This is a genomic window from Pseudorhodoplanes sp. (assembly GCF_035565795.1).
In the GTDB taxonomy this organism is placed as follows: Bacteria; Pseudomonadota; Alphaproteobacteria; order Rhizobiales; family Xanthobacteraceae; genus Pseudorhodoplanes.
The window spans coordinates 1-48,711 of record NZ_DATMRV010000131.1; the positions used below are offsets into that span (position 1 = coordinate 1).

General features: G+C 63.3%; 43 protein-coding genes. 23 read left to right on the top strand and 20 right to left on the bottom strand.

Going from position 1 to position 48,711, the window contains the following annotated elements:
- Positions 1 to 96 precede the first annotated feature (96 nt).
- The 3 genes from VNZ93_RS12445 to VNZ93_RS12455 all read left to right on the top strand — a co-directional run bounded on the left by VNZ93_RS12445 (position 97) and on the right by VNZ93_RS12455 (position 2,602).
- Positions 97 to 810, top strand: a complete 714-nt coding sequence (locus VNZ93_RS12445) for a hypothetical protein (RefSeq protein WP_325705126.1) — start codon at positions 97 to 99, stop codon at positions 808 to 810.
- 111 nt (positions 811 to 921) lie between these two features.
- On the top strand, positions 922 to 1,680 hold the full coding sequence (locus tag VNZ93_RS12450; RefSeq protein WP_325705128.1) for a FadR/GntR family transcriptional regulator: 759 nt from the start codon (positions 922 to 924) through the stop codon (positions 1,678 to 1,680).
- 40 nt (positions 1,681 to 1,720) lie between these two features.
- Complete coding sequence (locus tag VNZ93_RS12455; RefSeq protein WP_325705131.1) at positions 1,721 to 2,602, top strand: ABC transporter substrate-binding protein; 882 nt, start codon at positions 1,721 to 1,723, stop codon at positions 2,600 to 2,602.
- A 38-nt stretch (positions 2,603 to 2,640) separates the two neighbouring features.
- Here the strand turns inward: VNZ93_RS12455 and VNZ93_RS12460 are convergent, their stop codons facing one another.
- The 7 genes from VNZ93_RS12460 to VNZ93_RS12490 form a co-directional block, all read right to left on the bottom strand.
- The gene (locus tag VNZ93_RS12460; RefSeq protein WP_325705134.1) at positions 2,641 to 3,351 is read right to left on the bottom strand and encodes an ABC transporter ATP-binding protein; all 711 of its coding nucleotides are present in this window, start codon (positions 3,349 to 3,351) and stop codon (positions 2,641 to 2,643) included.
- Positions 3,344 to 4,099: an ABC transporter ATP-binding protein gene (locus VNZ93_RS12465; RefSeq protein WP_325705137.1), complete on the bottom strand. Its 756-nt coding sequence runs from the start codon at positions 4,097 to 4,099 to the stop codon at positions 3,344 to 3,346. The genes VNZ93_RS12460 and VNZ93_RS12465 overlap by 8 nt, the downstream gene beginning before the upstream one ends.
- Positions 4,096 to 5,088, bottom strand: coding sequence for a branched-chain amino acid ABC transporter permease (locus tag VNZ93_RS12470; protein WP_325705140.1), 993 nt, complete (start codon positions 5,086 to 5,088; stop codon positions 4,096 to 4,098). The genes VNZ93_RS12465 and VNZ93_RS12470 overlap by 4 nt, the downstream gene beginning before the upstream one ends.
- A gap of 5 nt (positions 5,089 to 5,093) precedes the next feature.
- Positions 5,094 to 5,954 carry a branched-chain amino acid ABC transporter permease gene (locus VNZ93_RS12475; RefSeq protein WP_325705143.1) on the bottom strand — a complete coding sequence of 287 codons (861 nt, stop codon included), beginning with the start codon at positions 5,952 to 5,954 and terminating at the stop codon, positions 5,094 to 5,096.
- A gap of 175 nt (positions 5,955 to 6,129) precedes the next feature.
- Positions 6,130 to 7,320 carry an ABC transporter substrate-binding protein gene (locus VNZ93_RS12480; protein WP_325705146.1) on the bottom strand — a complete coding sequence of 397 codons (1,191 nt, stop codon included), beginning with the start codon at positions 7,318 to 7,320 and terminating at the stop codon, positions 6,130 to 6,132.
- Positions 7,321 to 7,509: 189 nt separating this feature from the next.
- Positions 7,510 to 7,803, bottom strand: coding sequence for a hypothetical protein (locus VNZ93_RS12485; RefSeq protein WP_325705149.1), 294 nt, complete (start codon positions 7,801 to 7,803; stop codon positions 7,510 to 7,512).
- A gap of 11 nt (positions 7,804 to 7,814) precedes the next feature.
- The gene (locus tag VNZ93_RS12490) at positions 7,815 to 8,876 is read right to left on the bottom strand and encodes an LLM class flavin-dependent oxidoreductase (RefSeq protein WP_325705152.1); all 1,062 of its coding nucleotides are present in this window, start codon (positions 8,874 to 8,876) and stop codon (positions 7,815 to 7,817) included.
- Between the two features lie 161 nt (positions 8,877 to 9,037).
- Between VNZ93_RS12490 and VNZ93_RS12495 the strand changes: the two genes are divergently transcribed.
- The 3 genes from VNZ93_RS12495 (at position 9,038) to xdhB (ending at position 13,358) form a co-directional block, all read left to right on the top strand.
- The gene (locus VNZ93_RS12495) at positions 9,038 to 9,520 is read left to right on the top strand and encodes a MarR family winged helix-turn-helix transcriptional regulator (RefSeq protein WP_325705155.1); all 483 of its coding nucleotides are present in this window, start codon (positions 9,038 to 9,040) and stop codon (positions 9,518 to 9,520) included.
- Between the two features lie 89 nt (positions 9,521 to 9,609).
- A complete protein-coding gene (xdhA, locus tag VNZ93_RS12500; RefSeq protein ID WP_325705158.1) occupies positions 9,610 to 11,037 on the top strand; it encodes a xanthine dehydrogenase small subunit in 1,428 nt (475 codons plus the stop codon).
- Positions 11,034 to 13,358, top strand: a complete 2,325-nt coding sequence (gene xdhB, locus VNZ93_RS12505) for a xanthine dehydrogenase molybdopterin binding subunit (RefSeq protein WP_325705161.1) — start codon at positions 11,034 to 11,036, stop codon at positions 13,356 to 13,358. Before xdhA ends, xdhB begins: the two co-directional genes overlap by 4 nt.
- Positions 13,359 to 13,406: 48 nt before the next feature.
- On the opposite strand, the gene VNZ93_RS12510 is transcribed toward xdhB, so the two are convergent.
- Positions 13,407 to 15,461 carry a hypothetical protein gene (locus tag VNZ93_RS12510; RefSeq protein WP_325705164.1) on the bottom strand — a complete coding sequence of 685 codons (2,055 nt, stop codon included), beginning with the start codon at positions 15,459 to 15,461 and terminating at the stop codon, positions 13,407 to 13,409.
- Positions 15,462 to 15,774: 313 nt separating this feature from the next.
- Between VNZ93_RS12510 and VNZ93_RS12515 the strand changes: the two genes are divergently transcribed.
- From VNZ93_RS12515 to VNZ93_RS12525, 3 genes are all read left to right on the top strand, one after another.
- The gene (locus VNZ93_RS12515; RefSeq protein ID WP_325705167.1) at positions 15,775 to 16,425 is read left to right on the top strand and encodes a TetR/AcrR family transcriptional regulator; all 651 of its coding nucleotides are present in this window, start codon (positions 15,775 to 15,777) and stop codon (positions 16,423 to 16,425) included.
- Positions 16,422 to 17,513: an efflux RND transporter periplasmic adaptor subunit gene (locus tag VNZ93_RS12520; protein ID WP_325705170.1), complete on the top strand. Its 1,092-nt coding sequence runs from the start codon at positions 16,422 to 16,424 to the stop codon at positions 17,511 to 17,513. Before VNZ93_RS12515 ends, VNZ93_RS12520 begins: the two co-directional genes overlap by 4 nt.
- A 75-nt stretch (positions 17,514 to 17,588) precedes the next feature.
- Positions 17,589 to 20,714, top strand: a complete 3,126-nt coding sequence (locus VNZ93_RS12525; protein WP_325705172.1) for an efflux RND transporter permease subunit — start codon at positions 17,589 to 17,591, stop codon at positions 20,712 to 20,714.
- 33 nt (positions 20,715 to 20,747) lie between these two features.
- Here the strand turns inward: VNZ93_RS12525 and VNZ93_RS12530 are convergent, their stop codons facing one another.
- Positions 20,748 to 21,590 (bottom strand): shikimate dehydrogenase, encoded by an 843-nt coding sequence (locus tag VNZ93_RS12530; RefSeq protein WP_325705175.1) that lies wholly within the window; start codon positions 21,588 to 21,590, stop codon positions 20,748 to 20,750.
- A gap of 66 nt (positions 21,591 to 21,656) precedes the next feature.
- On the opposite strand from VNZ93_RS12530, the gene VNZ93_RS12535 reads away from it, so the two are divergent.
- From VNZ93_RS12535 to VNZ93_RS12575, 9 genes are all read left to right on the top strand, one after another.
- Positions 21,657 to 22,586: a TRAP transporter substrate-binding protein gene (locus VNZ93_RS12535; protein ID WP_325705178.1), complete on the top strand. Its 930-nt coding sequence runs from the start codon at positions 21,657 to 21,659 to the stop codon at positions 22,584 to 22,586.
- Positions 22,587 to 22,701: 115 nt separating this feature from the next.
- Positions 22,702 to 23,589, top strand: a complete 888-nt coding sequence (locus VNZ93_RS12540) for an IclR family transcriptional regulator (protein ID WP_325705181.1) — start codon at positions 22,702 to 22,704, stop codon at positions 23,587 to 23,589.
- Between the two features lie 32 nt (positions 23,590 to 23,621).
- Entirely contained in the window at positions 23,622 to 24,788 is a 1,167-nt protein-coding gene (locus VNZ93_RS12545) for a zinc-dependent alcohol dehydrogenase (protein ID WP_325705184.1), read from the top strand.
- Positions 24,789 to 24,973: 185 nt separating this feature from the next.
- Positions 24,974 to 25,894 carry an FAD binding domain-containing protein gene (locus VNZ93_RS12550; protein WP_325705187.1) on the top strand — a complete coding sequence of 307 codons (921 nt, stop codon included), beginning with the start codon at positions 24,974 to 24,976 and terminating at the stop codon, positions 25,892 to 25,894.
- 1 nt (position 25,895) lies between these two features.
- On the top strand, positions 25,896 to 27,764 hold the full coding sequence (locus tag VNZ93_RS12555) for a molybdopterin-dependent oxidoreductase (protein ID WP_325705246.1): 1,869 nt from the start codon (positions 25,896 to 25,898) through the stop codon (positions 27,762 to 27,764).
- Entirely contained in the window at positions 27,764 to 28,789 is a 1,026-nt protein-coding gene (locus VNZ93_RS12560; protein ID WP_325705189.1) for a xanthine dehydrogenase family protein molybdopterin-binding subunit, read from the top strand. Before VNZ93_RS12555 ends, VNZ93_RS12560 begins: the two co-directional genes overlap by 1 nt.
- The gene (locus VNZ93_RS12565) at positions 28,789 to 29,634 is read left to right on the top strand and encodes an MBL fold metallo-hydrolase (RefSeq protein WP_325705192.1); all 846 of its coding nucleotides are present in this window, start codon (positions 28,789 to 28,791) and stop codon (positions 29,632 to 29,634) included. The genes VNZ93_RS12560 and VNZ93_RS12565 overlap by 1 nt, the downstream gene beginning before the upstream one ends.
- 32 nt (positions 29,635 to 29,666) lie before the next feature.
- Complete coding sequence (locus VNZ93_RS12570) at positions 29,667 to 30,659, top strand: tripartite tricarboxylate transporter substrate-binding protein (RefSeq protein ID WP_325705195.1); 993 nt, start codon at positions 29,667 to 29,669, stop codon at positions 30,657 to 30,659.
- A gap of 138 nt (positions 30,660 to 30,797) precedes the next feature.
- Positions 30,798 to 32,684 carry a thiamine pyrophosphate-dependent enzyme gene (locus VNZ93_RS12575; protein WP_325705198.1) on the top strand — a complete coding sequence of 629 codons (1,887 nt, stop codon included), beginning with the start codon at positions 30,798 to 30,800 and terminating at the stop codon, positions 32,682 to 32,684.
- 58 nt (positions 32,685 to 32,742) lie between these two features.
- Here VNZ93_RS12575 and VNZ93_RS12580 read toward each other — a convergent pair whose 3' ends face one another.
- The 8 genes from VNZ93_RS12580 to VNZ93_RS12615 form a co-directional block, all read right to left on the bottom strand.
- A complete protein-coding gene (locus VNZ93_RS12580; RefSeq protein WP_325705201.1) occupies positions 32,743 to 33,294 on the bottom strand; it encodes a flavin reductase in 552 nt (183 codons plus the stop codon).
- Positions 33,295 to 33,351: 57 nt separating this feature from the next.
- On the bottom strand, positions 33,352 to 34,413 hold the full coding sequence (locus VNZ93_RS12585; RefSeq protein WP_325705204.1) for an amidohydrolase family protein: 1,062 nt from the start codon (positions 34,411 to 34,413) through the stop codon (positions 33,352 to 33,354).
- Positions 34,414 to 34,447: 34 nt separating this feature from the next.
- Positions 34,448 to 35,179 carry an ABC transporter ATP-binding protein gene (locus VNZ93_RS12590; protein WP_325705248.1) on the bottom strand — a complete coding sequence of 244 codons (732 nt, stop codon included), beginning with the start codon at positions 35,177 to 35,179 and terminating at the stop codon, positions 34,448 to 34,450.
- A complete protein-coding gene (locus VNZ93_RS12595; RefSeq protein WP_325705207.1) occupies positions 35,172 to 35,912 on the bottom strand; it encodes an ABC transporter ATP-binding protein in 741 nt (246 codons plus the stop codon). The genes VNZ93_RS12590 and VNZ93_RS12595 overlap by 8 nt, the downstream gene beginning before the upstream one ends.
- Positions 35,909 to 36,889 carry a branched-chain amino acid ABC transporter permease gene (locus VNZ93_RS12600; protein WP_325705210.1) on the bottom strand — a complete coding sequence of 327 codons (981 nt, stop codon included), beginning with the start codon at positions 36,887 to 36,889 and terminating at the stop codon, positions 35,909 to 35,911. The genes VNZ93_RS12595 and VNZ93_RS12600 overlap by 4 nt, the downstream gene beginning before the upstream one ends.
- Positions 36,886 to 37,746, bottom strand: a complete 861-nt coding sequence (locus VNZ93_RS12605; protein ID WP_325705213.1) for a branched-chain amino acid ABC transporter permease — start codon at positions 37,744 to 37,746, stop codon at positions 36,886 to 36,888. The genes VNZ93_RS12600 and VNZ93_RS12605 overlap by 4 nt, the downstream gene beginning before the upstream one ends.
- A gap of 147 nt (positions 37,747 to 37,893) precedes the next feature.
- On the bottom strand, positions 37,894 to 39,291 hold the full coding sequence (locus VNZ93_RS12610) for an ABC transporter substrate-binding protein (protein WP_325705216.1): 1,398 nt from the start codon (positions 39,289 to 39,291) through the stop codon (positions 37,894 to 37,896).
- Complete coding sequence (locus tag VNZ93_RS12615) at positions 39,257 to 41,062, bottom strand: CocE/NonD family hydrolase (RefSeq protein ID WP_325705219.1); 1,806 nt, start codon at positions 41,060 to 41,062, stop codon at positions 39,257 to 39,259. Before VNZ93_RS12615 ends, VNZ93_RS12610 begins: the two co-directional genes overlap by 35 nt.
- Before the next feature lie 121 nt (positions 41,063 to 41,183).
- Here VNZ93_RS12615 and VNZ93_RS12620 point away from each other — a divergent pair, with 121 nt between their 5' ends.
- The 3 genes from VNZ93_RS12620 (at position 41,184) to maiA (ending at position 43,241) form a co-directional block, all read left to right on the top strand.
- Complete coding sequence (locus VNZ93_RS12620) at positions 41,184 to 42,071, top strand: NAD(P)-dependent oxidoreductase (RefSeq protein WP_325705221.1); 888 nt, start codon at positions 41,184 to 41,186, stop codon at positions 42,069 to 42,071.
- 11 nt (positions 42,072 to 42,082) lie between these two features.
- Positions 42,083 to 42,523 (top strand): heme-binding protein, encoded by a 441-nt coding sequence (locus tag VNZ93_RS12625; RefSeq protein WP_325705224.1) that lies wholly within the window; start codon positions 42,083 to 42,085, stop codon positions 42,521 to 42,523.
- A gap of 67 nt (positions 42,524 to 42,590) precedes the next feature.
- A complete protein-coding gene (gene maiA / locus VNZ93_RS12630) occupies positions 42,591 to 43,241 on the top strand; it encodes a maleylacetoacetate isomerase (protein WP_325705227.1) in 651 nt (216 codons plus the stop codon).
- A 26-nt stretch (positions 43,242 to 43,267) separates the two neighbouring features.
- Here maiA and VNZ93_RS12635 read toward each other — a convergent pair whose 3' ends face one another.
- Positions 43,268 to 44,221 carry a LysR family transcriptional regulator gene (locus VNZ93_RS12635; RefSeq protein ID WP_325705230.1) on the bottom strand — a complete coding sequence of 318 codons (954 nt, stop codon included), beginning with the start codon at positions 44,219 to 44,221 and terminating at the stop codon, positions 43,268 to 43,270.
- 95 nt (positions 44,222 to 44,316) lie between these two features.
- Here VNZ93_RS12635 and VNZ93_RS12640 point away from each other — a divergent pair, with 95 nt between their 5' ends.
- Positions 44,317 to 45,423 (top strand): LLM class flavin-dependent oxidoreductase, encoded by a 1,107-nt coding sequence (locus tag VNZ93_RS12640; protein ID WP_325705233.1) that lies wholly within the window; start codon positions 44,317 to 44,319, stop codon positions 45,421 to 45,423.
- Between the two features lie 25 nt (positions 45,424 to 45,448).
- Here VNZ93_RS12640 and VNZ93_RS12645 read toward each other — a convergent pair whose 3' ends face one another.
- A complete protein-coding gene (locus VNZ93_RS12645; protein ID WP_325705236.1) occupies positions 45,449 to 46,393 on the bottom strand; it encodes a 2-hydroxyacid dehydrogenase in 945 nt (314 codons plus the stop codon).
- 129 nt (positions 46,394 to 46,522) lie between these two features.
- A complete protein-coding gene (locus VNZ93_RS12650) occupies positions 46,523 to 47,710 on the bottom strand; it encodes a M24 family metallopeptidase (RefSeq protein ID WP_325705239.1) in 1,188 nt (395 codons plus the stop codon).
- Between the two features lie 273 nt (positions 47,711 to 47,983).
- Here VNZ93_RS12650 and VNZ93_RS12655 point away from each other — a divergent pair.
- Positions 47,984 to 48,711, top strand: a 728-nt coding sequence (locus tag VNZ93_RS12655) for an ABC transporter substrate-binding protein (protein WP_325705242.1), incomplete at its 3' end; no start/stop codon positions are given.

Genomic DNA, 48,711 nt, shown 5'->3' on the forward strand with positions numbered 1-48,711 from the left:
GCCGCAAGCGGGTGAGGTACGTCCGGCCGCAACCGGAGCCGCTCGATTTTGCCAAGGCTGTTGAACCGCCTCAGCTTCAGCGCCGCGATCATCGCGGTGTCGATTGCTGTGCATGTCGGCTTCGTCGGCGCGATTGTGCTCGCCGACCGGCGGCATCTGCCGCCGTCCGATCTCCAGTCGATGGACGTCGATCTGGTCAAGCCGGAAGACCTCGCTCCCAAGCAGGTTGAGCCGCCAAAACCGCCGGAGCCGCCCAAACAGGCCGAGCTGAAACCACCGGAGCCTCCGAAGCAGAAGGCGCCGCCAAAAAGCGAGGCGCCAAAGAGCGAACAGCTCAGGAGCGAGCCGGCGAAGACCGCGCGGGCACCGGATCCCGATCAGGCCGAGTCGCCTCCCGAGCCGAAGCCGGCCGCCAAACCCGTAAAGCCGGACTCGCCGCAAGGCGGCCCGGCCGGCGAGGGCAAATCGAAGCTGACTCCAGAGGAGATCGCGTCCCTGCGCGCGCAGATCCAGAAGTGCTGGAAGCTGCCGGTGGGCATTCCCGGCATCGTCGGGCTTGAGGTGATCCTGCGTGTGCCGTTCGGCTCGAAGGGGCAGCTCAGCGGCGAGCCGGTGCTGTTGCAGGCCCCGGCCTCCGAGCGGGGGCCATTGCTGGTCGGCATTGCGATGAATGCACTGAAGGGCTGCTACCCCTATTCGCTGCCACCGGCGAAGTATGCCGACTGGAAAACGCTCGACCTGAAATTCACCGCAACCGGCATGGCGGGACTTGGCACCGTCCAGCGGACGCCAGCGCAAGCGAAGCGATAAGGGGACTTCACCGCCTCGGGCACGTCAGTTGCCATAAGATAATATCTTTACGATCTTAAGGTTCGGGCGTAGCCTCCCTCGGGTCTAGGGACGGAAAGGCTGAGAACAGCCGTGAATACGCAGGCCAAGCTGATCACCCGCGCAGGCGAGCCGTTCGTGGCCGGCCGATCCGGGTCCTTGTCGGCGCAGATCGTCGCCGATGTGCGCGACGCGTTGAACGAGAAGCGCCTCAGATCCGGCGATCCGATCGGGACCGAGAAGGACCTCGCCGCCCGCTATGGCGTCAGCCGGATCGTGGCCCGCGATGCCCTGCGGACGCTGCAGGCGCTGGGGATCGCCGAAATCCGCATGGGCAAGGGCGGAGGCGCTCGCGTCGCCCGAGGCAATCCGCGCTTGTTCGCCGAAGCGCTGGCCGTGCAACTCGATCTCACCGGCGTCAGCGCCGGTGAAGTGATGGATGCGCAGCGTGCGATCGAGACACTGGCGGCCGAGCTGGCCGCCGAACACGCCACCCCCGCCGATCACGCTCGCCTTCGCCGGCTGGTCGCGGAAGCCGAAGCCAGCATCGACGACGGCGATGCCTTCACGCGCCTCGGCCGCGATTTCCATCTCGCCATCGCCGAGGCCTCTCATAACCGCGTGCTGGTCGTGCAGTTCATCTCGCTCAATCACATCTCGTGGCCGTCGCATAACCGCACGCTGACGCCGGAGGTGTCGCGGCGCGTGCTTGCCGTTCACAAGGAGCTCGCCACGCTGATCGAGATGCGCGATCCGGCCGGCGCGCGAAAGCTGATGGACGACCACGTCAAGATGATCCGCGCACGTCGTGTCTCGGAACGCGATCATCCGCATGACGCGGGATGCTGTTGAAACTCGAAACTGCAACAAAGCGCAAACGGGAGAAACGCAGATGGCAACGAACCACAAGTTCATCATCGAACCGCATTTCCGCCTGCAGGAATGGATCGCGGAGGAGAAGGGTTACTTCAAGGATGAGGGGCTCGACTACATCTTCCGGGAGCTCGTGCAATCAACCGACGGAAAGATTCACGACAGGGGCAACAAGGTCGGCGCCTATCAGTCGTTCGAGCAAGGCCGCAAGGCCGACGTGAGCTGCGCGTGCCACTGGACCGTGAATGTCGCCGCGGCCTCCGGGCATGGGCGGCTGAACCGCGATGTCTATTCGGTCGCGCCGTCCGGCATTTTCGTTGCACCGGATTCGCCGATCAGGACGCCGGCCGATCTCGCCGGCGTTCCGATCTCGGTCGGCTTCCAGTCGGGATCGCACTATGCATCGATCCAGGCGCTGGAAAGCTACATGCCGAAGGACCAGATCAAACTGTCGTTCAACGACGGCATGCTGTTCAAGCGCATGGAGCTGCTACTCGACGGCAAGATTCCGGCCGCGACCTTGTTCTCCGGCCCCTATTATCTCGCCGAGCAGCTCGGCTTCCGGAAGATCATGGACAACACCTTCATGATCGCCAACATGATCCATGGCGATCCCGATCCCGAGGATCTGCGCAAGTATTTCACCGCGCTCAAGCGTGCGCAGCGCGATCTCGACCTGCGGCCCGAGCTCTACACGCACTATTACAAGAACGAGTTTCCGAAGCGCTGGCACGACGTCATGGACACCCGCCGATGGGGTCCGGGCGAGCGGATCGTGTTCGAGCCCTATACGGAAGATACGTTCAACGTGTCGCGCGACTGGATCGCCGATCACGACATCTTCGAGGGCGGCGATCTCGGCAAGCGGCGCTACGAGGAAGCGACCGTCGGCGTGATGTAACTCCCATCCCTCCCCGCTTGCGGGGAGGGATAGGAGGATCAAGCCATCTTCAGGCCGATGAAGCGCTCCAGCGTCGCATAGTCCTTGCTGAGTTCCGCCGAAGGGGCGCGGTGCACGACATTGCCGCGCTCCAGAACGATCGCGTGCTCGGTGAGCGCCAGCGCGATCTCGGCGTGCTGCTCAACCAGGATGAAGGCCGTGCCCTGTTCGGCGAGCATCTTGCGGATCGCAGCGGTCAACTCCTCCACGATGATCGGGGCGAGGCCTTCGAACGGCTCGTCGAGCAGCAGCAGCGACGGATTGGTCATCAGCGCGCGCGCGAGCGCCAGCATCTGCTGTTCGCCGCCCGAGAGCTGATTGCCCTTGTTGCCGCGGCGCTCATTGAGGCGCGGCAGCATTTCGTAGATGCGCTCGATGGTCCAGTGCCCCGGCCGCGCGGTGACGGTGAGGTTCTCCGCAACGGTGAGCGAGGGGAAAATCTCGCGCTCCTGTGCGACCCAGCCGATTCCGCCGCGGGCGCGCCTGTAAGGCGCAACGCGGGTGATGTCGCTGCCGCGCCAGTGGATCGTCCCGCGTGTCATGCGCGTGAAACCCATGATGGTCAGGAGCAGCGTGGATTTCCCGACGCCGTTCCGGCCCAGCACGGCGAGACTGCCCTTGTCGCCAAGGTCGAACGAGACATCGTTCAGCACAACGGCATCGCCATAGCCGGCGCGCACGCCTTTGAGCGAGAGCAGCGTGTCAGCCATGATGTGCGCCCCCGAGATAGACCTCGCGCACGCGCGGATCGGAGGAGATTTCCTTCGGCGTGCCTTCAAGCAGGATTGCGCCGCCGACCATCACGATGATGCGGCTCGCAAAACGGAACACCACGTTCATGTCGTGCTCGATGAACAACACAGTGATGTCCTGCGAGAGATCCGCGATCACCGAGAACAGTTCCGAGCTTTCCTCGGGCGGCACGCCGGCCGCGGGTTCGTCGAGCAGCAGCACTTTCGGACGCGTCGCGAGGGACAGCGCAATTTCCAGCAGGCGCTGCTGGCCATAGGCCAGTTCGCGCGTCGTGCGATATGCGTGGTCGCCGAGGCGCAGCGACTTCAGGATCGCATAGGCCTCGTCGGCATTCTCGCGATAGGAGGGCAGCGCCTTCCACCATGTGCCGGCGTCGCCGGTGCGCTCGCAGATCGCGAGCGTCACCGCCTCGAGCGCGGACAGGTTCGGAAACAGCGTGTTGATCTGGAAGGTGCGAACGAGCCCGCGTTTCACACGCGCGTCCGGATGCAGCGACGTGACGTCGTCGCCGCCGAGCATGATCTGTCCCGAATCCGGCTTGATCATGCCGGTCATCAGATTGATCAGGGTCGTCTTGCCGGCGCCGTTTGGGCCGATCAGCGCGTAGCGTTCGCCCTTCGGGATCGCGATCGAGATGTCGCGCGCGACCTGAAGCTGGCCGAACTTCTTGTTGACGTTGAGTGTGGAGAGAGCAGGTGCGGTCATGTGCTGCGCCGTCCCGTCAGCATGCGATAGAGATGCGACAGGCCGCCGAGGATGCCGTTCGGCAGCAGCATCACAACCGCGACCAGCAGGAGGCCGATCCAGAAATACCAGTATTGCGGGTTGATGCCGGAGAACTGATCCCGCGCCACCATGAAGATGATCGCGCCGATCAGCCCGCCATAGAGCATGCCGGCGCCGCCGAGAACGAGCATGACAAGCACGTCGGCGGAGCGCTGGAAGTCAATGACACCGAGCGAGACGGTCGAGGTGGTCTGCGCCAGCAGCGCGCCGGCGATGCCCGCGATCGCAGCCGACATTGTGTAGACTTTGCGGATATGCGCAGCGGATGGCGCGCCAATCGCCGGCATGCGGACCGAATTCTCGCGGATGCCGCGCAGCGCAAGCCCGAACGGCGAATTGGTCAGCCGCCGCACCATCAGGAAGACCAGGAACAGCACAACCAGGGAATAGATGTAGGCGGTGCGGCCCCACAGGTCGAATTCATAGATGCCGAGCAGCTTGCCGATGCGGATGCCCTGCAGGCCATCGGCGCCACCGGTCAGCCAGTGGGCGCTGTTGGCAAGCTCATGAACGAGGATGCCGAGGCCAAGCGTGATCATGATCAGTGCCAGATGCTTGAAGCGCGCAACGATGAAGCTCGTGGCAAGCCCGAAGACACCGGTGATCAGCGCTGCGACGAGCAGCCCGAACAGCGGATCGCCATAGCCGTGTTTCGAGATGATCCCGGCTGTATAAGCGCCGACCCCGAAGAACGCGGCGTGCCCAAGCGAGACGATACCGGCATAGCCCAGGATCAGATCGAGCGAGAGAGCGAACAGCGCGGTGATCGCGATCTGGCTCGCGAGCGACAGGTAGTTCGGGAACACGAAGAACGGCAGGATGGTGGCGAGCCAGAACAGATATTCCAGCGGGTGCCAACGGACCTGGCGTTGAAGATAGCTGTGCGGGGTGAGGGAGGGTGCGCTCATTGAAGTCACCGCTTCCCGAACAGGCCCTGCGGCCGCCACATCAGAAGAACGATCATCACCAGATAGATCATGAAGGCGCCGATGCCCGGCACATAATACTTGCCGGCCATGTCGCTGATTCCGATCAGCACTGCGGCGACGAACGAACCCCAGATCGACCCCAGCCCGCCGACCGAGACAACGATCAGCACGTAGACGAGATAGATCAGCGCAAAGGACGGATCGAGGCCGACGATTTCAATCGCAAGCGCGCCACCGAGGCCGGCAAGCCCGGAACCGAGCGCGAAGGCGACCGCGAAAGTGCCGTCGACATTGATGCCGAGGCCGCGCGCCATGCGCTGGTTGTCGACGGCGGCGCGCACCTGTTGGCCGAATCGCGTGTATTCGAGCATCAGCACCAGCACGACAGTAACCGCAAGGCCGACCGCGACGAGGAAGAGACGATAGACGGCGAAGTTGATGCCGAAATAGACAACCGAGCCGCGCAGCCAGTTCGGCGTCACCGCCGGCTGCAGCACCGTACCGAAGATATAAGCCGCGCTCGCGATCGACATGAAGGCGAGTCCGATGGTGAGCAGCACCTGGTCGAGGTCGCTCGCGCGATAGAGCTTGCGATACAGCGTGCGCTCAAGCAGGACGCTGACCATGGCGGCGGCGATAAACGCCATCGGAAGCGTTGCGAGAAACGGCCAGCCAAAGCGGTGGACGAGCGTCACGGTCACGTAACCGCCGAGCATCGCGAAAGCGCAATGCGCGAGGTTGACGAAATTCATCATGCCGAGCGTGACGGACAGCCCGACCGACAACAGGAACAACAGCATGCCATAGGCAAAGCCGTCGAACAGAACGCCGATGATAGGCCCCAAAATTGTCCCCTCAGCCTAACGTCTTTCCCGGATTCCTTCGGCGCGTCCGAGGAACGGGTGCAGCCCATTTCCCGAAAGGGCCGCGTGTTTGCTGCTTTATTTACCGGAAGTGTGCCCTGCAAGCCAACGCCCGGAGCAGATCGCTCCGGGCGTCCGCCAGTTCCACAGAAACAGATTACTTCTTGTTCTTCATCCGCTCCTTGACCGGGTCCTTCACGTTTTCGACCTTGTCGAACTCGACATTCTGCAGCTTGCCGTCGACCTTCTCGACGCGACGGATGTAGACGGTCTGGATGATGTCGCGGGTTTCCGGATCGATCGAGATCGGGCCGCGCGGGCTTTCCCAGGCCATGCCCTTGGCAGCGTCGATCATCGCCTGCGCGTCGGTCTTGCCGCCGGTCTTCTTCAGCGTGTCGTAGATCAGCTGCATGCCGTCCCAGCCGCCGATCGAGAAGTAATCGGGGTTGCGGCCGTAATCGGCGTTAAAGGCCTTCACGAAGGCGTCGTTCTTGGCCGACTTGTGAGCCGGGTCATAGTGACCTGCGGTGATGATGCCGAGCGCAGCGTCGCCCAGCGTCTTCAGCGCGTTGTCGTCGGTGACTTCGAGCTGACCCATGACCTTGGTCTTGCGGGCGTCGATGCCACGTTCGGCGAGCGCCTTGCCGAGTGCGCCCGGCTGTGCGCCGCCCGGCACCCAGATGTAGATCGATTCAGGGTTCAGGTCCTTGGCGCGCTGCACGAAAGCCGCGAAGTCCGGATTGGCAACGGGCATCTTCACCTGGCCGATCACCTCGCCGCCGGCCTCCTTGAAGCCGAGCGCGAAGGCGCCTTCTGCATCGAGGCCCGGACCGAAGTCCGAGACCATGGTGTAGACCTTCTTCTGGCCGTCCTTCTTCACCGCCCATTCGCCGAGCGCCTGGTTGAGCTGCGGCGTGGTGAGCGAGGTGCGCACCATGTACGGGGACTTCGTCGTGATGATCGAGGTCGCGGCGTTCATCACAACCATGAATTTCTTGGCCTGATCCGAGACGTCGCCGGCTGCGAGCGCGTTCGGCGTCAGCACGAAGCCGGCGAGAATGTCGACGCCGTCGCGCACGACCAGTTCCTGCGCAAGACGCTTCGCGACATCCGGCGCGATGCCGCCGGTATCCTTGCGGATGAACTCAATCTTGCGGCCGGCAACGGTGTCGCCGTTCTGTTTCACGAACAGCTTGATCGCGTTGTCCATCTGCGCCGCAGCGTCGGCGAACTGACCGGAATACGGCATGATGAGGCCGATCTTGATCGGGCCTTGCTGCGCGTGTGCGGCACTTGCAAACAACGCGGCGGCGGCAACAGCCGACAATCCAAACACACGTCTATTCATCGCTTATCCTCCTGAAGCCTTTAATCTTTTCACGCCAATATTTGCGTTGGCCGGACACTATCGGCAGGCGCTCAACTGGTCAATGAATCGCACCGGGATGCGGCAATTGGGATGCCCAATGCGACGGCCTTGGTGAACGGTGGGAGTTCTGCGGTCCAAACGTTCCGTGCTGCAGCGCGTCTATCATCGTCAATAATATTCGATGTGCACGCGAACGGTGCCGGTGGCGTCGTTGTAGAAGCCGTATTTCCGGGCTTTCTCGAGCATCCCGGAGATTGGATCGGACGCCGTTGCCGGGATCTGCGCCAAGACGCGCAAGTCCGACTCCTTGATCCAGATGTGATCTGTCGTGCACTCCACCTTGAATGGCAGGCCGCCCTCGATCTCGGCGGAGCTCCATCCCGATGGCGCGCGCAAGGAGAGGCGCCCGTAGTCGTTCCTTTCGAGAAGTTCATGTTTCCCGGCGGATAGCGAGATAATCATGCGTTGCGGTCCTAGCGGGATGACGTCGCTTCAAGGTCGCCGCGCAGTTTTTCAGGCTGCTCTGTCTTGTGCGCACCGATGACATGTTCGGCAAACAGGGACGCCGAATGCGACGCTTCATCGCGCGTCATGTCCCCGAAATAGATCTGGCACGCAAAATAGTTCAGCCCGGCATGCTTCGCCTGTGCGTCCAGAATCTCCCGGACGGTTTGCGGAGACCCGGCGGCGCCGTTTCCGAGCTTCAGCAGTTCGTCGAACGTGTCCGGATAGACGTGCCCGATGGGGAATGGAGTGCCGGCTTCCTTCCAGAGCATCTCCATCGCGTCGCGCCAGGGCCGGTAGGCCCGGCGTCCGATTGCCACCGCTTCGGCATCGGTATCCGCAACAACCACATGGCGCGTGATCCCGATATTGGGTAGCGCGCCCGGGTCGCGGCCAAGCCGGGTCCATGCCGCGCGGTAACGCTGCGCCACGTTGCGGGCGTTGTCGATCAGGCCGAGCATCATGATGTTGGCGCCGGTTTCGGCGGCCCAGTCGGCGCTGTCCGGCTTGGTCGTTGCGTACCATAGTGGCGGATGCGGCCGCTGGAGCGGATGAATGCGAACCGGGAACCGCTTGATGGTGATGTGCTTGCCGGTGAAGCTCACCTCATCCTGCGTGAAGGCTTGCCGGATGATCTCGAAATTCTCGAGATAGCGCGCCTGCGTTGTGGCGGGATCTTCGCCATACATCGCAATTTCGTAGGGCATCGAGCCGCGGCCGAGGCCCAGTTCCAGCCGGCCGCCGCTGAGCTGATCGAGCATGCAGATTTCTTCATAGGCGCGGACCGGGTGATAGATCGGCAGGACGAACAACAGCGGACCGAGCCGCATGCGCTTCGAACGCTGGGCCGCCGACGCCAGGAAGATGCCGGGAGAGGGTGCGAAGCCGAGCGGCGTGCCGTGATGCTCAGCGAGGTGATAGCAATAGAAGCCCAGCCGGTCGCAGAGCGATATGAAGTTCAGGCGGTCTTCGTATTGCTGGTGCAGCGGAGTCCCTGCCCCATCCATGTGATCGAAGATCGCATATTTCATTGCCCGGCACTCCCGCTGACCGGACAAGGCCTACCGGTCCATCCACATCGTTGTCAAGACAACGATGTCCCGGCAACGATAGCCGGATTTGTCCCGGCCTCGGGTGATTGCCTGTGCCGTCCGGCCATGCGATGAAAAAAAGCCGATTCAGGAGACACTCCATGGCGCGCAAGAAGGCTGCGCACCGGCGTGAAAAGCCGACGTCAGCACCGACGCCTCTGACGGGTCTGGTGGCCTTCAAGCTGATCCATCTCGCCGACACGATCAGCCGGGCCGCCACTCTGGTTTACGAGAAGCAGTTCGGGCTCAATAATTCCGAGTTGCGGGCGATGATCGCCTTGCGCGATCTGCAGCCTCTTACGATCGCCGATCTCAGCCGGGTCGGACGGATCGACAAGGCGTGGGTGAGCCGCTCGGTGGCGAGCCTGCTGGACCGCGGACTGGTCAGCCGGGAGGCGCACCCGACCGATCAGCGGATGGCCCTGATCCGGCTGACGCCCGCCGGGCTTGCCCTGACGCGCGAGTTCGAGCCGGTCGCGCATGCGCGGCAGAAGCGCCTGCTCGCCGGTGTGTCGCAACGCGAGGCATTTCGCGTCATCGACATGCTCCAAAAGAATGCAGATCAATTGCTGAAAGAGCCTTAGCATGGGCGTTCGGTAGCCGCCCGGCGCCCGGGCATTGCCGGCACGCACGGATGCGCTACCGTGCCGCGCAGCTTTGTGAGTTTACAGGAATGTCGGACCTTCGTTTCCAACTGAACGGTCGCTGGCGCACGGAGAACAGTATATCTCCGACTACGACGCTTCTGGACTATCTGCGGCTGAATGCGCGGCTGACCGGCACCAAGGAAGGCTGCGCCGAGGGCGACTGCGGCGCCTGCACTGTGGTGGTCGGACTGCCGCAGGCCGATGGGCGTCTGGCGTGGCGCGCCGTCAATTCCTGTCTCGTGCTGGTTCCGCAGGTCGACGGCCTTCCGGTCATCACCGTGGAAGGGCTGGCCCAGCCGGACGGAACCCTGCACTCGGTCCAGCAGAGTCTGGTCGACGCCGATGCCACGCAATGCGGCTTCTGCACGCCCGGCTTCGCAATGGCGATGTTCGCCTTCGCCCATGAAACCAAGGATCTTGGCGGCGAGCCGCGTAACGACGAAACCATCCATGAGGCGCTCGCCGGAAACCTCTGCCGCTGCACCGGCTATCGTCCGATCGTGGAAGCCTGCAAGACCATGCGCGCCGATCCGCCCGGATGCGGATTTGCCGATCGTGCGGGCGAGGCTGCATCGGAATATCGGCAGGGCTCGCAGCTCTATCTCGCGCCGCGCAGCCTCGACGAACTGGTCGAAGCGAAGTCCAGGTATCCCGACGCATACGTGCTTGGCGGCGGGACGGATCTCGGCATCCGTGTTTCCAAGGACCGCGAGACCTTTCCGGTCGTAATCTCGACGCAGTGGGTCAGCGAGTTGCGTGCGATTTCGGACGCCGGCGGCAAGCTCACTATCGGCGGTGGCGTCACCTACACAAAGGCGCTGCCGTTCCTCGACAAGCATTTTCCTTCGTTCGCCGATCTGGTGCGCCGCATCGGCTCGCGGCAGATCCGCAATATCGGCACACTGGCCGCGAACATCGCCAATGCGTCGCCGATCGGCGACACCATCCCCTGCCTGATGGCGCTCGATGCGACGATCATGCTGCGCTCGAAGCGGGGCATTCGCGGTGTGAAGGCCGACGCATTCATCCTGAGCTATCGCAAGACGGCGATGGAAAAGGACGAGGTCATCGCAGCGATCGAAATTCCCCTGCTGAAGGACGGCACGACGTTCACGACGTATAAGCTGTCGAAGCGGTTCGATCAGGATATCTCGACCGTGATCGGCGCCTATCGTCTCCGTCTTGAAGGCGGCACAGTTGCGGAACTGCGCGCCGCCTATGGTGGCATGGCCGCCACCACGGCGCGTGCGAGGCATGTCGAGGCCGCCATCACCGGCAAGCCCTGGACGGCCGAAACCTTGCGCGACGTCGATGCATTGATCGCGCAGGACTTCCAGCCGATGACCGATCACCGCGGCACCGATGCCTATCGGCTGCGGGCTGCGGCGAATCTGATCCGCCGGCTGCAGATTGAAACCACAGGGGGCGAGCAAACGGGAGTGTGGCAGCTATGAACGCACCTCTGTCCCGCATCCGCGGTGGCGTGCATGCCTCGGTTCGCCATGACTCGGCGGCAGGGCATGTGAACGGTCAGGCACTCTATCTCGACGATATCCCCGCGGTGTCCGGCACGCTCGAGGCTGCGCTTGTGCTCTCGCCGCATCCGCATGCGCGCATCCTGTCGATCGACGTATCGGCTGCGCTCGCAGCGGATGGCGTTGCATCCGTCGTCACCGCAGCCGACATCCCCGGCAAGAATGACATCGCCCCGATCCGGACCGATGAGCCGCTTCTTGCCGCGGGCTTTGTCGAGCACGAAGGGCAGATCGTGGCCGGGATCGCCGCCGCGACGCTTGATCAGGCACGTGCCGCCGCAAAGCTCGTTAAGGTCGAATACGAAGTGCTGCCGGCTGTCCTGTCGGTCGAGGAAGCGTTGGCGAAGGAGATGTATGTCGCCCCGGTCCAGAAGATGGATCGCGGCGATATCGACGCCGCACTGAAATCCGCCCGGCATCGCCTGCAGGGCGAGGTGCGATGCGGCGGGCAAGACCATTTCTATCTCGAGGGTCAGATCGCGATCGCAACGCCTGGCGAAGGCAATCGCGATATCCATGTGTTCTCGTCCACGCAGCATCCGACCGAGGTACAGCACGGTGTCGCGCACGTGCTCGGCATCCCGTTCAATGCGGTGACGGTCGAGGTGCGGCGCATGGGCGGCGGCTTCGGCGGCAAGGAAAGCCAGCCGACCATCATCGCCGGCGTCGCCGCGCTGCTCGCCTGGAAGACGCGAAAACCGGTGAAGCTGCGGCTGCCGCGCGACGACGACATGCGCGCGACCGGCAAGCGGCATCCGTTCTATGTGCGCTACGATGTCGGCTTCGACGACGATGGCGCGATCAAGGGGCTCGATCTGCTCCTCGCCGCGAATGGCGGACACGTCGCCGATCATACGCCCGCGGTGCTGACGCGCGCGCTGTGCCATTCCGACAATTGCTACTGGCTGCCGGCGCTGCGCTTCCGCGGCCTGCCCTGCAAGACCAACACGGTGTCGAACACGGCGTTTCGCGGCTATGGCGGGCCGCAGGGCATGTTCGCGATCGAGACCATCATCGACGCGGTCGCGCGGCATCTCGGCAAGCCGCTGGAAGAGGTCCGCAAGCGCAACTTCTACAGACATGGCCGCGACAATGTCACGCCCTACGGCATGACGGTCGAAGACAACATCATCGAAAAGGTCATCGACGAGTTCGATCGCGACGTCGACCTGAGGGGCTGGCGCGATAGCGTGATCGCATTCAACCGGACCAGCCCGATCGTGAAGAAGGGCCTGGCGACGATGCCGGTGAAGTTCGGCATCTCGTTCAACCGGCCGGCGCTCAACCAGGCCGGCGCGCTCGTGCATGTCTATATGGACGGAAGCGTGACGCTGAACCACGGCGGCACCGAGATGGGCCAGGGCCTGTTCATCAAGGTCGCGCAGGTGGTGGCCGAGACGTTCCAGATCGACATCGACAATATCAAGATCACCGCGACCACGACCGGAAAGGTGCCGAACACGTCGCCGACCGCGGCATCGTCCGGCTCCGATCTCAATGGCATGGCCGCGAAGAATGCCGCCGATCAGATCAAGGATCGCATGGCCGACGTCGCGGCCGAGCAGTTCAATGTGCCGAAGGGCGAGATCGTCTTCTCGTCGAACCGGATCTATGCGGGCAACCGCTCGATGTCGTTCAGGGAACTCGCGGCGCTGTCATGGGAGAAGCGTGTCTCGCTGTCGGCGACCGGCTTCTATCGCACGCCGAAGATCCATTGGGACTTCACCACCAGCAGCGGCCGGCCGTTCTATTACTTTACGTATGGCGTTGCCGCGGCCGAGGTCGCGATCGACACGCTGACCGGCGAGATGCGCGTGCTGCGCGCCGAGCTTCTGCAGGATTGCGGTGACTCCCTCAATCCGGCGATCGATCTAGGCCAGATCGAAGGCGCGTTCGTGCAAGGCATGGGCTGGCTGACGACCGAAGAGCTGGTCTGGGATGGCAAGGGCAAGCTGCGCACGCACGGGCCCTCGACCTACAAGATTCCCGGCAGCCGCGATGTGCCGCCGGTCTTCAACGCGCGCATCCTTCAGAACGCGCCGAACAACGAGGAAACGATCTTCCGCTCAAAGGCGGTTGGCGAGCCGCCGCTGATGCTCGCACTGTCGGTCTGGCTCGCGGTGCGCGATGCGATCTCGTCGCTGTCGGATTACCGGCTCGCGCCGAAGATCGACGCGCCGACGACACCGGACCGCATTCTCGCGGCGGTGGACGAGATCAGGGGAAGGGCTCAATCCTGACAGTCAGTCCGGGACAACCGCTGCGCCGCGTCCCGGACTCACCGAAGGTTACAAGGTCAGCTGCCTCACGGCATCCTGCGCAGCCTTCGTCTTGGCGTCGATCTCCTTCTCGAGCTTCGCATCGGCATTGCCGATTTCTACCAGGCGGTCTTCCTGCGATTTCAGCGTGGCGAGATAGCGCCGGCCGAGATCGGAATTCTGTCCGACGGATTGCAGGTTGCTGCGCACGCGATCCTGATCGCGGACGATGCGCTCGCGCTCGTTTTCGAGTTGCCCGCGCTGGACCTTCGCACGGTTCATCTCTTCGACCAGGGTGGTGAGCTTCGCGACCACAGCCTTCAGCACCGGGCTTTCATTCTGGAGGCCGCTGATCCTGACCAGAATATCATCGACATCGAGGTCGGCGAGCGCGATCCGCTCGCTGTCGAGGTGCTCGGTCGTGAAGCTCGCCTTCGTGATCTTGCCCTTCTGTGCAGAGATCGTGTGCCGATAGCGCGTCGGCGTCTCCTCGATGTTCCTGGCGCCCGCGACCGGCGTCCATCCCGAGACGCGCTCCTCCTCGACAACGATCTCGCGATCTTCGTCCGGCGGTGTCGTGACCTCGTAATCTATTGTACGCGTTGACCGCGTTTGCACAGTCAGCGTTCCGTTCAGCGCCTTGCCGAGCGAGGTCTGTACCATGCCCTTGTCGTGCCGTCGGATCGCGGTCTTGGTGTCGAGCGCGAAGGTTGCGAGCCGGGTTGCATCCTTCGGCGTCAGCGGGAGCAACGCGTCGCCCACGAAACTGGTGCTTCCGTCGGCCGATCTGTCGAACGCGGTGACAAGGCCCGCCGGTAGCGCAGTGTCGCCGTCATTCTTGACGCGAACCGCGGCCATCGGCCGGCTTGGCGAGATATCCGGCTGATAAAGCCAGATGCGCGCGATCGAGATGTCGCGGTCGACGAACGGCACCATCATCGTGTGTCCTGTCGCAAGCGAAAGTTTCGCGGGGAAGCGATACAGCAATTGCGTTGACGCTTCTTGAGCCGCCGCTGCATTGGCCGCTGCCGCAGCGGGCGCCGCGGTGATCGGCGCGGGAGCCGCGACGCTGGCCGGTGCAACGGCCATCTGCCGCGCCAGCTTCTCTCTTGCGAGCGCGCCGGCCACCTGATCGGAACGGAACTGCGCCTGCGGCGAAGGCGGTGCGGCCTTCTCCTGCACATCGTCGCGGCGGGGGACGACGGGAGTCGTTGTCGAGACCGGGACTTCCGGCCGGTTTGCGAACAATGCAGTGTAGAGCGGCTGGCGCAACGCGACCGGATTGCCGGACACGAGGGTCAGATCGACATCCTTCCAGTCGCCGCCGGTCAGGTTTTCGATCACGGCCCAGCCCTGCAGGCGCGCTTTATCACCGTCTTTCGGCAGGACAAGCCGGTAGGCCGTCTTCCAGACCGGTGCGCCGACCACATAACTGATGGCGGCATCACGCGTGCCGTCCCCAAGGAAGCCGACCGACACGGTGCGCCGCTCCTTGGCGCGATTTTCGATCAGGCCCGCGAGCAGCCGTTCGACCTGCTGGCGCGTCTGCGGGTCGACGAAACGCAGTTCGGTGACTTCTTCAAGGATCGCCTGTGTCAGGCCGGCCGGCGTCATCAGCGTGAGCCGATGCCGCGAGGTGGTGCCGCCGTTATTCGGTAATGCCACCTGTTCGCGGACAACCCGGAATACGCGGCCTTTGGCGGTGACCGGGCCCGAGATCTCGATTTCGCTGCCGGTCAGCGCGTTGAGAAGGTCTGGCGACGAATTCAACGCCTCCGGCCCGAAGGGCAGGTCGCGGAACAACTCGGGCAGCGGTGTCTTGCCTGGCAGGCTGACGGTGCCGACAGCGCCGGCGCGGTCGAAGATGGTGAGGCTCTTCAGGACGTCATCGACCTGATCGAGCCGGACGGCGAGTTCAACCGTGGAATTGCCGGTGACGGAGCCGGCATGCGTGAACTGGGCGAGGCCGGAATTCGACAGGATGACCTGCTTGAGCGGAAGCTCTGCGGCCGACGCGGGCGACAGGCCCGCCGGCAGGGTTGCGGCAAGTGTCAGGATTGCCGCCCCTAGCGTTGTACGACTCATAAGATTTTGTCTCCGATCCCCAAGTGAGCTGTCGCGCCCGCGCGAATCTAGACGAACGACCGCGGCCGGGTGATGACGAGCGCGTGTCCGCAAGCCGGTTCGGCGCACTGTTCGGCCGCCGGCCGACCGGACTGGGCCATTGGCCGAGCGGTACCCATCGGTCTGGCCGTGAACGCCGATCAATAACTTTCACGGGTCGAAATTGCGGTCCGCCATTGAGTTGCCAACTTTCATCTGAATATGGAGCGAACATTCATTCGCTTTATGCTGCATTGCAATAATGTGACGCTCCTGTTTGGAGCGGGGGGATATCGTGCGCCAGGCCAACGCCCAATTGCATTCCGACCGGCGGTCGGAGATTCTTGACGCTGCCCGGCGCTGCTTTGTCCGGGCCGGCTTCCATCAGACCTCGATGCAGCAGATCTGCGCCGAGGCCGGGATGAGCCCTGGCAACGTCTATCGTTACTTCCCGTCCAAGGAAGCGATCATCGCCGGGATCGCCGAGCGCGACCGTGCCGAAGTGGCGTCGCAGCTCGCCAGCTCGCAATTCTCCACCGACTTCTTCGCGACCCTTGCCGCCATGGCGCGCCACCATTTCGTCGGGCGCACGGCCGAGGAGGTCGGACTTTGTGCGGAGATCATGTCCGAGAGCCGTCGCAATCCGACGATCTCGAAAATCATGAACGAATTCGACGCCGACGTGAAAGATCGGCTCATCACCATGCTGCAAAGCGCGCAGGCGCGCGGTGACATATCGCGCGACGCCGATATCGGCCCGGTCGTTGAGATGCTGATGATCATCGCCGACGGCGTGTGGTGGCGGCGTGCAGTCGATCCGAATTTCGATGCAGAGGCCGCACTGCCGATGTTCTTCGATGTGATGAGATACATGCTGCTTGAACGCGGCAAGGGACAGAACAGTCCGGAATGGACGAGCGCTGTGCGCGCGGGAGAAAAGCAATGAAAGCTAGCCGCATCGTAGCCATTGGCCTTGTGGTCGGAGCGGTTGCATGGGTCGCTTCGGGGCATCTGGTGCCGCATGAATCCGCGCAAAGCCGCGCGGCCGTGCGCCCCGATGCGGGCGAGGCGAAGCTGTTTCGCGTCGCTGTTGCGGAGACCAAGGTCGCGCCGCACGCACGCAAGCTGACGCTGTCCGGTCGCACCGAGGCCGACAAGAAGGTGACCATCACCGCGCGGACCGGCGGCGTGCTCTCCGAGATGCGGGTGAAGCGCGGCATGCATGTGAAGAAGGGCGACATCATCGCGGTGCTGTCCGACGACGCACGCGAGGCTCAGGTCGCGCAGGCCACCGCGCTGTTCAATCAGCGCAAGGCCGAGCTCGAAGCGCGTCGCAAGCTGATAGAAGGCGGCATGATGCCGAAACTCGAGGCCGTAAATCTCGAGTCGCAGTTCAAGTCGGCCGAGGCCGCGCTGGCGGCCGCCACGGCCGAGCGCGATCGCGGCGTTCTGCGCGCGCCGTGGGACGGTATCATCACCGACAACGCAGAGGTCGGCGGCGCCGCCCTCGCAATGATGGGCGCGCCGGTTGCACAAATGGTGTCGCTCGATCCGATGCTCGCCGTCGTCGAGGTGTCGGAGCGGCGTCTCCGCGGCCTGAAGATCGGCGACGAGGTCGAGGTTCGGCTGGTCACCGGGCAAAAGGCGTCCGGCCGCATCCGCTACATTGCGCCGATTGCGAGCCAGACCACCCGCACCTATCGCGTCGATATCGAGATGAAGAATCCTGACGGCGCTATCCCGGATGGCATCACCGCCGAGGTCGCGATCCCGATGGCGCCGGTGCCCGCGGCGCGGGTGCCGCGTTCGGCGCTGACCTTCTCGTCGTCGGGGGATCTCGGCGTGCGCGTCGTCAATGGCGAGACCAAGGTCGATTTCGTTCCGATCAGTGTGGTCGAGGACGACCAGAATCACATGTGGGTTTCCGGCATTCCGGATGGCGCGCGCGTGATCGTGCAGGGTCAGGATTTCGTGCGCGAAGGTCAGAAGGTCGTCGCCGTGCCCGCCGAAGTGGCGATTGGTTCGGCGCAATAACACTTTCACCTCTCTTCTTTTGCGGGGAGAGGGAAAAAGCGCGGCGCCCGTGGCAGCTGGTTGGATAGAAGACGTATGTTCAAGCTTATCGATTACGCCATCAGCCATTCGCGGCTGACGATCGCGACGCTGATCTTCCTGCTGCTCGCGGGCTTTGTGTCCTATCGCACGATCCCGAAGGAGTCCGAGCCGGACGTCAAGATCCCGATCATCTACACACAGATCACCCAGCGCGGCATCTCGCCGGAAGACGCAGAGCGTCTGCTGCTGCGTCCGGTCGAGACGCAGCTCAAATCCGTCGGCAACGTGAAGGAGATGCGCTCCACCGCCTATGAAGGCGGCGGCTACGTGTTGCTTGAATTCGAGGCCGGCTTCGATTCAAAGGCGGCGCTGGCGGACGTGCGCGCCAAGGTCGATCAGGCCAAGCGCGATCTGCCGCGCGACGCCGACGAGCCGGTGGTCACCGAGGTCAACCTCTCGCTTTATCCCGTGCTGGTCGTTGCGCTGTCCGGCGACATGCCGGAGCGCTCGATGCTGCGCATCGCGCGCAACGCGAAGAATATCATCGAGCAGGTGCCGGGCGTGCTGTCGGCCGAGCTGCGCGGTTCGCGCGACGAAGCGGTCGAGATCATCGTCGAGCCGATGCTGCTGAAGAGCTACGGGGTCTCGCTCGACCAGCTTATCGGGACGGTGAACGCGTCCAACAGCCTGATCGCGGCGGGTGCTCTCGAAGGCAGCACCGGGCGCTTCGCGGTGAAGGTGCCGGGCCTGATCGAAAAGCCGCAGGATGTGCTGAAGGTGCCGGTCGCGGCGACGTCAGGCGCCGCCATTACGGTCGGCGATGTCGCGCAGGTGAAACCGACCTTCAAGGACAGGACGTCCGTCACGCGCGTCAATGGCCGCTCGGCGATGACCATCGAGGTCTCGAAGCGAACCGGCGCAAACCTGATCGAGACGGTCGACGGCGTGAAGGCCGCGGTCGAGAAGATGAAGGCGACATGGCCCAGCGCGGTCGAGGTCAGATACACCCAGGACAAGTCGAAGGTGATCCGTCAGATGCTGGCGGATCTTCAGAACTCGGTCGCGACCGCAACGCTGCTCGTCGCCGTGATCATTCTGTTCGCACTCGGATTCCGCGCCTCGCTGTTCATCGGCATCGCGATCCCCGCATCCTTCCTTGCGGGCGTGCTGGGCCTGCAGCTCGCGGGGCTCACGATCAACATCGTGGTGCTGTTCTCGCTCATTCTGGCGGTCGGTATGCTGGTCGACGACGCGCTGATCGTCTCCGAATTTGCCGAACGGCGGATGTCCGAGGGCATGCCGCCAAAGGAGGCCTATGCACTCGCGGCCAAGCGGATGTCGGGGCCGGTGATCGCCGCGACCGCGACCCGCGTGGCGGCTTTCTCGCCGCTCCTGTTCTGGCCGGGTGTGGTCGGGCAGTTCATGAAATACATGCCGATCACCCTGATCGCGACATTGTCGGCGTCGCTGGTGGTGGCGCTGTTCTTCACGCCGACGCTCGGCGCCTTGCTCGGCAAGGCCGCGCCTGTTCCGCATGATGAGCGCGTCAACGACCGCGGGCCGTATATGCGCACGGTCAAGCTTGCATTGCGCTATCCCGGTGCGACACTGTCGCTGGCCTTTATGCTGCTGGTTGCAGTCACGATAGCCTATGGGAAATTCGGCAAGGGCGTCGAGTTCTTCCCCAGCGTCGAGCCGGATTACGGCCAGGTGATCGTGCATGCGCGCGGCAATATCTCGCTCGACGAAAAGGATCGAATCCTCGCCGAAGTCGAGAAGCGCGTGCTGCAATTCTCCGGCCTGAGCACGGTCTATACCCGCGTCGGCGAGCAGCCGCGTGGCATGAGCGAGATCACGGAAGACACGATCGGCGTGATCCAGTTCGAGTTCGGCGACTGGCAGAGCCGCGATCCGGCCAGCAAGATCATGGATGCGATCCGCGCGAAGACCGCGGACATTCCCGGCATTCTGGTCGAAGTCACTGCGCCGCGCGCCGGTCCGCCGACCGGCAAGCCGGTGCAGGTGCAGATCGGTGCGCTCAATCCGGATGTTCTGCCGGATGTCGCGAAGAAGGTCGCGGGCATCCTGTCGCAACACCCCGACATCCGCGATCTCGACGACGGCCTGCCGCTTCCGGGCATCGACTGGAAGATCGATGTCGATAAGGCGGAGGCGGCCAAGTACACCGCCAGCCCGAACACGGTCGGCACTGCGGTTCAGCTTGTCACCAACGGCGTGAAGGTCACCGAATATCGCCCGGCCGAGTCCGACAAGGCCGTCGACATTCTCGTGCGCTTCCCGAATGACCGCCGCAGCCTCGACCAGATCGACGAATTGCGTGTGCAGACCCAGGCCGGGCAAGTGCCGATCGGCAATTTCGTGCATCGGATGCCGGCGCAGCGCGTTGGCTACATCAATCGCGTCGCCGGCAATCGCGTGATCACGGTGTCGGCCAACGTGGCCGAGGGCGTGCAGAGCGCCGTCGTGCAGCAGGCGATCGCAGCCGAACTGGCGAAGACCGATCTCGGCGCCGGTGTCACCTGGAAGCTGAAGGGCGAAGACGAAGAGCGCGAGAAGGCTGGCGCCTTCCTGATGAAAGCGTTCGGCACTGCGATCTTCCTGATCTTCGCGATCCTGCTCGCGCAATTCAACAGGCTGACGTCGGTGCTGCTGGTGCTGAGTGCGGTTATCCTTTCGACCATCGGCGTACTGATCGGCCTGATGGTGATGGGTCAGCCTTTCGGCGTGGTGATGACCGGCATCGGCATCATCGCGAATGCGGGCGTGATCGTGAACAACAACATCGTGCTGATCGACACCTATGACAGGCTGAGGCACGAGGGCATGGCGGCCTATGAGGCGATCCTCGAAACCTGCCGCGAACGCGCACGGCCAGTCGTGTTGACGGCCGTCACCGCGATTCTCGGCGTGTTGCCGATCGCGTTCGGCGTCAATCTCGACTTCATCCTGCGCGAGGTGACGATCGGTGCGCCGGCCACGCAATGGTGGATCTCGCTTTCGACCGCGATTGTGTTCGGCCTCGGCTTCGCAACGGTGCTGACGCTGATCGTCACTCCTGCGGCGTTGATGCTGATCGCCAATGGCGCCGAATGGCGGATCGCGAAGATGGCGAAGCTGCGGGCGTGGTGGAAGGGGCGAAGGGCTGTTCCCGCGCACTGATTGCGAGGCTTGATCCGCCTTCGCGTGTCAGGCCTACAGCGTCGCTTCCACCGCGCGGCGCAATTCGTTCGAGACGGCAGGGTGGACGCCGTAAAATGCCTCGAAGGCCGGTACGGCCTGATGCAGTAGCATGCCGAGGCCGTCGACTGCGGTATTGCCACGCTTGCGCGCCGCGGCCAGCAGCGGTGTTTCCAGCGGATTATAGACGATGTCCGACACCATTGCGGTCTTCGGCAGCGCGTCCAGCGAAACATCGAGCGGCGGATAGCCGACCATGCCCTGGCTCGTGGTGTTGACGAGCAGCGCCGCGCCGGCAAGCGCATCGTTGCGTTTGTCCCATGCGACCACCTTGATGCGTGACGGATCGATGCGCGAAAGCTCCTCCGCCCGTTCCGTCGTACGATTGGCGAGACGGATCTCCTTCGCGCCGTCATCGAGCAGCGCAACCGCCACAGCGCGCGCCGCGCCACCCGCACCGAGAATGACGATCGGACCGGAGCCGGCTTTGAAATCGTCCCGCACATCCCGCAGGCTGGCGAGAAAGCCGTAGGCGTCGGTGTTGAAACCGGACAGCGTGCCGTCGTCCTGAACCACGACCGTATTCACCGCGCCGATCCGCGCCGCCACCGGATCGACCTGGTCGACCAGTTTCAACACACCGAGCTTGTGCGGGATCGTCACGTTGCAACCCGAGAAACCGAGTGCACGCAGGCCGCGGATCGCGTCCGGCAACGCCTCCGGCTGCACCGGCAGGGGGAGATACGCGCCCTTGATGCGATACTGTGAAAGCCAGTGCCCGTGCAGCACCGGCGAACGCGACTGTGCGACAGGCCAGCCGATCACGCCGGCCATTTTGAAGGATTGCGGTGCTGCCATGATTGCAGATACGGGTGTTCGATCATCGATGCGGGGTGGGCTCGCAACGTAACAGGCCTTTTCATCATGAGCAAAGCGAACGCAATCCAGATCCGCATGGGCGGCTATGGTCCGGCGACGACCGGCTTCAGCAAGGCGCTGAAATTCATCGGCGATCGGCTGACTAGCGAATTCGGCGATCAGGTCGACATCAAGTATGTCTGGAACATCATGGATTTCGGCTATCGCTCCGAGGACATCCTCTGGCTGGTCGAGTCCGGCGTGCTTTCGCTCGGCTATCAATCGTCGAGCTATCTGACCGATCGCGTGCCCGAGCTGGGCTTCGTCGATCTTCCCTTCCTGTTTGCGAACAGGGATCAGGCGCGTGGCGCAATGGATGGTGCGCTCGGTGCCCGGCTCGCGCAGGCGATCGAGGACAAGGTCGGTTACCGTATCGTCGGGTGGTTTGAGAACGGCTTCCGTCATATCTCCAATCACGTGCGGCCGGTGCGCAGTCCTGCCGATCTCGCCGGCATGACCATCCGGGTGCTGCCGAGCGAAATTCAGAAGCGCACTTTCGCGCTGCTCGGCGCGGTGCCGCAGCGTCTCGATCTCACCGAAGCGCTGGAAATGATCGTCGCAGGCACCATCGATGCGCAGGAAAATCCGCTCGCCAATACCGTGACCTACGGCGCGCACAAGTATCATCCCTTCCATACGCTCACCGGCCACTTCTACATTTCGCGGCCCATCTTCATTTGCCGCGCGCAGTTCGATGCCTGGCCCGCGCCGCTTCAAGATGCGATGCGGCGCGCCGCGGCGGAGGCGGTGACCTTCCAGCGCGCGCTCGCGGTGGAGGAAGAACTTGACGCGCGCCGGGCGATCGAAGCGCAGGGCTGCCGGATCGAGGAACTGACGGCGGAAGAGCACGAGGCCTTCGTGCGCGCCGTTGCGCCGATGATGGAGGAGGCAGGTACCATCTATGGCGCTGAGATGCTTTGGCAGGTAGGCCGCTAGCGACATTGTTTCATATAACGAAAATGGAATTTACCATCTCGAAAATGCCTTGACTCCGCTGCCGACGCGCCGTTTTCTTTGAGCAACTAAAAAACAAGCCGCTCGAGGGAACGCCGTGTCTGATTCAGCTTCAGCCGTCAGCCAGATTCCGTTTGCTCCCGTCGCACCGAACGGGAGCGTCAAGACTTCGAACGGCAGCGCGAAGTCGCCGCATCGAGGCAGCATCCAGTCCGTCGATCGGGCGCTCTCGCTTCTCGAAGCGCTCGCCGAAGCCGGCGGTGAAGCATCGCTTACCGACCTGTCGCGACGCACCCAACTCAATGTCTCCACGTGCCATCACCTGCTCTCGACGCTGGTGAATTGGGGCTATGTCGCGAAAGTGCCCGGCCGGCGCTCCTACGCTCTTGGCGCGCGCGTGCTCTATCTCGGCCATGCCTGTCTTCGGCAGGTCGATCTGCCGCGCAAGGCGCAGGCGTATATCGATCGCATCAATCAGGTCACCGGAGAGACGGTGCATCTCGCCGTCCTGCAGGCCGACACCATCGTCACGCTGGTGAAGCGTGAGGCGCGTCATGCCGTTCGCGTCGATACCGGAATGGTTGGCCGCAGCGATGCGCCGCATGCGACGGCAACCGGCAAGGCAATGATCGCGTGGCTGCCGGAGGAACAGATCCGCCGCATGGTGTCGCCGACCGACATGAAGCGTTTTACCGACAAGACCATCGTCGATTTTGCGACGCTGATCGAAGAGCTGCGTCATGTGCGCCGCAACGGCCATGCGATGGACCGCGAGGAATTCCAGCCGGGCGTGATCTGCGTCGGCTCGGCGATCCGCGACCATTCCGGCGCGGTCGTCGGCGCAATCTCCGCGTCGGCGCCGGCCATGCGCGCGACGGAACAGCATCTCGACCTGATGCGTCAGGAAGTGATCGCGGCGGCGAATGCTCTTTCGGCCGAACTTGGCGAGCCCGGTGCGATGAAACCGGCTGTCGCCAACGCGTAACCGATACGACCTTTCTCAACGGAGTGTGGGCGATGTACGCACCTGCGGGCGTGAAAACCAGCAAGGACTTTCCGATCCCGGACATGATGAAGGCTTGGGTGCTGGGTGATCCCGGCGAGCTCAAGCTGATCGACAAGGCCGTGCCGACACCGAAGAAGGCCGAGGTGCTGGTCCGCATCGATGCGGTCGCGATCTGCGCCACCGATCTCGAAATCATCTATCACGGCCCGCCCGCGATGATCGAAGGCGGCATGCCGCACAACAAGAACTTCACGCCGGGCCACGAATATATGGGCACGGTCGTCGCGCTGGGACCGGGCGTCGACGAATACAAAATCGGCCAGCGTGTGACGGTCGAGATTCATGCGGGCTGTGGTCAGTGCAAGCGCTGCCGCGAGGGCATGTATACCTCGTGCCACAATTACGGCCTGAACTACGGTGACGTCGACAAGGGTCACCGCGCCAATGGCTTCACGACTGATGGCGGCTTCTGCCAGTACCAGGTCAATCACATCAACACGCTGGTCGCGATCCCCGACGACATGTCGGACGAGGAGGCGACCTTGGTCGTCACCGCGGGCACCGCGATGTATGGCCTGACCGAACTCGGCGGCCTGGTCGCGGGCGAGAGCGTTGTCGTGACCGGCCCCGGTCCGATCGGCCTGCTTGGCGTTGCGGTCGCGAAAGCGATGGGTGCGCAGCCTGTGATTCTTACCGGCACGCGCGACAATCGTCTGCAGATCGGCAAGGAGCTCGGCGCCGATCACGTCATTAACATCCGCAAGGTGAATGATGTCGTGCAGGCGGTGAAGGATGCCAATGGCGGCAAGGGCGTCGATTATGTGGTCGAATGCTCCGCGGCGCCGAATGCCGTCAACGAAGCGCTGAAGATGGTCAATCGCGGCGGCAAAGTCTGCCTCGCGGCTTTCCCGCATGGCGAGGCGCCGGTCGATATCGCGCATATCGTCCGCAACAACATCTACATTTACGGCATCCGCGGCGAGGGCAAGACCGCCACGCACCGTGCCGAAGCGTTCATGAAGCAGAAGCGCTTCGACGCCACCAAGATCCACACCCACACCTTCCCGCTGGAGGATCTGCCGACCGCGATCCGCTACGCCAAGGATCGCGTGGAAGATGCGATCAAGGTGGTGGTGAAGATGAAGCCCGGAGCCGCGCAGAAGATCGCGGCGGAATAAGAGAAGCCGCGCAAGCGGCAAACGTTCTTCCCTCTCCCCTTGAGGAAGAGGGTGCCAAGACGCCGAAGGCGGCGCGGCGGGTGAGGGGCGCAGTCTTTCCCTCACCCCTCACCCGGCACGGACCTGACGGTTCTCGCCACCCTCTCCCTCAAGGGGAGAGGGTGAATGGAGCAAGACCAGACACGATGCTTTTCTGCGACGCATATCAGACACCGACGACGCTCGACGAAGCGTTCGATCTGATCGACGCGCATCGCGGGCGCTATCGCCTTATCGCCGGGGCCACCGATCTCCTGCCCTGGGCGCGCGAGGGCCGCGCGGGCGACGTGCATATTCCGACGCTGATCGATGTGTCGCGGATTCCCGAATTACGCGCGCGCAGCGTGAACGATACGCGCGTGCGGCTTGGCGCCGCGACGCCGATCCAGCGCTTCCTCGACGATTCCGCGCTTGGCCGCGCCATGCCGTCGATGCCGCGCTGCGCGGTGTGGTTCGCGGACGACCAGCTCCGCGAGTCCGCGACCATCGGCGGCAATGTGGTCAACGCATCCCCGGCGGCTGACGGCACGCCGCCGCTGTTCACTCATGACGCTGTGCTTGAACTTGCGAGCCGTCGGAACGGCAAGGTCGTGACCCGCAAGCTCCCGATCGCGGAATTCATCACTGGTCCCGGCAAGACCGTGCTGGAAGACGACGAAATCCTCACCGCGATCGAGTGCGCAGCGCTGCCCGGTTATGGCGGCAGCTTCGAAAAAGTCGGGCACCGCCGCTCGCTCGTGATCTCGACGGTGTGTCTCGCGGCGTCGGTGAAACTCGACGCGTCCGGTCGCAATTTCGAGGATGTTCGTCTCTGTATCGGCGGTATCGGACCAGTGCCGGACCGCCTGCGCGACGTGGAGCAGTTCCTGAAGGCTGGCCACCTCGCCGCGAGCCGGCTCGAACAGGCAGCGGAGATGCCCGTCAGCCTCGTGCGTTCGCGCACGCGCCAGGACTATCGCCGCGACGTGGTGCGCGGATTCATGCTGCGTGGCCTGTTTAATGCGGCGCAGCGCGCGGGCGCCGGTCCCGATGTGCTGACGCCCGAGTTGGAGGCGGCCTGTGCCTGAGATGCGGATCGAAGCTGTCGTCAACGGCCGCAAGATCGCACGGAATGCCCAGCCGCATCAGCGGCTGCTCGATTTCCTGCGTGAGGACATGCATCTCACCGGAACGAAGGACGGATGCGGCGCCGGCGAATGCGGCGCATGCTCCGTGTTCGTCGACGGCGTGCTGATGAAGTCCTGTCTCATGCCGGTCGGCAAGGCGCAAGGAACGACGATCGAGACAGTCGAAGGCCTTGCGCAGAAGGGCGACCTGTCGCTGTTGCAGAAAGCCTTTCACAAGACCGGCGCGAGCCAGTGTGGTTATTGCATTCCCGGTATGGTGATGGCCGCGACCTCGGCGCTGCGCATCAATCCGTTCGCGGATCGCGAGGAGATCAAGGAGCGGCTCGGCGGCAACATCTGCCGCTGCACCGGATATCAGAAGATCTTCGATGCGGTAGAGCTTGCGCGCGATGTGCAGAACGGCCGGCTGCCGGCGACGGCGCTTGCGGAAACCGATGTCGCGGAAGGCAAATATATCGGCGCGAACGTCAGACGGCTGGATGCGCCGAGCAAGGTCTCGGGCGCGCTGAAATATGCCGGCGACATGACGATGCCCGGCATGCTGCATCTGCAGGTGCTGCGCTCGCCGCACCCACACGCGATTATCGAATCGATCGACACCTCGGAAGCCGAGGCGATGGAGGGTGTCGAGGGCGTCATCACCTGTGCCGACGTGCCGGGCGAGGATGGCTTTGGCGTGTTCGTGCACGATCAGCCCGTGATGGCGCGTGGCAAGGTTCGCTATGTGGGCGAGGCGGTGGCCGCGGTGGCTGCGGAAGACCTCGTTACCGCAAAGCGCGCGCTGTCGAAGATCAAGGTGGTCTACAAGCCGCTGCCTGCGGTGTTCGATCCGTTCGCGGCGATGGAGCCGGGTGCTCCCGTGGTCCACGACTATGCGCCGGACAATGTCACGAAGCATATCCCGATCCGCAAGGGCGACATCGAGAGGGGCTTCGCGCAATCCGATCTCGTGATCGAGCAGGACTACGAGACGCAGGCGATCGAGCACGCCTATCTCGAGCCCGAGGCAGGACTTGGCTATGTCGATCACGATGGTGTCGTGACGATCATCTCGCCGAGCCAGAACATCACGCATCATCGCCACATGCTGGCGAAGATCATCGCGAGGCCGATCAACAAGGTGCGATTCATCATGTCGCCGGTCGGCGGCGGATTCGGCGGCAAGGAAGACATGATCTATCAGGGCATGCTGGCCCTGATGGCGATGAAGACCGGTCGGCCGGTGCGGCTCGTGTTCACGCGTGAGGAATCGATCGCGACCACGGCCAAGCGGCATCCGTCGCGCACCACATTGCGCATGGGGCTGTCGCGCGACGGCCGCATCCAGGCTGTGTCTCTGAAGATGGTCTGCGACGGCGGCGCCTATGGGCTTTCCACCGAGGGCGTGATGCGCAAGGCCGCGATCCTTGGCGCGGGTCCGTACAACATCCCGAACCTGCAGGTCGATACCTACGGCATCTACACCAACAACACGCCGTCCGGCGCCTTCCGGTCCTTCGGCGCGCTACAGACGCAGTTCGCGACTGAAAGCCATCTCGACATCTGCGCCGAACGCCTCGGACTCGATCCATTCGAGATCCGCCGCATCAACGCGATGCGCGATGGCGCGGAGACGCACACCAAACAGAAGCTGAAATCCGTGAGCTATCTGCGCGTGCTGGAGGCAGCCGAGAAAGGCTCGCGCTGGGAGAAAGGCGCGCCGGTCTCGCGCGGTGCTGCGCGCACTGATCTTGCGGGCGAAGGCGTGCGCGAGCCGTGCAGTCTGGGCGCGCGTTTCGCAATGGGTGGCAAGCTGGAGGCTGCGGAATAATGGCACGCAAACGTGGGCGCGGTGTCGCCGGTGCCTGGTACGGAATTGCCCGTACAGCGACGGTCGATCGCGCCGGTGCCTGGGTCGAGATCGATGACGGCGGCACGGCGAAGGTCGTGACCGGGGTGACCGAGATCGGCGAGGGCATTCTCACGGTGCTCGCGCAGATCGCTGCGGAAGAACTCGGCGTGCGCCCGCAGGACGTGACCATTGGTGACAACGACACCGCGCGTTCGCCGGAGGCCGCCCATGCGGGTGCGACGCGCCAGACCTACATGATCGGCAACGTGGTTGCGCTGGCCTCGCGCGAAGCGTTCGGAAAGCTCGCTCAGGTGATGGCAAACGAATGGGGCGTACCGCCCGAGACGATCGAGGCCGCGTCCGGTGAAATCTGGGCGGAGGGCACGAACCATCGCACCACCATGGACAAGGCCGTGCATCTCGCGAAAGGTCGCGGCGTGGTGCCGCTCGGCTCCGCGAGTTTTGGTACCGATACGACCGGGCTGCATCCGGTCGACGGCGCAGGACGTCCGTGGCAGGCCTATGTGTTCGGCTGTCAGGTCGCGGAGGTGGAAGTCGATACGGTGACCGGCGAGGTGCAGGTGCTCGGCATCTGGGCGGCGCATGACGTCGGCCGGGCGGTGAATCCCAAGGGCGTAGAAGGCCAGATCGAAGGCGGCATCGTTCAGGCGCTCGGTCAGGCGCTGATGGAGGACTACAAGCTCGAAGGCGGCCACACCACGACGCCTGGCTTTGCGAAATACATCCTGCCGACGTCGCTCGATGTGCCGCATGTCACCTCGATCATCGTCGAGGATCCCGATCCGATCGGTCCGCTCGGCGTGAAAGGCATCGGCGAGCCGGCCATGGTGCCGACCATCCCCGCCGTGATGAACGCGATCTATGACGCGGTCGGCGTGCGCATCACCTCGCTGCCGGCGACGCCGGAAAAGCTGCTGATGGCGATCCGCGACAAGGAGCGTACCGAACGCGAGCGGCGCATCCATGCGGAGGCGGCAGAGTAATGCTCGACAGGCCCGGCTCCGCAACGCAGACCTTCGATGCCGATCTTTCGGCGATCCGGGCGTTGGCGGAAGTCGTGCCGGGCGCGCTGCCGGTCGCGTTGAATGCCGTCAAGTTCGCGGCGTCCATCAGGCCGCGCAAATTCGTCATCGAAGGCGGTGACGACGCGTCGGTGACCATGCCGCGCACCGTCTATCAGGTGGTCTATCCCGACGGCACGGTGATGATCGACGCGGGCATGGACAAGGCGACGCACGATTCATTCGGCGAAGGCGAACCGTATGATGCCGATGCGTTTGCGCAGGTGATGCGCGCGTTGCGCGCGGCCCGCATGATCGTGCTCACGCATTATCATGCGGATCACGCGGGTGGCATCGTTACGGCGGAAGATCGCAACGCGCTCGCGCGAAAAACCGTCGCGACGACGGATACGCTCTCTCTGATGATGAACAATCCGCATCGCTCGCATCTCAAACTGTTGGAAGCAGACGCCGCGCAATTCATCCGCATCGCTTACGATCGCTATTATCCGGTCGCGCCGGGCATGGTGCTGATCAAGGCGCCCGGCCATTCGCCCGATATGCAGATGATTTACCTCCGTCTTCAGAGCGGGCGGGAATACCTGCATTCGATCGACGCTGCCTGGAATCTGGCCAACATTCGCCATGTGAAAGGAAAGGCGGCGCCGTGGGTAAAGGAGGATGTGCCGTCGGTTATGGCGCAGCTTTGCTGGCTGAATCGCCTGATGACCGACGAACCCGATCTCCACATTTTAGTCACGCATGACGGCGAGCTTCTTGATCTGATGATTGAGCGTGGTGCCGTTGGCGGGAACCTCAAGGTCTGAACAAGGACTGCGCCATAACGATGAAGGGGAGAATGATGATTTCAAGACGAGTTTCCATTGCGACGCTGGCACTCACGGCTGCCCTGGCGCTGCCGACGATGGCATTTGCGCAGAATTATCCGACGCGGCCGATCACGGTGGTCGTGCCATTCCCTGCCGGCGGGCCGAGCGATGTCGTGGCGCGCATCGTCACCGAAGCGATGTCGAAGAATCTCGGGCAATCAATGGTGATCGAGAATGTCGGCGGCGCCGGCGGCACCCTCGGCTCCGGCCGCGTCGCGACCGCGGAGCCGGACGGCTATACGCTGCTCGCAGGCTCGATGGGTTCGCATGTCGCAGCTCCGGTGCTGACGCCGAATGTGCGTTACGATTCCGAGCGCGATTTCGTTCCGGTCGGCATCACCGCTGACGCACCTGCAGTGATCGTCGCCCGCAAGGATTTCCCGGCCAAGAACCTCAAGGAATTCGTCGCTTACGTGAAGGCCAATGGCGACAAGGTGAAGCAGGCCCATGGCGGTGTCGGCGCGTCGTCGCACATGGCGTGTCTTATGTTCACGACGGAAGCCGGTCTGAAGCCGACCCTGGTCGCCTACAAGGGCACGGGCCCGGCGATGAACGACCTGATCGGCGGTCATGTCGATTTCTTCTGTGAGCAGGCGGTGAGCGTCGCCGAGCAGGTTCGCTCCGGTACCATCAAGGCGTTCGGCGTATCGGCGACGGATCGTCTCGCGGCTTTGCCGGACGTGCCCGCGGCCAAGGACAGCGGCGTGAATTATCAGATGAGTATCTGGGCCGGCATCTTCGCGCCCAAGGGCACACCGAAGCCGGTGGTCGACAAACTCGCGGCCGCACTCGACAAGGCACTTGATGATCCGTCGGTGGTGAAGCGGCTGAACGATCTCGGCGGTGCGGTGCCAAAGAAGGCGGAGCGGACGCCGGCAAGTTTCGACAAGCTGGTGAAGTCTGAGATTTCGCGCTGGAAGCCGATCCTTCAGTCGGTCGCGCCGCAGCCGAAGAGCAACTGACCTTTCTTACCTCCCCCTGAAAGGGGGAGCTCGACTGACGGAGCGAAGCTGCGGCAGTCGGGTGGGGGTCTACATCTGACCCCCTCCCGACCCTCCCTTTCAGAGGGAGGGAGTACAAGAGGCGAGACCGGAATACCCATGCTCACACGTCCCTCCGAAGGCGAACAACGCGACGCGATGCGTGCGCGTGCGCGCGCAATCCAGCAAGCGGGTTCGCTTGCGGAGGCGCTGCGCAGCGGCTCGCTGCCGAAGCTGGTCGAGACGACATTGTCGGAAGCGCTCGTGCTCGGCCTTCTCAAACAGGACGTGCGGAAATATCTCGCAATCTTCGGTCATGGATCGACCGATTTCGGAGACGTGCTGCGCATCTATGAGGAGGAGGGCGTCACCCGCACCTTCAACTTCCGCAACGAAGTCGAGATGGCGCATGCCGCAACTGCGCTGCGCTGGCAATATGGCGAGATCCCCGCGGTCGTAACCTCGATCGGACCGGGTGCGCTGCAGGCGATGGCCGGTTCGCTTGCCGCTGCATCGAATGGGGTCGGCGTCTATCATATCTATGGCGACGAGACGACTTTCGGCGAAGGCTACAATATGCAGCAGGTGCCGAAGGAAGAGCAGGGGCTGTTCGGCCGCATGACCGCGCTGATGGGCGGCTCATACGTGCTGCATACGCCGGAAGCATTGCGCGACGCTTTGCGCCGCGGTTCGCTTCAGGTCAATCATCCGTATCGCGCCGGACCGTTCTATCTCCTGCTGCCGCTGAACACGCAGCCGCAGCGCGTCACAATCAATATTGCGGCCTTGCCCGATCGGCCCGATCTGCCGGTGCTCGCGCCCGCCGACGACAAGGCCTACGCCAAGGCCGCCAGGCTGATCGCGCAGGCCAGGAGCGTTGCGATCAAGGCCGGCGGCGGTACGCGCGGTCATGACGCGGCGGTCCGCCGGCTCGCGGAGATGTCCGGCGCTGCCGTGGTGCTGTCGCCCGGCTCGACCGGCGTCCTGCCGGATGCGCATCCGCAGAATATGCATGTCGGCGGGTCGAAGGGCTCGATCAGCGGCAACTTCGCGATGGCCACTGCCGAGCTTGTCATCGTGATCGGTTCGCGCGGCGTCTGTCAGGCCGATTGTTCCGGCATCGGCTACAAGTCCGCGAAAGAGATCATCAATATCAACGGCGATCTCGCCGACGCGCTGCATTACAATCACACGACGGCGCTTGCCGGCGACATTGGCGCAGTGATCGAGCGTCTGTGTGTTCATCTGACCGGGGCGAGCGCCAACAAGGCCGAATGGCTTAAGGCCTGCGCCGTGAAGAAGGCGGAATGGACCGCGTTCAAGAAATCGCGGTTCGATGCGGCGCCGGCTCTGGATGCGGCCTGGCAGCGCGCGGTTCTTTATCAGCCCGCCGCCATCAAGGTGGTCGCGGATTTCGCAAAGAGCATCGGCGCGGCAAAATTCTTCGATGCCGGCGACGTACAGGCCAACGGCTTTCAGATCGTGGAGGACGATCGCACGGGCGATACCTTCACCGAGTCCGGTGCGTCGTATATGGGCTTCGCGGTGAGCGCGCTGCTCGCATCGGGCATGGCGGACAAGCCGCGTTATGGCATTGCCTTCACCGGCGATGGTTCCTTCATGATGAATCCGCAGGTCCTGATCGACGCGGTCGAGCACAAGGTTCGCGGCACGATCGTGATCTTCGATAATCGCCGCATGGCGGCGATCACCGGCTTGCAGCTCGCGCAATATGGCAAGGAGTTTCGTACCAACGACTCGGTGCCGGTCGATTACGTGCAGCTTGCCGGCGCCGTGAAAGGCGTGCGCGCTCTGCATGGCGGTTTCTGCGCTGAGGAATTGCGTGCGGCGCTGAAGGAGGCGCAGGCGCATGACGGGCTGTCGGTCGTTCACGTGCCGGTTTACGCCGGACAGGACGAACTCGCAGGGCTCGGCGCCTTCGGCCAGTGGAATGTCGGCAACTGGTGCGACGACGTTCAGCGCGAGTGGATCGAGCAGGATATCTGACGGCTTCTTACCTCCCCCAAGGGGGAGAGGGAGCGTACGGAGTTCGTCGGCTGGACTCTCACACGTGCTTGTAGGCCCGTGCGTGATAGACCAGCGCCTTCTCGGCATTCGCAAGCCGGATCGCGGCCACTTCCCCGAAATAGATGTCGTGGGTCCCGACCGACTTCATCTCCAGCACGCGGCAATCGAGCGCGGCGATGGCGTTGGTGAGCGCGGGCGACCCGGTTTCTAGCGAGATCCAGTCACCGCGCATGAAGCGCTCCGCCATGAATACGCCGGTGCGACCGGCGAACACGTCCGCAAGCTCTTCCTCGCTCGAGGCGAGCGTGTTGACGCAGAACACCCTGTTCTCCCGCATCACAGGCGTGATCTGGCTCTTGCGGTTCAGGCAGACCAGCACGGTCGGCGGCGTGTCCGACACCGAGGCCACTGCCGTTGCCGTGAAGCCCGCGCGTCCGGCCTTGCCGGCTGTGGTGACGATGTGAACGGCGGCGCCGAGACGGCTCATCGCCTCGCGGAAGGTCGCAGGATCTGCCAGCGGCGCACCGGGGAAGGCCGCCGCTGCGGCCTCGTCCCCCACACTGACGGGTGAATTGTCGATCCAGCTCATTCCAAAAGGTCCCGTGCCGTGCGGCCGGGAGCTGGAAGACCGTTCTGATCCCGTCGCCTAGAGCCCCAGCAGCCGCTTCGTATTGCCGCCCACTATCTTGCCCACCGTAGCAGAGTCGAAAGCGGGATTGGAAGCCACATGGCCGACCGGATCGTAGTCGGCCATGTCGAAGGGGTAGTCGGTTCCCATCACCACATGATCCGGCCCGAAGGTCTCTACCAGCGCTTTCAGCTGGCCTTCCGAGAACACGACGGTGTCGACGTATATCTGGCGCAGATAGCTGGTCGGCGGTTTCGGCAGATCGGCATGAGCGTCCGAACGCGCGCCCCAGACATGGTCGATGCGGCCGTAATAGCTGCCCAGATAACCGCCGCCATGCACCGCCAGAATTTTCAACTTCGGGTGGCGTTCCAGCACGCCGTCGAAGATCAGGTAATGCAGCGCGATGGTGGTCTCGAGCGGATTGCCGATGACGTTGTTGAAATAGAAGCGCCTGAGCCGCTCGCCATGGGTAAAGCCGTTCGGATGGATGACGACGAGCAGGCCGAGCTCTTCCGCCTTTTTCCAGAACGGAGCCGCGACCGGGTCGGACAGCTCCTTGCCGTCGATGTTGGTGAGGATCTGAACGCCCTTGAAGCCGAGCTTTGCGATCCGCTCCAGCTCCTTGGCTGCCTCGTCCCCGTAGGGCAGCGGCACGGTGCCAAACGGGATCAGGCGGTCCGGCTGCTTTGCGCAATATTCGGCGATGCCGTCGTTCACGAGCTGGGCGGCTTTCACTCCGGCCTCGATCGGCAGGGTGTAATAGCACTGGCCGGGCGGCGGCTTGATCACCTGCATGTCGATGCCCATGGCATCGAGATTGCGCAGGCGCGGCTCGAATTCGACGATCCGAGCTTTCAGATCCTCGTCCTGCTTGGCATTGACGGCGGCCGTTTCCGGCGACTGGAAGGTGTGCAGGCCCGGACTGACGCTCGCGTTCTGCTGCGCGACATACGCGCCCGCTGCGGGTACCGCCACGTGCGAATGAATATCGATCGTTACGCTCTGCGGCCTGATCTCGCGGCCGGGGCGTCCTTGCTTGCGTGCCGCGGTCGGCTCGTACTTGTTCCAGACATTCATCAGGTGATTTCCATGAGAGTGAGAGGCAGAGATATCAGAACACCCCGAGCTGCTGCGCAACCAAGTCGTGATCGCGCTTCACGGCTTCGGCCGATCCGTCGAACGCGATGCGTCCGGTATTGATGATCACGACGTCATCCGCAAGGTCGAGCGTGAGCTTGATATTCTGTTCGACCAGAATGATCGATAGCCCTTCGGACTTGAGAAGGGCAATTGTGCGGCCGACCTCGGCGACGATCTGTGGCGCAAGCCCCTCCGAGGGCTCGTCCATCAGGAGGATACGCGGATTGCCCATCAGCGCCCGGCCGATGGCAAGCATTTGCTGTTCGCCGCCGGACAGCGACCCTGCCAGTTGCTGCTCGCGCTCCTTCAGGCGCGGGAAGATCGTGTAGACACGCTCGAAGGTCCATTCCTTGCGGGTTCCCGCGCGCGCCCTGCGCTGCTGCGCGACGCTGAGATTCTCGCGCACGGTGAGCGAGCGGAACACACGGCGGCCCTGTGGCACGAGTCCGATGCCCCGATGCGCGATGGTCTCCGGTGCAAGGCCGGCAATCTCGTCGCCGAAGAGGTTGATCGCGCCGCGCCGCGGCTTGAGGAAGCCCATGATCGCAGCCAGGCAGGTGGTCTTGCCGGCGCCGTTGCGGCCCAGCAGTCCGAGCAGATGCCCCTCTTCAAGAGCGAAGCTCACGCCGTGCAGCACATGGCTGTCGCCGTAATAGGCGTCGATTCCGGATACGTTCAGGGCCTGCGCCACGGGACTAGTCACCAAGATAGACCTCCCGCGTGCGGGGATCGGCCACCACCTCGGCGCGGCTGCCCTCCACGATCACTTCGCCGTAATGCAGGAGAGTGATGCGCTCGGCAAATTCGAGCGCGGTGTCCATGTCGTGTTCGATCATCACGATCGTCACGTCGCGCGGGATGGTCTTCAGGAGGGTGCTCAGCGTCTTGCGCTCCTCCTGCGACAGCCCCGCGAGCGGCTCGTCCAGCAGCAGCACCTTCGGCTTCTGCGCCAGCGCCATCGCGAATTCGAGACGCCGCCGTTCGCCATAGGACGTTTCCGCAACGATCCTTTCGGCGCTGCGGCCGAGGCCGACTTGCACCAGCGCGGCATGCGCAGCCTCAGTCATTGCAGTGCGGGCAGACAGCACCGCCCAGGGATTCCATCGAACCGGATCGAGGCCCAGCAGCGCGAGCTTGACGTTATGCAGCAGGGTCTCTTTCGGAAATAACGTCAGGATCTGATAGGTGCGTGCGAGACCGAGATGCACGCGCTTTTCTGTCGGCATGCCGACGAGTTCGTGACCAAACAGTTTCACCGAACCGGTATCGGCCGTCAGGTCGCCCGTGATCAGATTGAACAGGGTCGTCTTGCCGGCGCCGTTCGGCCCGATGATCAGCCTTCTCTCGCCGGGCATCACGTGAAGCGAAACATTCCGGGTCGCCGGCAGTCCGCCGAAGCGCTTGTTGAGGCCTTCGATGGCGAGTGCTGGAGTCATTCGGCTGGCTCCGCAGCGGGCGTCGGGCTTTTCGGTCTGTTGCGGTTGCGCCATCGCAGCCACAACGCGCGGCATCCCGGCACGAGACCAAGCGGCATGAAGATGATCACCGCGATGAAGATGGCGCCGAGCAACGTGTTCCAGCGCTCGACATAGGTCGATGCCACGTTCTTGATGAGCGTGATGATGACGGCGCCGACGATCGGTCCGGTCAGCGACGACGCGCCGCCGAGGATCGACATCAGCAGGATTTCGGCGGATTGCTGCAGCGTCAGCGCATGCGGCGACAGGAACACATTGTAGTAGACGAACATCAGTCCGCCGACCGAGCCCCAAAAGCCCGCGATCACAAAGGTCAGCCACTGCACCATCCAGACATTGTGACCGAGCATGCGCATGCGGCGCGGCTGATCGCGTGTGCCCATCAGGCTCGCGCCGAACGGCGAGCGGGCGAAGCGCCACATTCCGAACAGCGCGACCGCGAAGACGATGAGCGTGAAATAATAGAAGCCCGGCGCGCCGGTGATGTTGATACCGAACGGTTCCGGCCGCGCCGGCAGCCTGATGCCGTTGTCGCCGCCGGTGAGGGTATTGGCGCGATAGGCGATGCCCCACACGATCTGGCCGAGCGCCAGCGTGATCATCAGGAAGCCGAGCCCCGGCGCGCGCAGCGACAGCATTCCGAACACGCCGGCAATGACCGTCGAGAGCGCAAGCGCTGCGATGGCCGCGAGCAGCGGATGCCAGCCGGCGATTGTCAGAAGGATGCAGGTATAGCCGGCCACGCCGATGTAGGCGGCATGGCCGAGCGACACCATGCCGCCGAAGCCGAGCATCAGGTTCAGGCTGAGCGCCAGGATCGCAAAGATCAGGCACTGACTCGCCATGTTGATATAGAATTCGTGGGTGATGATGCGCGGCAGCGCGATCAGCAGGACCGCCGCGATGACGACTGCGATGATGTTGCCGCGGCTCATAGTTGCACCCGTCCGAACAGGCCTTGCGGCAGGAAGACGAGGACCAGCACCATCGGCAGGAACAGCACGAAATAGGCTAGGTCGGGAACGAGCGCGATTCCGAAATTGTAGAGGAAGCCCACGACGAAGCTGCCGACAAAGGCGCCGAGCAGGGAACCGGCGCCACCAAGGATCACCACGATCAAGGCAAGCGGCAGCATGTCGGCATCGAGGCCGGGATAGGCATTGAGGATCGGTCCGCCCAGGACGCCGCCCGTGCCGGCAAGCGCCGCGCCGAGCAGGAACACCATTGTGAACAGCCGCCCGACCGGAATGCCGACGCCGCGCGCCATCTCCATGTCGTCGACGCCAGCGCGGATCATCGCGCCGATGCGGGTGCGCTCCATGAGAATGTAGAGCCCGACCGCGGCGACGAGCGCGAGTCCCAGCACCACCAATCGGTAGGTCGGGAAGGCGAGCCCGAAATAGCGAAGCGGCGGGCGAAGCTCCGACGGCGCAGGCAGCGGCATCGGATCGCCGGTCCAGATCAGCAGGCACAGATCGGCGACGATGAACGAGAGGCCGAGCGTCACCAGCACCTGACCCTGCGCGTTGCCGGGCAGCTGACGCAGGATGAAGCGTTCGAGGATGATGCCGACAAGACCCACGCCGAGCCCGGCGCCGATCGCCGCGATCCAGAAATTGAACTTCACCGACAGCAACGTGTAGCCGAAATACGCGCCGAGCATGAAGAAGGCACCATGCGCAAGATTGGGAATGCGCATCAGCCCGAAGATCAAGGAGAAGCCTGACGACAGAAGAAACAGAAGGCCGCCGAACGCGACTGAGTTCAGCGTTTGAATGATCCAGAATTGCATTGCGTTCGGTGATCCCCGCCCTGTCACTTCCTCCCCCTGAAAGGGGGAGGGTGGGGAGGGGTCCCTGGAGAAGGAGACCCCCACCCGACTGTCTCGCTGTCGCTCGGCAGTCGACCTCCCCCTTTCAGCGGGAGGTGAAGGAGGCGATCAGTTCTCCAGGTTCTTCGCGGGCGGGAAGTCGCGCGAATAGACCGGCTGCTTGAGGAATTCCTCCGGCTTGTAGGTCCAGAACTGGCTGACGTCCGGATAGGTCTTCACCACGGCATTGACGAGCTTGCCGCCCCGGCGTTCGACCTTGCGGATGTAATTGTTGCCGACCACGTTGCCGTATTCGTCGAAATGCATCGGCCCGCGCAGCGATTCCTTCAGGTTGACGCCCTTCAGCGCCTTCATGAACGCGTTCTTGTCTTCGATATTGCCGTTGACCTGCTTCAGGGCTTCTTCCAGCACTTCGCCGCAGAGATAGGTTTCGGCTGCGTAGACGCCGGGATCGACCTTGTAGTCCTTCTGGATCGCAGCGACGAAGCGCTTGTTGATCGGATTGTCGAGCACGGCCGAATACCAGTTGCCGGTGATCGCACCGAGCGCATCATCACCCATCTGCTGCAGGAGCGACTCGTCCACCGGCGTGAAGCCGCCGAGGATCTGCGCGGTGTTGCCGTATTCGCGCAGCTGCTTGATGAACTTGAAGCCGTTAGAACCGGCATGTCCGGTATAGACGCCGTCGATATTGGGCTTCAGCTGCGAGATATAGGTTGCGTAGTCGGGCGCGTTGAGCGGTGGCCACAGCTTCTGCACCACCTTGCCGCCGGCATCCTCGAATGCGCGCTGAAAGCCCGCGACATTCTCGTGGCCGAAGGCGAAGTCATCGGCGATGCAGGCGACACGCTTCAGCTTCAGTTCCTTCGCTGCGTAATCACCGACCGGATGACTCGGCTGCGCGGAAGTTGAACTGGGCCGAACCAGCCACGGATTGGCCTTGCGCTGCGTCATGTCTTCTGCGCCGGCAACGGTGAGGATCGGCGTTTGCGTCGAGCGGATATAGTCGTCGATGGCGAGCGCCTCGAACGCGGCGAGCGGTCCGATCAGTGCCGAGACCTTCAGGCGCTCGACCAGTTCCTGCGTCTTGGTGCGGGTCTGTGCGGGATTACCGCCGGTATCGGCGGTGTGCACTTCAACCTTGCGGCCGCCGAGTGTGTAATTGCGTTCCTTGAAGAAGACGGTGAGTCCCTGCTCCATCTGGATGCCGCCGGATGCGAGCGGTCCGGTCTTCACCGTGAGAAAGCCAATCTGAATAGGTCCTGCCTGTGCGACTGCGGCCGGCACCTTCAGGACTTGCGAGCTGACGCCCGCGGCGAGCGCTCCCTTGATAGCTGTGCGGCGAGAGACTTTCATCCAGACCTCCCTGTATTTGTCGCGCTCGCCGCATGTCCTGCGGTCGGCGCGTTGATTGGCGTTTCCTCGTGCGGCGCGACGCTTGAGCGTCTTGTTCGTGTTGCCGTCGTAAAGACTATAGCGCGTCTTTGCGCTTTTGCGCTCTCCCATCTTTCACTTGCATCTGCCTTGATTTTGGTCGTTGCGGGATGATGGGCAAGAGGAGATAGGGCATACGCCCGCGGCGCCACCGCAAGGTTGTTGCGCCTGCGAACACTTCGGGCGGACGATCGAGCGGGTCATCATGCAGGAATGGTCCGCAGCCCTTCAACTCGTTCTTGAAATTGGACAGACGTCCCCCGCTGGCACCGCCATATTCATAATCCTTCCCGCGAATGGTGAGCGCGATGCGGTATCCCTTGGGGATCACGATCGAACTCGGCCAGATTTCAACATCCAGCTCAGCGACCTCGCCGCGCTTCAATGGCTGCTTTTCATCATGTGAATGATAGGGCCGCCACGGCTTTGTCAGTTTGCGGTCGAGCTTGCGATGCGACGCGCGCAGCCATCCTTGCGCGATCGGCGTGTGCGGATCGATCGCGCCCTGGAATACGACCTCTTTCAGGTCGGGAGAGAACACGCGCAGGATCGCGAATATGTCGGCATCGCGTGTCGAGGACGACACAAACAACTTGAGGGCGGACGGACCGGTGAGTTCGGTATCGCGCTCGATTGGCGCCGTGATGAAGGTGGCGCCGTCGCCCATAGCGTCGAAAGTCATCGAATTCGGTTTCGCGGACGCCTTGGTCGATAGCGTGCCATCGGGCTGCAGGAAGAATTTTGTCCAGCGTGTCCGCTTCAGCGGCCATTCGGTTTCGCTGCGCTGTTCGAACCGGTCGATGTGGCGGACCTGCAGCAGCACACGCGGCTGACGGTCCCAGCCATTTGCCTTGCCATGCAGGAAATGGTCGAAGAAGCGCAACTGAAGTTCGCGTCCGTAGTCGGTATAGAAATGCGTCCAGTGCTCTATGCCGTGCGCTTCCAGCCATTTCTGCTTGGATGCGGCGCGCACGAAACCTTCGAAATTGCCGCGCGGATGCAGGCCCTGACCTCCCCAATTGGCGGCGGACAGAAATGGCACCGTGATCTTCGACCAGTCCGGCGAGCGCGCCTTGTGATAATCGTCGTCGAGCGGATGGGCGCGGATCTCGTCGCCGAAATCGCAGCGGTTGGTGCGCAGTTCGTCTTCGCTAAGGATGTCGGGACCGCAGACCAGTTCGCCATGCACGCGCGATCGCCGTCCGCGTTCACCGGCGCCATGCTGCACGGTCTTGACCTGCATGTCGTACCAGTTCGCCCAGAATGTACTGAGAATGCCGCCGTGATGCGTCATGTCGCGATACCAGTCGGCCGCGCCTTCCCAGATGCACATGGCCGCGAGGTGCGGCGGCTGCAACGATGCGACGTGCCACTGATTGATGCCGAAATACGACACGCCGTTCAGTCCGACCCTGCCGTTCGACCAATCCTGCACGCCGGCCCATGCGATGCACGTGGCGAAGTCCTTCGTCTCACGCGGCGAGAAATGATCGATGAAGCCCGGCGAACAGCCGCAGCCGCGTGAATCGACCCGCACGCAGACATAATCGTGCGGCACCCATTTCTCGGGATCGACGACTTCCCAGTTCTGATAGAGGTTGCTCGATCCGGCCGGGACGTCCGGATGTTGCGCCACCATGCGCTCCCAGGCGCTTGGATAACCGTCCTGGAACGCGAGACCTTTCGCGTAGGGGCCGTATGTCAGCAGCACCGGGTAGCGGCCGCTTTTCAGTGGGCGAAATACATCGGCGCGCAGCGTAAGCCCGTCGTCCACCACGATGGGAACATCAAAGTCGACGCGCATGCCGTCGCGTGTTTCACTGCGGTGCTGATGGCTGCTCATGTGAGGTGACACTCCCGGGCCGCGCCTCGAAATCACGACACAGGTCGGAGCTTTTGCCAATAGACGTGTGCTCGCGGTAAAACCTTCGGCAAGCGTCCATCAGGACGCAGGGAGGAATGCGATGCAGGTCGGGGTGGCCGGTCTCGGCAAGATGGGCGCTGCCATCGCTGCGCGTCTGATGGAATGCGGACACGAGGTGATCGTGTGGAACCGCTCGGCGGACAAGGCGAAACCATTGGCCGATGCAGGCGCGAAGGTTGCGACGTCACCCGCCGAACTCGCAACACACGCAGACACCATCGTCACGATCCTCACCGACGCCGCCGCGATCGATGCCGTGTATGGCGGCACGTCAGGTCTGCTGTCCGGCAATGTCAGCGGCAAGCTGTTCATCGAAATGAGCACGGTGCGTCCGGACACCGAAAACGCGCTGGCCGCGAAGGTCCGCGCGAAGGGCGCAGCCTTTGTCGAGTGCCCGGTCGGCGGAACGACCGGACCGGCGCGTCACGGGAAGCTGTTCGGTTTTGCGGGCGGCAGCGACGCCGATGTGGCCCGCGCCAGACCGCTGCTCGATCAGATGTGTCGCCGCGTCGAACATGCCGGAGATGTCGGTGCGGGCGCCGGGATGAAGCTCGCCATCAACCTCCCTCTGATGATTTACTGGCAGGCATTGGGTGAGGCGCTCGCCATCAGCCGGCATCTGAAGATAGAACCGGCGCGCCTGATGGACATTCTCGCCGATACCTCGGGTGCGTCGACGGCGGTGAAAAATCGCGGCGCGAATATTGCGCAGTGGCTGGCAGGCGGAGACTTCGGCGCGGTTACGTTCAATCTCGACGATGCGCGCAAGGATATCCGCACCATGATTGCCGAGGGCAAGGCGCGCGGCGTCGAGCTTCCACTCATCGAAAGGACGCTCGCCTGCTTCGATGAGGCCAGTGCGGCTGGTTACGGCCAGAGCGATGGGTCGGGTATGGCGGTCTATTGGGCCGGCCGGCAGAAGGCTTGAAGGAGAATGCGATGAGCGGACTGACACTTGTGCAGGCCTCCACGATTGTGGATACGGCGTTGAAGACCGGGCGCGAGAAGAACTTTCAGCCGCTTTCGGTCGCGGTGCTCGATGCAGGCGGTCACCTTGTCGCGTTCAAGCGCGACGACAAATCCGGGATCCTGCGGTTCGACATTGCCTTCGGCAAAGCCTGGGGCGCACTCGGCATGGGATTTGGGTCGCGCACGCTGTTCGAGCGCGCGGAAAAGACCCCGATGTTTTTCACCACGCTTGCCGCGGCGAGCGGCGGCCGCGTTGTCACCAATCCCGGCGGCGTGCTGATCCGCAACGCAGACGGCGACATTGTCGGGGCGGTCGGCATTTCCGGCGATACCTCGGACAACGACGAGATCTGTGCAATCGCTGGCGTCAGGGCGGCGGGCCTTACGGCCGATCCGGGCGGTGCGAAATGATGCTTCCCGTCCTGGCCGGGCTTGTCCCGGCCATGGGACGGCATGACGAGGCAAGAGGACGGGCAATATGCAATTCTTTTCCTTCTGGCGGTCGCTCGCCTCGTTTCGCGTCCGGATCGCGCTCAACATCAAGGGGCTCTCGCCCGAGGTGATCAGCGTCGATCTGATGAAGGGTGAGCAGCGCAACGATGCCTATCGCAAGGTCAACCCGCAGATGCTGCTGCCGGCGCTCGTGACCGACGAAGGCGCAGTGCTGTTCCAGTCGATGGCGATCATGGAATATCTCGACGATGTGCATCCGCATCCGAACCTCCTGCCGTCGGAAGCGGTGGCGCGCGCGCGTGTGCGCGGTCTGTCCGGGATTGTTGCGTCCGATGCGCACCCGCTGATCGTGCCGCGGGTCCGTGACTATCTCGAACGCGATCTGAAAATTGACGAGCCGGTCCGCCTGCGATGGATACATCACTGGCTCGGCGAAGGAATGAAGGCGTTCGAGACCAATCTCGCGACCAGCAAGGAAACCGGCATCCATTGTCAGGGCGACAACGTGACGATGGCGGACATCTGTCTCGTCAGCCACGCGGTTGGGTGCAATTTCTTCAAGTATGATCTTGCGCCGTTTCCCACGGTACGCCGGATCGTCGAGACCTGCATGAAGGAGGATGCGTTCGCGAAAGCGCATCCGCTGAAGCAGCCCGGTGCGCCGGCGGCGGTGTGATCGTCAAGCCCGGCAATGATGCCGCGTTATCTTTGTGGCTGCTTTCGCCCGCCCTTCAATAGGGCCGTCAGCCGCTTTCCTGTCTCAGCAAGATCCGCCTCGAAGCGCTCGAGGAACAGCCGTGCCGGCGTCGAGAGAGTTCGCCGCGATGGCGTGATCAAGATAAACTCCGCATAGAGCGAGGGGTGGTCGATCGGATTGATGATGAATTCGTCGCGTCCGATATCGTTGATGCAGATCAGCCCCGGCAGCACCGTGACGAAATCGGTGCGCGCGACGAGATCGAATGTCGCCATCATCGCGTCCATCTCGATCATGCGGTCGATCGCGACGCCGTTGCTCTGGAAATAGACCTCCAGATTGCGTCGCCGCACGTTGTCCGGTCCGGGCACGACAATCTTCAGCGGCGCGCAATCGGAGAGCCGAACCGGCGCGAGCGGCTTCAGCGGACTTGTGCGACCGGAGATCAGCACCTCGCGGTCACGCAGGATCAGCCGCGACTTCAATCCGACCCGGCCCTCGAAGGCCGGCACGATCGCAAAGTCGAGCTGATCGTTCAGCACCTGATCGGTCAGCGTGCCGCTATACGCCTCCAGGATGTGCAGCTGCACGTCCGGATAGGCCGGCACGAAATGCTGCAAGGTCGGTGCGAGCGCCGCGCGCGTGAACGTCGGCATCAGCCCGATCCGCAGGCGTCCGGACACGCGCCCGCTCAGCGCGCGGATATCCTCGCCGGCAGTCTCCAGCAGCCCGATGGCGTCGACACAGCGGCGATAGTAGCGAAGTCCCGCGGCCGTCGGGGTCACGCCTGTTGTTGTCCGTTCGAACAGGCGGACGCCGAGGGCCTTCTCGACGGCCGCCACATGCTGGGAAATGCCGGATTGCGTCGCGTGCTCGCGTTCGGCGGCGCGCGTGAACGAGCCTTCCTCGCAGACCGCAATGACGGCCTGAATCTGGCGGAGGGTGGCGTGCGCTGGCATAGGGAATTAGATAAATTAATGGCGATGGTCAGTTGATATTATTTCATTTGGAGGGGCTGCGCAGCTAAATTCCCCGCCCTCTGGAGGACCACCTGATGAAACTCGGCTTTTTCACGATGCCGATCCACGCGCTCGGCAAGGACTGGCGAACGTCGCTGAAAGAGGACCGGGAAGCCTTCATTCTGGCCGACGAACTCGGCTTCTGCGAGGCTTACGTCGGCGAGCACGCGACCGACCAGGCCGAGAACATCACCTCCTGCACGATCTTCATCGCCTCGCTGATCCACGCGACCAGGCAGATCAAGCTCGGTACGGGTACCGTCAACATGCCGAACAGCCATCCGGCTGCGGTCGCGGCGGAAATCGCGATGCTCGACCATATGCTGGATGGTCGCTTCATCTTCGGCATTTCGCCGGGTGGTCTGCTGTCGGATGCGGAGGTGTTCGGCAATCTCGGTGCCAACCGCAACGAGATGTTTCTGGAGTGCATCAATCAGGTGCTGGCGATCTGGGCGGGCGAGCCGCCCTACAATCTGCGGGGCAAATACTGGACGGTCGTCAGCGAGCAGCATTATCTGCCGGCGATCGGGCAGGGCTTTCTGCCGAAACCGTTGCAGCGCCCGCATCCGCCGATCGTCGTGACGGCGGTCGCACCGTTTTCGAAAGGTGTGACCGAAGCCGCGGCGCGCGGATGGGATCCGATCTCCGCAAACTTCCTGATGCCGCAATGGGTGAAGAGCCACTGGCCGAAATATGTCGAGGGCTGCGAGCGCGCAGGGCGCCCGGCCGATCCGGCGAACTGGCGCGTGGCGAAGAGCATTTTCGTTGCCGATGACGACAAGACCGCGCGCGAATATGCGACAGCGCCGGATTCGCCGTATCGCTTCTATTACAAGCAGCTCTTCACCAAGCTGAAGGCGAACGGTCGCATCGAATTGTTCAAGACGCATCGCGATCAGCCCGACGATGAGGTCACGCTCGATTCGATCTGCGATCAGCTCATCATCTACGGGTCGCCCGACAAGGTCGCGGACGAGATCCTCGCTTTCCGCGACAGGGTCGGCGATTTCGGCACGCTGCTCTATGCAGGCAAGGACTGGGCGGATCCCGCGCTTGGCAAGCGCTCGATGGTGCTGCTCGCCGAAAAGGTGATGCCGAGGGTGAATGCGGCGATCAGCGCGGAGTCGCGCGCGGCGGAATAAGGCCGGGCGCGCCGCAGAATGATCGTTACGCGGCGACCGGCGTCTTGAGCGGGCGCTTCTCAAGCCCCGCCGCAAGATTGTCGATCATCAGCTGACCCATCTCCAGACGCGTCTCGATCGCCGCCGTGCCGTGATGCGGCTGAAGAATGACGTTCGGGAAGTTCAGCAGCCGCTTGTCGATATTGGGCGAATTCTCGAACACGTCGAGCGCCGCCCAGCCGAGCCGCTTGTTGGCAAGCGCGTCGATCAGCGCTTCCTCGTCGACCACGGTGCCGCGCGCGACATTGATCAGTGTGCCCTTCGGACCGAGCGCATCGATCACGGCGCGCGACACGAGATGCCGCGTCTCCGAGCCGCCCTTGCAGGCGACCATCAGATAGTCGCTCTGGCGCGCCAGTTCCACGACATCGCCAACATAGGTGTATGGCACATCCTTCTTCTCGCGCGTGCCGGTGTAGAGAACGTGCATGCGGAATGCGACGGCCCGGTCGGCGATTGCGCGGCCAATGCCGCCGAGGCCGATCACGCCGCAGGTCTTGTTGGCGACGCTGCGTCCCAGCGGGATCGGGCCTTTGCTGGCCCATTGCCCGGTCCGCACATATTGATCGGCGAAGATGATCTGCCGTGCCGAGGCGAGCATCATCCCGATCGCGAGATCCGCAACCTCGGGCCCGATAATGTCCGGTGTGTTGCCGAGCGGCAGCCCGCGTTCCTGAATCGCTTGCACGTCCACGAGGTCGAGCCCGACGCCGAACACAGACACGGCTTCGAGGTTTGGCAGCCTGTCGAGCATCGCGCGGCTGATGCCGCGGTTGGCTTCGGTGGCAACGCCGCGGACACGCGCGGCGACATCGGCCGGTATCTCATCCGGCTGCGGCATCTTGAAATAGTGATGCACGGTGTAGCGCCGGTTCAGTTCGGCAACGGTCGCTTCCGGGAATTGTCCGAAATACAGAATGTCCGGCTTCATTCCCCCGCGTCCCGTTTCGTTTGATTCAGCGCTCCGCGAAAGCTGTATCGTATTGCGATACATGGCTTTCGCTGCTTCTCGCGATGTAGCCGTCGTGCGGTGGCGAAGTCAAACCGCGGCGGTGGCGACTCACAGTTCGAAGATCTGCTTCGGCGTCTTGTGCAGACATTCGCCGGGGCCGTCCTGACCAACGATGTAATTGTCGCAGATCACCGCCCATTGCGAAGACGTCTCGTAGCCCGGATGCACGGCGAGATTCATCCCGGCCTGAATCGTCATCGTCTCGTCTTCACGGATCAGCGGGCGCTCGACCAGATCGTAGCCCTGTCCGTGCGCATACAGACGCTTTTCCGGTCCGACGCCGCGTGCGGCCATGAAGGCGTCGTGCGCCGCGGCGATGTCGCGAGCCGGCACGCCCGGCCTGATCTTCGACAGCGTGTAGGTCTGCGCTTCTTTCACCGTTTCGAAGCCGTCGAGCAGTTCGTTCGTGGCTTTGCCGAACACGATGGTGCGCGCGATTTCGGTATACATGCCGCCGGGCCCGGCATTCTCGATCAGCAGCGCGAAATGCTCGCCCTTCTGCAGCACGCGCCCCTGTAGATAGCGATCGGCAAAGTTCGCCGGCTCACCGAGCGGCGCGGACGTGCCAAGGAACAGGCCCTGTTCAGAACCGAGAAGCCGCCCCTCATATTGCGCGAGCGCGGTGATGTCGTTGTCCCGCATGCCGGGTTTCACCTTCTTGCAGACGCGCGCGAAAATCTCGTCCTGCATTTCGGCGCAGCGGCGGATGAGGATCATCTCCTCCTCGCTCTTGATCGCCTTGATTGCATCGACCTCCTCGGTCGCGTCCACGATCTCGGTCTTGCCGGCGAGTCCTTGTTCGATCTGCGTCACGAAGCGGTAGGGCATCGCGCCGCGCCCGATCATGCCGATGCGCTTGTAGGCCCGGCGCCTCAGTTCGCCGAGCGCAAGCTCGCCCTGATAGCCGTCGGTATAGGCGATCGAGGTGAAGGCCGGCGTCGTGATCAGGTCGCCGACGCCGCGGTGGATTGCGTGGCGGCCTTCGAAGCCGCGCCGGCCGCCCGCAGGACCCATGTCGATGACGGTCATCGCGTCGTTCAGGTGAAAGAGCACTGTGCGCGGATAGCCGTTATAGGCGGGGAAATCGGTGAACCACTTCACGTAGCCGCCCAGCCAGTCGTTGTTATTCTGCATCACGAGGGCGTCGAGCCCGCGCTCGCGCATCATCGCGCGCACCACCTTCCAGCGCCGCTCGAGTTCGGCATCGGAAATCGGGTTCAGCCTGCGGTCGATCATTACGGTTCCTTCCCCGCCGGCGGTCCGCCGGTCTGAATATTCCTTGCGCATCGTCTGGCGCATTTTCCGCCGTCCCGGGACGAGGCCCCCGACAGCGGCGCGGCAATATCGTGGATAAGCGTTTGCCGCACAATGTTTGACTTTTGCCACGGCGCGGCGGTCCGGCACCCCGGAAAGCCTGCCATGCTGTTTTTTGCATAATTGACTCCCGGTTCCGCGGCGTGTTGGCATGGCCGCAAAGCCGGGTTATCGGCTGTCCAACCGGAGGGTTCTATGAAGTTGAAGCTTATCCTGGCCGCCGCCGGCCTCGCGATGCTGGCCGCGCCCGCATCCGCCCAGACCAAAGTGAGTATCGGTATTTCCGGCTGGACCGGCTTTGCGCCGCTGGTGCTGGCCAAGGAGGCCGGCATCTTCGCCAAGAACGGTCTGGACGTGACCATCAAGAAGATCCCGCAGGCCAGCCGCCACCTGGCCATCGCCTCGGGCGACGTACAATGTGCCGCGACCACGGTGGAGACCTGGGTGGTATGGAACGCCAACGGGGTTCCCACCACGCAGCTGTTCCAGCTCGACAAGTCCTATGGCGCCGACGGCATGGCCGTGCGCAACGACGTGAAGTCGATTGCGGACATCAAGGGCAAGACCGTCGCGGCCTCGGCGCCGGGCACGGCGCCTTATTTCACGCTCGCCTGGTTCCTGAAGAAGAACGGCCTCTCCGTGAAGGACGTGAAGGTCGTCAACATGGAGCCCGGACCGGCCGCACAGGCCTTCATCGCGGGTCAGAACGACGTCGCCATGACCTATGAGCCGTATCTCTCGGCCGTGCGCGCCAAGCCCGAAGCCGGCAAGATCATCGCCACCACGCTCGACTATCCGATGATCATGGATACGTTCGGCTGCACGCCGGACTTCATTGCCAAGAACGAGGGTGCGGTGAAGGCGCTGGCCAAGAGCTATTTCGAGGCGCTCGACATGATCAAGAATGACGAGAAAAAGGCCTA

Coding starts and splice junctions, on each gene's coding strand:
- VNZ93_RS12635 (WP_325705230.1), bottom strand. CDS start 44,221: ATGCCAGCGCACGCCACCCTCCGCCAGATTCAGGCCGTCATTGCGGTC.
- VNZ93_RS12485 (WP_325705149.1), bottom strand. CDS start 7,803: ATGATTATCTCGCTATCCGCCGGGAAACATGAACTTCTCGAAAGGAAC.
- VNZ93_RS12615 (WP_325705219.1), bottom strand. CDS start 41,062: ATGAGCAGCCATCAGCACCGCAGTGAAACACGCGACGGCATGCGCGTC.
- VNZ93_RS12580 (WP_325705201.1), bottom strand. CDS start 33,294: ATGAGCTGGATCGACAATTCACCCGTCAGTGTGGGGGACGAGGCCGCA.
- VNZ93_RS12490 (WP_325705152.1), bottom strand. CDS start 8,876: ATGAAATATGCGATCTTCGATCACATGGATGGGGCAGGGACTCCGCTG.
- VNZ93_RS12530 (WP_325705175.1), bottom strand. CDS start 21,590: ATGGCAGCACCGCAATCCTTCAAAATGGCCGGCGTGATCGGCTGGCCT.
- VNZ93_RS12470 (WP_325705140.1), bottom strand. CDS start 5,088: ATGAGCGCACCCTCCCTCACCCCGCACAGCTATCTTCAACGCCAGGTC.
- VNZ93_RS12610 (WP_325705216.1), bottom strand. CDS start 39,291: ATGGGAGAGCGCAAAAGCGCAAAGACGCGCTATAGTCTTTACGACGGC.
- VNZ93_RS12460 (WP_325705134.1), bottom strand. CDS start 3,351: ATGGCTGACACGCTGCTCTCGCTCAAAGGCGTGCGCGCCGGCTATGGC.
- VNZ93_RS12525 (WP_325705172.1), top strand. CDS start 17,589: ATGTTCAAGCTTATCGATTACGCCATCAGCCATTCGCGGCTGACGATC.
- VNZ93_RS12575 (WP_325705198.1), top strand. CDS start 30,798: ATGCTCACACGTCCCTCCGAAGGCGAACAACGCGACGCGATGCGTGCG.
- VNZ93_RS12585 (WP_325705204.1), bottom strand. CDS start 34,413: ATGAATGTCTGGAACAAGTACGAGCCGACCGCGGCACGCAAGCAAGGA.
- VNZ93_RS12605 (WP_325705213.1), bottom strand. CDS start 37,746: ATGCAATTCTGGATCATTCAAACGCTGAACTCAGTCGCGTTCGGCGGC.
- VNZ93_RS12465 (WP_325705137.1), bottom strand. CDS start 4,099: ATGACCGCACCTGCTCTCTCCACACTCAACGTCAACAAGAAGTTCGGC.
- VNZ93_RS12570 (WP_325705195.1), top strand. CDS start 29,667: ATGATGATTTCAAGACGAGTTTCCATTGCGACGCTGGCACTCACGGCT.
- VNZ93_RS12625 (WP_325705224.1), top strand. CDS start 42,083: ATGAGCGGACTGACACTTGTGCAGGCCTCCACGATTGTGGATACGGCG.
- VNZ93_RS12640 (WP_325705233.1), top strand. CDS start 44,317: ATGAAACTCGGCTTTTTCACGATGCCGATCCACGCGCTCGGCAAGGAC.
- VNZ93_RS12545 (WP_325705184.1), top strand. CDS start 23,622: ATGTACGCACCTGCGGGCGTGAAAACCAGCAAGGACTTTCCGATCCCG.
- maiA (WP_325705227.1), top strand. CDS start 42,591: ATGCAATTCTTTTCCTTCTGGCGGTCGCTCGCCTCGTTTCGCGTCCGG.
- VNZ93_RS12535 (WP_325705178.1), top strand. CDS start 21,657: ATGAGCAAAGCGAACGCAATCCAGATCCGCATGGGCGGCTATGGTCCG.
- VNZ93_RS12495 (WP_325705155.1), top strand. CDS start 9,038: ATGGCGCGCAAGAAGGCTGCGCACCGGCGTGAAAAGCCGACGTCAGCA.
- VNZ93_RS12520 (WP_325705170.1), top strand. CDS start 16,422: ATGAAAGCTAGCCGCATCGTAGCCATTGGCCTTGTGGTCGGAGCGGTT.
- VNZ93_RS12645 (WP_325705236.1), bottom strand. CDS start 46,393: ATGAAGCCGGACATTCTGTATTTCGGACAATTCCCGGAAGCGACCGTT.
- VNZ93_RS12510 (WP_325705164.1), bottom strand. CDS start 15,461: ATGAGTCGTACAACGCTAGGGGCGGCAATCCTGACACTTGCCGCAACC.
- VNZ93_RS12600 (WP_325705210.1), bottom strand. CDS start 36,889: ATGAGCCGCGGCAACATCATCGCAGTCGTCATCGCGGCGGTCCTGCTG.
- VNZ93_RS12620 (WP_325705221.1), top strand. CDS start 41,184: ATGCAGGTCGGGGTGGCCGGTCTCGGCAAGATGGGCGCTGCCATCGCT.
- VNZ93_RS12480 (WP_325705146.1), bottom strand. CDS start 7,320: ATGAATAGACGTGTGTTTGGATTGTCGGCTGTTGCCGCCGCCGCGTTG.
- VNZ93_RS12550 (WP_325705187.1), top strand. CDS start 24,974: ATGCTTTTCTGCGACGCATATCAGACACCGACGACGCTCGACGAAGCG.
- xdhA (WP_325705158.1), top strand. CDS start 9,610: ATGTCGGACCTTCGTTTCCAACTGAACGGTCGCTGGCGCACGGAGAAC.
- VNZ93_RS12650 (WP_325705239.1), bottom strand. CDS start 47,710: ATGATCGACCGCAGGCTGAACCCGATTTCCGATGCCGAACTCGAGCGG.
- VNZ93_RS12560 (WP_325705189.1), top strand. CDS start 27,764: ATGGCACGCAAACGTGGGCGCGGTGTCGCCGGTGCCTGGTACGGAATT.
- xdhB (WP_325705161.1), top strand. CDS start 11,034: ATGAACGCACCTCTGTCCCGCATCCGCGGTGGCGTGCATGCCTCGGTT.
- VNZ93_RS12565 (WP_325705192.1), top strand. CDS start 28,789: ATGCTCGACAGGCCCGGCTCCGCAACGCAGACCTTCGATGCCGATCTT.
- VNZ93_RS12595 (WP_325705207.1), bottom strand. CDS start 35,912: ATGACTCCAGCACTCGCCATCGAAGGCCTCAACAAGCGCTTCGGCGGA.
- VNZ93_RS12455 (WP_325705131.1), top strand. CDS start 1,721: ATGGCAACGAACCACAAGTTCATCATCGAACCGCATTTCCGCCTGCAG.
- VNZ93_RS12555 (WP_325705246.1), top strand. CDS start 25,896: ATGCGGATCGAAGCTGTCGTCAACGGCCGCAAGATCGCACGGAATGCC.